At 74.6% G+C, this 56752-nt stretch carries 49 protein-coding genes, 1 tRNA gene and 1 pseudogene (1 of these 51 cut by a window edge); 29 read left to right on the forward strand and 22 right to left on the reverse strand.

The features are described 5' to 3' along the window. A pseudogene (locus SNE206_RS19440) lies at positions 1 to 222 on the forward strand (transglycosylase family protein); the annotation flags it as partial. Between the two features lie 114 nt (positions 223 to 336). Here the strand turns inward: SNE206_RS19440 and SNE206_RS19445 are convergent. Together SNE206_RS19445 and SNE206_RS19450 are read right to left on the reverse strand one after the other, a co-directional pair. Further along, a complete protein-coding gene (locus SNE206_RS19445) occupies positions 337 to 732 on the reverse strand; it encodes a DUF3224 domain-containing protein (RefSeq protein WP_407914685.1) in 396 nt (131 codons plus the stop codon). A gap of 149 nt (positions 733 to 881) precedes the next feature. Further along, a complete protein-coding gene (locus SNE206_RS19450; RefSeq protein ID WP_407914686.1) occupies positions 882 to 1733 on the reverse strand; it encodes a RimK family alpha-L-glutamate ligase in 852 nt (283 codons plus the stop codon). Between the two features lie 147 nt (positions 1734 to 1880). Here SNE206_RS19450 and SNE206_RS19455 point away from each other — a divergent pair, with 147 nt between their 5' ends. Next, entirely contained in the window at positions 1881 to 2543 is a 663-nt protein-coding gene (locus SNE206_RS19455; RefSeq protein WP_407914687.1) for a class I SAM-dependent methyltransferase, read from the forward strand. Between the two features lie 193 nt (positions 2544 to 2736). After that, on the forward strand, positions 2737 to 3132 hold the full coding sequence (locus tag SNE206_RS19460) for a nuclear transport factor 2 family protein (protein WP_407914688.1): 396 nt from the start codon (positions 2737 to 2739) through the stop codon (positions 3130 to 3132). A 93-nt stretch (positions 3133 to 3225) separates the two neighbouring features. Here SNE206_RS19460 and SNE206_RS19465 read toward each other — a convergent pair whose 3' ends face one another. The 3 genes from SNE206_RS19465 to SNE206_RS19475 form a co-directional block, all read right to left on the reverse strand. After that, complete coding sequence (locus SNE206_RS19465) at positions 3226 to 3765, reverse strand: RBBP9/YdeN family alpha/beta hydrolase (RefSeq protein ID WP_407914689.1); 540 nt, start codon at positions 3763 to 3765, stop codon at positions 3226 to 3228. Positions 3766 to 3793: 28 nt separating this feature from the next. Then, positions 3794 to 4144 (reverse strand): hypothetical protein, encoded by a 351-nt coding sequence (locus SNE206_RS19470; protein WP_407914690.1) that lies wholly within the window; start codon positions 4142 to 4144, stop codon positions 3794 to 3796. Positions 4145 to 4242: 98 nt separating this feature from the next. After that, positions 4243 to 5190, reverse strand: a complete 948-nt coding sequence (locus SNE206_RS19475) for a polysaccharide deacetylase family protein (RefSeq protein WP_407914691.1) — start codon at positions 5188 to 5190, stop codon at positions 4243 to 4245. 342 nt (positions 5191 to 5532) lie between these two features. Here SNE206_RS19475 and SNE206_RS19480 point away from each other — a divergent pair, with 342 nt between their 5' ends. The 3 genes from SNE206_RS19480 (at position 5533) to SNE206_RS19490 (ending at position 10812) form a co-directional block, all read left to right on the forward strand. Continuing rightward, positions 5533 to 8283 (forward strand): SpoIIE family protein phosphatase, encoded by a 2751-nt coding sequence (locus tag SNE206_RS19480; RefSeq protein WP_407914692.1) that lies wholly within the window; start codon positions 5533 to 5535, stop codon positions 8281 to 8283. Between the two features lie 184 nt (positions 8284 to 8467). After that, positions 8468 to 10132, forward strand: coding sequence for a sensor histidine kinase (locus SNE206_RS19485; protein WP_407914693.1), 1665 nt, complete (start codon positions 8468 to 8470; stop codon positions 10130 to 10132). A 32-nt stretch (positions 10133 to 10164) separates the two neighbouring features. Then, positions 10165 to 10812: a response regulator gene (locus SNE206_RS19490; protein ID WP_407914768.1), complete on the forward strand. Its 648-nt coding sequence runs from the start codon at positions 10165 to 10167 to the stop codon at positions 10810 to 10812. A gap of 114 nt (positions 10813 to 10926) precedes the next feature. Here the strand turns inward: SNE206_RS19490 and SNE206_RS19495 are convergent, their stop codons facing one another. Next, positions 10927 to 11682 (reverse strand): hypothetical protein, encoded by a 756-nt coding sequence (locus SNE206_RS19495; protein ID WP_407914694.1) that lies wholly within the window; start codon positions 11680 to 11682, stop codon positions 10927 to 10929. A gap of 308 nt (positions 11683 to 11990) precedes the next feature. Between SNE206_RS19495 and SNE206_RS19500 the strand changes: the two genes are divergently transcribed. From SNE206_RS19500 to SNE206_RS19550, 11 genes are all read left to right on the forward strand, one after another. Continuing rightward, positions 11991 to 12392, forward strand: coding sequence for a hypothetical protein (locus SNE206_RS19500; protein ID WP_407914695.1), 402 nt, complete (start codon positions 11991 to 11993; stop codon positions 12390 to 12392). Further along, positions 12389 to 12760, forward strand: coding sequence for a hypothetical protein (locus SNE206_RS19505; protein ID WP_407914696.1), 372 nt, complete (start codon positions 12389 to 12391; stop codon positions 12758 to 12760). The genes SNE206_RS19500 and SNE206_RS19505 overlap by 4 nt, the downstream gene beginning before the upstream one ends. A 583-nt stretch (positions 12761 to 13343) precedes the next feature. Beyond that, positions 13344 to 14402, forward strand: a complete 1059-nt coding sequence (locus tag SNE206_RS19510; protein WP_407914697.1) for a PstS family phosphate ABC transporter substrate-binding protein — start codon at positions 13344 to 13346, stop codon at positions 14400 to 14402. Positions 14403 to 14646: 244 nt separating this feature from the next. Further along, entirely contained in the window at positions 14647 to 15264 is a 618-nt protein-coding gene (locus SNE206_RS19515; RefSeq protein WP_407914698.1) for a hypothetical protein, read from the forward strand. 331 nt (positions 15265 to 15595) lie between these two features. Next, positions 15596 to 18130 (forward strand): hypothetical protein, encoded by a 2535-nt coding sequence (locus SNE206_RS19520; RefSeq protein WP_407914699.1) that lies wholly within the window; start codon positions 15596 to 15598, stop codon positions 18128 to 18130. Between the two features lie 79 nt (positions 18131 to 18209). Further along, positions 18210 to 19295 (forward strand): phosphate ABC transporter permease subunit PstC, encoded by a 1086-nt coding sequence (pstC, locus tag SNE206_RS19525; RefSeq protein WP_407914700.1) that lies wholly within the window; start codon positions 18210 to 18212, stop codon positions 19293 to 19295. A 128-nt stretch (positions 19296 to 19423) separates the two neighbouring features. After that, positions 19424 to 20701 (forward strand): phosphate ABC transporter permease PstA, encoded by a 1278-nt coding sequence (gene pstA / locus SNE206_RS19530; RefSeq protein WP_407914701.1) that lies wholly within the window; start codon positions 19424 to 19426, stop codon positions 20699 to 20701. 28 nt (positions 20702 to 20729) lie between these two features. Further along, on the forward strand, positions 20730 to 22415 hold the full coding sequence (locus SNE206_RS19535) for a substrate-binding domain-containing protein (RefSeq protein WP_407914702.1): 1686 nt from the start codon (positions 20730 to 20732) through the stop codon (positions 22413 to 22415). 188 nt (positions 22416 to 22603) lie between these two features. Next, the gene (locus SNE206_RS19540; RefSeq protein WP_407914703.1) at positions 22604 to 23377 is read left to right on the forward strand and encodes a sortase; all 774 of its coding nucleotides are present in this window, start codon (positions 22604 to 22606) and stop codon (positions 23375 to 23377) included. A 31-nt stretch (positions 23378 to 23408) separates the two neighbouring features. Beyond that, positions 23409 to 24302 carry a phosphate ABC transporter ATP-binding protein gene (locus tag SNE206_RS19545; RefSeq protein ID WP_407914704.1) on the forward strand — a complete coding sequence of 298 codons (894 nt, stop codon included), beginning with the start codon at positions 23409 to 23411 and terminating at the stop codon, positions 24300 to 24302. 159 nt (positions 24303 to 24461) lie between these two features. Further along, the gene (locus tag SNE206_RS19550) at positions 24462 to 24887 is read left to right on the forward strand and encodes a hypothetical protein (protein ID WP_407914705.1); all 426 of its coding nucleotides are present in this window, start codon (positions 24462 to 24464) and stop codon (positions 24885 to 24887) included. 105 nt (positions 24888 to 24992) lie between these two features. Here the strand turns inward: SNE206_RS19550 and SNE206_RS19555 are convergent, their stop codons facing one another. Next, a complete protein-coding gene (locus tag SNE206_RS19555) occupies positions 24993 to 25730 on the reverse strand; it encodes an AAA family ATPase (RefSeq protein WP_407914706.1) in 738 nt (245 codons plus the stop codon). A 387-nt stretch (positions 25731 to 26117) separates the two neighbouring features. Here SNE206_RS19555 and SNE206_RS19560 point away from each other — a divergent pair, with 387 nt between their 5' ends. Both SNE206_RS19560 and SNE206_RS19565 read left to right on the forward strand, forming a co-directional pair. After that, positions 26118 to 27008, forward strand: a complete 891-nt coding sequence (locus tag SNE206_RS19560) for a RimK family alpha-L-glutamate ligase (protein ID WP_407914707.1) — start codon at positions 26118 to 26120, stop codon at positions 27006 to 27008. Next, positions 27005 to 27811 (forward strand): RimK family alpha-L-glutamate ligase, encoded by an 807-nt coding sequence (locus SNE206_RS19565; RefSeq protein WP_407914708.1) that lies wholly within the window; start codon positions 27005 to 27007, stop codon positions 27809 to 27811. Before SNE206_RS19560 ends, SNE206_RS19565 begins: the two co-directional genes overlap by 4 nt. 106 nt (positions 27812 to 27917) lie before the next feature. Here the strand turns inward: SNE206_RS19565 and SNE206_RS19570 are convergent, their stop codons facing one another. Then, entirely contained in the window at positions 27918 to 28196 is a 279-nt protein-coding gene (locus SNE206_RS19570; protein ID WP_407914709.1) for an acylphosphatase, read from the reverse strand. Positions 28197 to 28609: 413 nt separating this feature from the next. After that, the gene (locus tag SNE206_RS19575; RefSeq protein ID WP_407914769.1) at positions 28610 to 28960 is read right to left on the reverse strand and encodes a DUF805 domain-containing protein; all 351 of its coding nucleotides are present in this window, start codon (positions 28958 to 28960) and stop codon (positions 28610 to 28612) included. A 190-nt stretch (positions 28961 to 29150) separates the two neighbouring features. Between SNE206_RS19575 and SNE206_RS19580 the strand changes: the two genes are divergently transcribed. Together SNE206_RS19580 and SNE206_RS19585 are read left to right on the forward strand one after the other, a co-directional pair. Beyond that, a complete protein-coding gene (locus SNE206_RS19580) occupies positions 29151 to 31049 on the forward strand; it encodes an FUSC family protein (protein WP_407914710.1) in 1899 nt (632 codons plus the stop codon). Positions 31050 to 31215: 166 nt separating this feature from the next. Next, a complete protein-coding gene (locus SNE206_RS19585) occupies positions 31216 to 32421 on the forward strand; it encodes an MFS transporter (RefSeq protein WP_407914711.1) in 1206 nt (401 codons plus the stop codon). A 73-nt stretch (positions 32422 to 32494) separates the two neighbouring features. On the opposite strand, the gene SNE206_RS19590 is transcribed toward SNE206_RS19585, so the two are convergent. From SNE206_RS19590 to SNE206_RS19600, 3 genes are all read right to left on the reverse strand, one after another. Continuing rightward, complete coding sequence (locus SNE206_RS19590; RefSeq protein WP_407914712.1) at positions 32495 to 32755, reverse strand: ferredoxin; 261 nt, start codon at positions 32753 to 32755, stop codon at positions 32495 to 32497. Continuing rightward, positions 32752 to 33963 (reverse strand): cytochrome P450, encoded by a 1212-nt coding sequence (locus tag SNE206_RS19595; protein ID WP_407914713.1) that lies wholly within the window; start codon positions 33961 to 33963, stop codon positions 32752 to 32754. Before SNE206_RS19595 ends, SNE206_RS19590 begins: the two co-directional genes overlap by 4 nt. A 201-nt stretch (positions 33964 to 34164) precedes the next feature. Next, the gene (locus tag SNE206_RS19600; protein WP_407914714.1) at positions 34165 to 35640 is read right to left on the reverse strand and encodes a DUF2252 domain-containing protein; all 1476 of its coding nucleotides are present in this window, start codon (positions 35638 to 35640) and stop codon (positions 34165 to 34167) included. A gap of 75 nt (positions 35641 to 35715) precedes the next feature. Between SNE206_RS19600 and SNE206_RS19605 the strand changes: the two genes are divergently transcribed. Beyond that, positions 35716 to 36117: a pyridoxamine 5'-phosphate oxidase family protein gene (locus tag SNE206_RS19605; protein ID WP_407914715.1), complete on the forward strand. Its 402-nt coding sequence runs from the start codon at positions 35716 to 35718 to the stop codon at positions 36115 to 36117. Between the two features lie 135 nt (positions 36118 to 36252). Here SNE206_RS19605 and SNE206_RS19610 read toward each other — a convergent pair whose 3' ends face one another. From SNE206_RS19610 to SNE206_RS19640, 7 genes are all read right to left on the reverse strand, one after another. Beyond that, positions 36253 to 37917: a M4 family metallopeptidase gene (locus SNE206_RS19610; protein ID WP_407914716.1), complete on the reverse strand. Its 1665-nt coding sequence runs from the start codon at positions 37915 to 37917 to the stop codon at positions 36253 to 36255. 371 nt (positions 37918 to 38288) lie between these two features. Continuing rightward, entirely contained in the window at positions 38289 to 38789 is a 501-nt protein-coding gene (locus tag SNE206_RS19615) for an NUDIX domain-containing protein (protein ID WP_407914717.1), read from the reverse strand. Positions 38790 to 38814: 25 nt separating this feature from the next. Then, positions 38815 to 39813: a Gfo/Idh/MocA family protein gene (locus SNE206_RS19620; protein ID WP_407914718.1), complete on the reverse strand. Its 999-nt coding sequence runs from the start codon at positions 39811 to 39813 to the stop codon at positions 38815 to 38817. 130 nt (positions 39814 to 39943) lie between these two features. Then, positions 39944 to 42382 (reverse strand): beta-glucosidase, encoded by a 2439-nt coding sequence (locus SNE206_RS19625; RefSeq protein ID WP_407914719.1) that lies wholly within the window; start codon positions 42380 to 42382, stop codon positions 39944 to 39946. Next, positions 42379 to 43212 carry a carbohydrate ABC transporter permease gene (locus tag SNE206_RS19630; protein WP_407914720.1) on the reverse strand — a complete coding sequence of 278 codons (834 nt, stop codon included), beginning with the start codon at positions 43210 to 43212 and terminating at the stop codon, positions 42379 to 42381. The genes SNE206_RS19625 and SNE206_RS19630 overlap by 4 nt, the downstream gene beginning before the upstream one ends. After that, positions 43209 to 44174: a carbohydrate ABC transporter permease gene (locus tag SNE206_RS19635; RefSeq protein ID WP_407914721.1), complete on the reverse strand. Its 966-nt coding sequence runs from the start codon at positions 44172 to 44174 to the stop codon at positions 43209 to 43211. Before SNE206_RS19635 ends, SNE206_RS19630 begins: the two co-directional genes overlap by 4 nt. A gap of 80 nt (positions 44175 to 44254) precedes the next feature. Beyond that, positions 44255 to 45556, reverse strand: coding sequence for an extracellular solute-binding protein (locus SNE206_RS19640; protein ID WP_407914722.1), 1302 nt, complete (start codon positions 45554 to 45556; stop codon positions 44255 to 44257). A 380-nt stretch (positions 45557 to 45936) separates the two neighbouring features. Here SNE206_RS19640 and SNE206_RS19645 point away from each other — a divergent pair, with 380 nt between their 5' ends. From SNE206_RS19645 to SNE206_RS19665, 5 genes are all read left to right on the forward strand, one after another. Next, positions 45937 to 49401, forward strand: a complete 3465-nt coding sequence (locus tag SNE206_RS19645; RefSeq protein ID WP_407914723.1) for a discoidin domain-containing protein — start codon at positions 45937 to 45939, stop codon at positions 49399 to 49401. Between the two features lie 78 nt (positions 49402 to 49479). Then, positions 49480 to 50874, forward strand: a complete 1395-nt coding sequence (locus tag SNE206_RS19650; protein WP_407914724.1) for a DUF1996 domain-containing protein — start codon at positions 49480 to 49482, stop codon at positions 50872 to 50874. Between the two features lie 140 nt (positions 50875 to 51014). Further along, positions 51015 to 52073 (forward strand): LacI family DNA-binding transcriptional regulator, encoded by a 1059-nt coding sequence (locus SNE206_RS19655; RefSeq protein ID WP_407914725.1) that lies wholly within the window; start codon positions 51015 to 51017, stop codon positions 52071 to 52073. A 137-nt stretch (positions 52074 to 52210) separates the two neighbouring features. Then, complete coding sequence (locus SNE206_RS19660; RefSeq protein WP_407914726.1) at positions 52211 to 53356, forward strand: CapA family protein; 1146 nt, start codon at positions 52211 to 52213, stop codon at positions 53354 to 53356. 191 nt (positions 53357 to 53547) lie between these two features. Next, positions 53548 to 53624: transfer RNA gene (locus SNE206_RS19665), tRNA-Met, on the forward strand. A gap of 82 nt (positions 53625 to 53706) precedes the next feature. On the opposite strand, the gene SNE206_RS19670 is transcribed toward SNE206_RS19665, so the two are convergent. Both SNE206_RS19670 and SNE206_RS19675 read right to left on the reverse strand, forming a co-directional pair. Then, on the reverse strand, positions 53707 to 54453 hold the full coding sequence (locus SNE206_RS19670; RefSeq protein WP_407914727.1) for a hypothetical protein: 747 nt from the start codon (positions 54451 to 54453) through the stop codon (positions 53707 to 53709). A 347-nt stretch (positions 54454 to 54800) separates the two neighbouring features. Beyond that, a complete protein-coding gene (locus SNE206_RS19675) occupies positions 54801 to 55208 on the reverse strand; it encodes an RNA-binding S4 domain-containing protein (protein ID WP_407914728.1) in 408 nt (135 codons plus the stop codon). An 80-nt stretch (positions 55209 to 55288) separates the two neighbouring features. Between SNE206_RS19675 and SNE206_RS19680 the strand changes: the two genes are divergently transcribed. Continuing rightward, complete coding sequence (locus tag SNE206_RS19680; RefSeq protein ID WP_407914729.1) at positions 55289 to 55726, forward strand: hypothetical protein; 438 nt, start codon at positions 55289 to 55291, stop codon at positions 55724 to 55726. Positions 55727 to 55740: 14 nt separating this feature from the next. On the opposite strand, the gene SNE206_RS19685 is transcribed toward SNE206_RS19680, so the two are convergent. Further along, positions 55741 to 56157, reverse strand: coding sequence for a YchJ family protein (locus SNE206_RS19685; protein ID WP_407914730.1), 417 nt, complete (start codon positions 56155 to 56157; stop codon positions 55741 to 55743). Positions 56158 to 56323: 166 nt separating this feature from the next. Between SNE206_RS19685 and SNE206_RS19690 the strand changes: the two genes are divergently transcribed. After that, positions 56324 to 56752, forward strand: partial view of a hypothetical protein gene (locus SNE206_RS19690; RefSeq protein WP_407914731.1) — the 5' portion only. 156 nt of this gene lie beyond the right edge of the window; 429 of the gene's 585 nt are visible here — the first part of the coding sequence; it begins with the start codon at positions 56324 to 56326; its stop codon lies off the right edge, out of view.

The following is a 56752-nucleotide window of genomic DNA, read 5'->3' on the forward strand; positions in this document are numbered from 1 at the left end:
CAGTGCGAGGCGACGGGCAACTGGGCGATCAACTCGGGCAACGGCTTCTACGGCGGTCTGCAGTTCACCTCGCAGACCTGGGGCGCCTTCGGCGGCCACGCCTACGCCGCCAACGCCCACCAGGCGTCCAAGGCCCAGCAGATCGCGGTCGCCGAGAAGGTCCTGGCCGCGCAGGGCCCCGGCGCCTGGCCGGTCTGCTCCGTCAAGGCCGGCCTCACCCGCTGACCACCCGCAGACCATCCGGCCGGAATCCGGCTGACGCCCGGCCGGAACCCGGCCGTACCGCGTGCCCCCGGGCCCGCATCCCCGGACCGGGGGTGCGGGCCCGCACCGCGTTCAGCCGAGCTCGTGCTCGAAGACGTAGGTGTGGACTCCCGCGTCGTCGATCCGGATGTCGAACCGGCCGGTGATCCCGGCCAGACCGTCGGTGCCGGTGCCGGGCACCACCCTGACGGCCAGCCGCTCGCCGCCGCTGCCGGGTGCGCTGTGCTGCAGCACGAAGCTGCCCTTGCGGCCGTCCAGCTCGCCGGTGAACCGCTCGAACGCCGTGTACGCGGCAGGCTGCCCGTCCCCGTCGGCGGCGCTCAGCATCTCCACGGTGCTGGTGCCGGTCAGCGCGCCCTCGAACGTCTTGGTGAGCCGCACCCGGGCCAGCGTCGCCCCCGGCCGCTCGTCGACGACCTCCGGCTCCCAGCTGTCCACCGTGAACGAACCCTCGGCCTGCGTGCCCATCACTGTCCCCTCGTCGGTGCCCGTCCACGGCTGTCACGCCGCGTGCCGTCAGCGTCGCACGGGGCACCGACAGACGGGATGTCGTGGCGGGCGCCGGGCGCCGGGCGCCGGGCGGTGACCGGTGGGCCGGTCGGGCCAGCCGCGCGCGGTCAGGCCAGCCGCGCGCGCACCGCGGACGCCAGCCGGGCCGGGGCGGCGTCGTCGTACTGCAGGAACAGCCGCGGCTCGGTGAGCTCCAGCTCGATGAGCACCGGCGCGCCGTCCTCGTCCCGGACGAGGTCGACCCGGGCGTAGAGCAGGTCGGCGCGCTCCGGCACCGCCGCGAGCACCTGCTCGGCCATGGCCAGCTGGTCGGCGTCCGGCTCCCGCAGCTCGTCGGCGAACCGGCCCTCGGGGCCGGACAGCATCGGCCCGCGGCGCACCGCGTGGCTGAAGCCGCCGCCGATGAACACCAGCGAGGTCTCGCCCTCGCCGTCCACCGCCCGCAGGTACGGCTGCACCATCGCGGTGCGCCCGGCGGCGGTCAGCGCGGCGGCGTGGGCCGCGGCGGCCTCCTGGTCCGTGGTGCGTACGGTGTCGCGGGCGCCCGCCGAGACGGTCGGCTTCACCACCAGCTCGGGCCACGGCGCCGCAGCCTCCGTCAGCCGCTGCCCGGGGGCGACCCAGGCGGTCGGCACGACGGGCACCCCGGCCGCGGCGAGACCGCGCAGATAGGTCTTGTCGGTGTTGCGCTCCAGGACCGCGACGGGGTTGCAGAGCCGCGTCACCGCGGACGCCCGCCCGGCCCAGGCCAGGAACTCGGCACGCCGCCCGGTGTAGTCCCAGGTGCTGCGGACCACGGCCACCCCGTAGCGCGACCACTCGACCGCGGGGTCGTCCCACACGACGGCCTCCGCCGCGAGGCCCGCCGCGGCGAACGCGGCCAGCGCCGTCGCCTTCTCCCGGTCGGGCGCCTCACGGCTCGTCACGTACGCCACGGCGGCCTGCGGTATCGCGGTCATGGGGGTGCTCTCCTCGCTGCGCACGGTGCCGGGCGGTCCGGACGGTTCGTCGGAGCACCACCCTAGGGCCGCTTCGCCGGATGCCCGGGGCGGGGTCCGGGGCGGGGTCCGGGCCCGGCCTCGGGGCGGGGTCCGTAGGGTGTCGTCATGACCGAACTCGTGGGGGACGACGACCTGGCCGACAGCCCGGTCGTCGCCAACAGCACGATGAACCGCGCCCGGACGCTCGCCGGGGTGAACAGCTACACGCGCGAGCTCGGGTTCGACCCGGTGGCCCGGCTGGGCGGCCGGCCCGGGGCGTGGCTCGACCTCTGCAGCGGCGAGGGGCGGGCGCTGGTCGCCGCCTCCGCTTCCGTGGCGGAGGGCGCCGAGCTGACCGGCGTCGACCTCGTGGGCCCGCTCGGTCCGGTGCCGTCCGCGCGCGGGGTGCGGCTGGTGGCCGCGTCCGTCACGGAGTGGCGGCCGGAGCGGAGCTACGACCTGGTCACCTGCGTGCACGGACTGCCGTACCTCGGCGACAAGCTGGGCCTGCTCGCCCGCTGGGCCGGCTGGCTGACCGCCGACGGCCTGCTCGCGGCGACCTTCGACCCCGCATCGGTGCGGCGGCCGGACGGCGGGAGTGCGGCGCGCGCCGTGCTGGCCGTGCTGCGGGAGGCCGGATTCGGGTACTCCGCCCGCCGAAGGCTGCTCACGCTGGAGGGCGGGCGGGAGCTGCCTCCGGCGTTCGCCGGGTTCCGCTACCTCGGCGCCGACCCGGCGGCCGGCCCCAACTGGACCGGCCAGCCCGCGGTGGCGTCCTTCTACGCGTGACGCCCGTCGTGCGGCGGCCCGCCCGCGTGGGGACGCGGTGGGGGCGCGCGGGCCGTTGTGCACCGGGGGTGACAGCGATCTGTCGGTGTCCTGCCGGTGCGCCCTGCGACGGTGGGTGGACGAGGCCGGAGGCGTGCCCCGGGCCCCACCGCCCCGGGCCCGCGGGGCCGTCGGGAGACAGGGAGAGCCGATCGTGGACCAGCAGCTCGTGGACCGTGTGTGGGAGTACCTCAACGCCGGACAGACCGTGGACGTGGAGGCGCTGGACGCCCTGTACGACCCGGAGTTCGCGAGCGTCCGCTGCGACGCCGGCCGCGTGGTGACCGTGACGAAGGACCGGTGCCTGGCCGGGTTCCGTGCCCTGCGTGCGCAGGGGTGCACCGCCGGAGGGACGCTCGACGACGTCCGGGTGCTGGCCGCCGGCGTCCACGACGGCCACGGGGCCGTCGTCGTGCGGCGGGTCAGGGACGGTGCTGCCGTCCTCCACACCTTCGTCTGGCGGCGGGAGGACGGCCGCTGGGGCGCGCTCCTGCGGGAGTTCACCTTCGACGAGGACGCCGGCACCCCGGCGGCCGGTGTCACCGCCTGACGGCCGGCTGCCCCCGCACCGTGGCGCGGGGGCAGCGGGGGCAGCCGGGGTGTCCAGGGCCGCCGCCGGGGTATCCGGGGCGTCCTGGCGGTGCTACCGGGTGAGTCCGGCGAGGAGGCGGCGGCCCTCGGGCCAGTCGCCGAGGCCCGAGTCGGCGTTGATGTGCCCGTGCGCGCCGAGATCGACCAGCCGGGATCCCCACGCCTCGGCGAACACGGCGGCCCGGGCGGGGGTGCACCAGGGGTCGTCGCTGCTCGCGACGACGGTGCTGGGGAAGGGCAGCGGTTGCAGCGGTACCGGCCGGAAGCCGAACAGGTCGGGGATGTCGGCCGTGTCGACGTCGGCCGGGGCGACGAGCAGGGCGCCGATCACGCCGGCGGCCGCGCTGCGGCCGGCCGCCCAGTGCGCCACGAGGATGCAGCCGAGGCTGTGGGCCACCAGGACGACGGGCCGTCCGGCGGTGGCGACGGCGTTGTCCAGTGCGGCGGTCCAGGCAGCGGGGTCGGGGTGGTCCCAGTCGTCCTGGCGGACCCGGACGAACCCGGGCCCGGCGGCCTCCCAGCGGCTCTGCCAGTGCGCGGGGCCGGAGTTCTGGTAGCCGGGCAGGACGAGGTGGAGGGCGTCGGTGCTCACAGGGCGGTTCTCTCCTCGGGGTCGGACGTCAGGACGCGGGCGGCAGGACTTCCTCGACGGCGCTCGTGCCCGCACCCGGACGCGACTCCCACTGCCAGGTCTCGTCGAGCCGGAGCCGGCCGTCGGCGAGCCGGGACAGCCGGCTGACGCAGTGTCCGCTGCTGGTGTGCCCGGTCCGGTTGAGCTGGACGTACCGGAAGTCCAGGGTGTCGCCGTCCCGGGTGCCGACGAGGTGGCCGTGCGCGATGTCGCCGCCCTGGTAGGAGGCCCAGACGCGGTCGTCCTGCTCGCGGTAGGCGAAGCTCGTCCCCTGGTCGGCCTCGCCGTGCTCGGCGCGTGCGATGGGCGAGAAGACCAGGCCGTCGAGGGATGGCAGCATGGTGGGCTCCTTCCGTGCGGGGCCGCCAGTCGATCACGGCCGTGCGCAGCCCTGCCCGGGGTTTCCGGATGCTGGGACGGCCCGCGCCCCGGCCCGGTTCAGAGGTAGTCGTCGAGGAGCGCGAGGGTGAAGCCCTGCTCGTCGGCGGTGCGCAGCACGCGGCGCAGCATGTCGACCATCGTGCCGGACCACTCGCCGGGCCCGCGGAAGTGCGTGAGGACGATGTCGCCCGGGTGCAGCCGGTGGTCGGCGTAGCGGTACTCGATCCGGTCGGGGAAGGCCTCCTCGTTCCAGAGCGGCACGGCGCGGATGCCGCACTCCTGGGCGGCCCGGAGCGTGTCGTCCGTGTACTCCCCGTACGGCGGGCGGAACAGCTGGGGGCGGGTGCCCGTCGCGCGGGTGAGTTCGTCCTGCTGGCCGCAGATCTGGGTGCGCTGGTCGGCGGGGGTGAGGCGCCGCATGTCGCGGTGGTCGAGGGTGTGGTTGTTGACGGCGACGCGGGCGTTCCCGCCGAGGCCGAGGAAGTAGCCGTAGTCGGAGCGTGCGAGGTAGCCGGTGAGGAAGGTGCTGTAGGGGATGCCGAGTTCGGCGGTCATCCGGGCGAACTCCGGGTCCTTGGCGGCGCCGTCGTCGATGGTGAGGAAGATGACGCGGTCGTCGGTCGGCACCCGCTGGACGACCGGGGGCAGCCCGGGCCGGAGGGTGACGCCGCTCTGGCCTGCGGCGACGGCCGGGCGCTGCCCGGGCGGGGGCGGCGCGGTGCGCGGCAGTCGTTCGAGCCCCCAGCTCCGGGCCTTCGCCTGGGCCCGGCGTTCCGCCAGGTCGCGGGCGAGGGCTGCGGTGGCGGCGTTGACCTCCTGCTGGCCGGCCCGTCCGGGGAGTTCGACCGTCGCAGGCGGCAGCGGTGCCGGTGAGCTCGTCGTGGGGGGAGCGGGATGGGCGGGCGGGGTGGGCGGCGGGGACGCGCTGCAGGCCGTCAGGGTGAGGGCGATGCCGACCCAGAGTGCGGGTGCGACGCGATGACTACCTGATGATCCGATCTGCATACCGGCGGATGATCCCCGGGCCTGACGGATGCCAACCGGCCGACCGCGGAGCGTCCCACGGGCGGCCGATCTGCCGGAGTGTCGGCCGTGCGCGGGTGGCCTGTCGTGGTAAAGCCTCGCGGCTGCGGTCGCGGTCGTGGCACGGCGGTGCCGGGATCGGGATCGGGATCGGTGTCGGATCGGGCCGTGGCGCCGGGTGGTCGGTCCGTCGCCTTCCGTCGTGGTCCGGTGCCGGTCGTGCGCCGTGCCGCGTCCGGCGTGCCGTCCACCGCGTACCGGAATGAACACCTCCGGTTGACACCTTCGGACGACCGGGGCTAGAGAGGGAGAATGCGCCTGGGTGTGCCGGCTGAAGGCAGGCCGGGGGCCGACACCGGGAGACGGGATGGCCCCGCGCCCCGCGACGCCCCGGACCGGAGCCACGCGCCGGACGGCGCCGCCACCGGCGCGGACCCGGCCGTCACCGCTCCCGTCACCGCTCACGCCGCAGGACCGGCCGCCTCCGCGGAGCCGCACGCCCCCGCAGCCGCACCGCACGCGCCGGGGGCGTTCGCCGCCGCGGCCGAGGCCGCCGCCCGTGCCGCCGCGGCCGGAGCCGCCGCCGAGCGCGACGAACTCGAACGGCTCCTCGCCGAAGCCCTGACCCGCGCCGTCGACGTCACCGCGGGCTACGGCGGCCTGATCTACCTGCCCTCCGCGGACGGCCGCTCCCTCGTGCTCAGCACCGTGGTCGGCGTGCCGCTCCCGCTCCTCAGCGCCTTCCGGCGGATCGCCGTCGCAGCGCCGCTGCCGCCCAGCGAGGCGTACCGCACCGGGCGCACCATCGTGCTCGTCGACCCCGACGAGACCATGCGCCGCTTCCCCCGGCTCTCCGTCGGCCTGCCCTACGCGTACTCCTTCGCCGCCGCCCCGATCGCCACCCGCGAAGGCGTGCACGGGGTGCTCTGCGTGCTGTGGCCCAGCGCCGGGGCCGGGCTGCCCCCCGGCGCCAGACGGCAGCTGCGCAGCTCCGCCAACCGCATCGCGGCCGCGATCGGCGCGTACGGCCACGGCGTCGTCGCCGCGGCGGCCGAGCCCACCGTGGTGCAGCTGCCCCCGCCCTCCGGACCGGCGACCCGGGTCGGCATCTTCGACTGGGACATCCGGGGCCGCACCGTCACCGTCGACGACGAGCTGTGCGGCATCCTCGGCATCGACCCGGCCGCCTTCGACGGCCGCGGCGCCACGCTCCTCGGCCGGCTGTCCCCGGAGGACGTGCCGCTCCTCCGCGTCGACCTGCGCCGCGCCGCCCGCGACGGGCGGCCCTTCGACCGGCCGGTGCGGGTGCGCGACGCCCGGGGCGGGCACCGCACCGTCGAGCTGCGCGGCCGGCGGGTCGCGGACGGCACGCACCTGGTCATCGTCGTCCTGGACGACTCGGCCGGATCGGCAGCCGTCGCTGCCGTCGAACGGCTCCGCGACGGGGTCTTCGCCCTCGATGCCGAGGGCATGGTGGTCTACGCCAACCGCAGCGCGGAGATGCTCCTCCAGGCCCGCCGCGACGAACTCCTCGGACGGCACCCCTGGGACGTCCTCGCCTGGCTCGCCGACCCGGCCTACGAGGACCGCTACCGGGCCGCGATGCTCTCCCGCCGGCCCACCGCGTTCCTCGCCTGCCGGCCTCCCGACCACTGGCTGGCCTTCTCGCTCTACCCCGACGCGCACGGCGTCACCGGGCGCGTCCTCGCCGCGGCGTCCCCCGCCGGCACCGGCGACCACCCCGCCCCGCTGCCCGAGGCCCCGCCCGCCACCCCGGCCAGCCTCGGCGCCACGTACCACCTGCTCCAGCTCGCCAGCGCACTGACCGAGGCGGTGAGCGTCCAGGAGGTGTGCGACACCGTGCTGGAGCAGATCCTGCCCGGCTTCGGCGGCCAGGAGCTCGCCGTCTACCTCGCCCAGCACGGCCGGATGCACCTCGTCGCACAGAGCGGCTACCCCGAGGGGTTCCTCGACCGGTTCGAGGCCACCCCGATGCGGGCCAGGCTGCCCGGCACCGAGACCCTCAGCACCGGAGCACCGCTGTTCTTCCAGTCGTCCGGCGAACTCCTCGCCGCCTACCCGGGCATCCCGCAGGACGAGATGCGGGCCTGGGCCTTCCTGCCGCTCATCGCCTCCGGCCACCCCGTCGGCAGCCTCATCCTGGGCTTCGAGCAGCCCCGCACCTTCACCCCCGAGGACCGGGTGCAGCTCACCGCACTCGGCGGACTCATCGCCCAGGCCCTCGAACGCGCCCGCCTCTACGACGCCGAGTTCGCCGTCGCCCGCGGACTCCAGCAGGCCCTCCTGCCGCACCGCCTCCCGGACGTCCCCGGCATCACCATCACCGCCCGCTACCTCGCCGGCACCCGCGGCATGGAGATCGGCGGCGACTGGTACGACGCCATCGCCACCCCGCACGGCCTCTGCCTCGTGATCGGCGACGTCGAGGGCCACAACGTCGGCGCCGCCGCCACCATGGGACAGCTGCGCAGCGCCGTCCGCGCCTTCGCCTCGGGCGGCAGCCCGCCCGCCGAGGTCCTCGTCCGCACCAACCACCTCCTCGTCGACCTCGACCCGGGGCTGCTCGCCAGCTGCTGCCTGATCCACCTCGACCCGACCGACGGCCGCGCGCACGGCGTCCGGGCCGGCCACCTGCCCCCGCTGCTGCGCCGCCCGGACGGCCGTACCGAGCTGGTCGACCTCGAAGGCGGCCCGCTGCTCGGCGTCGACCGGACCGCCCACTACCCGACCACCCGGCTGCACCTGCCCGTCGGCTCCGTGCTCGCCCTCTACACCGACGGCCTCGTCGAGACGCCCGCCACCGCGATCGACACGGGCATCGACGAACTCCGCACCTCCCTCGCCCACAGCGATCCCGCGCTGTTCGCCGGGCCGGGCCCGGCAGGCGGCCACCACGCCCCGGGCGGCGGCCGCGACATGCACCACCCGGCGGTCGGGACGGGAGGCACCGGCACCGGCAGCCTCGACCTGCTCGCCGACCGGCTGGTGAGCAGGGCCCGGCGGACCGCCCAGCGGCTCGACGACATCGCGCTGCTCCTCGTCCGCCGCGAGTGACGCCCGACGGTCGGCTGCGACGGCTGAATGCGTGGGCCGGATGCGGCGGCCGGGTACGGCGGCCGGGTGCGTGGAGCGGGTACGACGGGGTCCGGGGACGGGTCCGCGGAGCGCGACTTTCGTCGCGGCAGGTCGAGACGGAGGGTGACGGCGGCGCCTCCGCGGCGGCCGCTAGCCTCGGCCCGTGACCTCGAAGACGACCGCAGTCCGCCCCGGCCGACCGCTGCTCGGAGCCCTCGTCGGAGCCCTCGTCGGGGCCGTCCCCGCCCGGGCCGGCTCGGCGCCGCGGGCGCTGCTGCGCCGCGTCCTGCCCGGCCCCTGGGGCGGGCGCCACATCGCCTCCGAGGCCGTCACCGTGCTGCTGCTCGGCGGGCTCGCGGCCCTCGTCGAGCTGACCGACGCGTCCGCGGCGTCCTCGGCGGCCGTCGGCCTGGCCGCGGCGGTGCTCCTGCTGTTGCGCCGCGGCCTGCCCGCCGCGGTCCTGGTGCTGGTCGGCGTCGGCGTGAGCTTCCTCGGCGGCTTCGCGCCCGTCCTGGTCGTGGCCGGCTGGTCCGCGGGCTTCCGGATAGCCCGCCCGCTGCTGCTGGGCACGGTCTTCGGCACCTCCCTGGCCGCCGTCCTCACCACCTCGCTGTGGTTCAACACCGACGAGCTGCCGGTGCGGGCCAACCTGTTCATCTCGGTGATCGGGTTCCTGCTGCTCGCGGTGCTGCCCGCCGTCATCGGCCGGTACCGCGCCCAGCGGGTCGCACTGCTCGCCGCCCTGCGCGAGCGCAACGCGCAACTCCTGCGCGAACGCGCCATGATCGCCCACCAGGCCCGACTGCGCGAACGCCACCGGATCGCCCAGGACATGCACGACAGCCTCGGGCACCAGCTCGCCCTCATCGCCGTCCACACCGGCGCGCTGGAGGTCGACCGCAGCCTGACGGACCACCAGCGGGAGGCGGTCTCCGTGCTGCGCCGGGCGGCCTCCGGCGCGATGCGCGAACTGCGCGAGGTGGTGGGTCTGTTGCGCGACGACACCCTCAGCCAGGCCGGCGGCGTGGAGGCCGTCGAGCAGCTCACCGAGACCTCCCGGGCCGCGGGCGCGGACGTCTCGCTGCACCGCTCGGGCGACCCCCGGCCGCTCGCCGCCGCCGCGGGCCACGCGGCCTACCGCACCGTGCAGGAAGGGCTGACCAACGTCCACAAGCACGCCCCCGGCGCGCCCGTCACCGTCGCCCTGCGCTACGAGCCGGACGCCCTCGTCGTGGAGGTGCACAACGGCCCGCCGCCCGTCCCGGCGGAAGGGGCGATCGGCGGCGGCCAGGGCCTGACCGGCCTGCGGGAGCGCGCCCGGCTGCTCGGCGGCATGGTGCACGCCGGCCCGACCCCCGAGGGCGGCCACCGGCTGGCCGGTGTCTTCCCGTACGACGCGGCCGGCATCCCCGGACCGGACGAGGAGCCGGAGACGGCTCTGCCGGTGCCGCCCGACCCGGCCACCCGCCGGAGCCCGGCACTGGGCTGCGCCCTCGGCGCGGGCCTGGTGCTGCTCGCGGCCCTCGGCATCGTGGTGTGGGGTGCCTTCCTCTTCTTCGAGGTGCTCGGCAACGCCACCCTGCCCCGCGACACCTACGACGCGCTGAGGGTCGGTCAGAGCGAGCAGGAGGTGCGCTCCCGGCTGCCCGCGGGCAGCGAGCTGATGACCGGCGAGTACCGGACCCAGGGACCGCCGGTGCCGGCCGGGGCCACCTGCGACTGGTTCATGTCGGGGGAGGAGACCGGCACGCTGGAACACGAGACCGTCCTGCGGCTCTGCTTCGCCGACGGCCGGCTCGCCGAGAAGCAGCACTACCCTGCCAGGTGACGACCCGTACCGCCGCACAGGAGGCCGCAACCGTGATCAAGGTCCTCGTCGCCGACGACGAACCGCTCATCCGGGCCGGCATCCGGATGATCCTCACCTCGGCGGAGGACATCCACGTGGTGGCCGAGGCCGGCGACGGCCGCGAGGCGCTCGCCCTGGCCCGCGCCCATGCGGTCGACGTCGTGCTGCTCGACATCCAGATGCCCGTCATGGACGGCCTCACCGCCCTCGCCGAACTCCCCCGGGCGGCCCCCGGCGCCCGCGCCCTCGTCCTCACCACCTTCGGCGAGCGGGAGAACGTGCTGCGGGCCGTCTCCTCCGGCGGAGCCGGGTTCCTGCTCAAGGACACCGCCCCCGGCGAACTCATCCAGGCGGTACGGGCCGCGGCCGGCGGCAACGCCTTCCTCTCCCCGGCCGCCACCCGGCACATCGTGGACAGCCTCGCCGCCGGCCCCGCCACGGCACGCGGCGAGGCGGCCCGCAGCCGCCTCGCCGCGCTCACCGCACGCGAACGCGAGGTCGTCGACCTGCTCGGCGAGGGCCTCTCCAACGCGGACACGGGCAGCCGCCTCCACATGAGCGAAGCCACCGTGAAGACGTACGTCAGCCGGATCCTGGCCAAGCTCGGCTGCGACAACCGTGTCCAGGCCGCGCTGCTCGCCCGCGACGCCGGGCTCTGACAGGAGGTCACAGGCACAGGTCACAGGCACAGGCACAGGCGCGGGCACAGGTGCCCGGTCACCGGCAGGCAGGCAGGTCGGCCGACTGGCTGGCGGCCGGCCGCGTCCGCCCGGTCAGGTCTGCGGCTGCAGCACCCCGGCGAGCTGGGCCTGCGCCCGGTCGAGCTCGCCGTTGAGCTGGGCCCGCAGCGCGGGCAGCAGGGCCAGGGCGGCACGCGCCGCGTCCGCCGTCGGCTCCGGGTCGGCCTGGGCGGCGAGCACCGCCGACCGCAGCGGCATGGGCGTCAGGGCGGTCTCCCAGGCGGCCCGGTGCACCCCTGCCGCGTACCGCGAGGTGAGGTACTCCAGCGGCCCCAGCGCGAGGCCGTCGGCGTCGTCCGGCCCGGCCAGCCGGTCGCTGGGGAGCAGCCAGGCGATGCCGTCCCGGGCGATCAGCTCGAACGCCCTCGACTCGTCCGGCACCGACCAGCCACCGGTGGCGGCCTGCAGCAGACGCTCCAGCATCGCGGCCTCCCGCGGCCCCGCGGGCCGGTCCGGGTGCTCCTGGTCGGCGAGCAGCTGGGCGAGGTGGTAGCGCTGGCCCCAACTGCCCACCCAGCGGTGCATGGCGCCCGCGCGGGTCTCGCGCAGGGCGGCCAGCGCCAGCGAACGGGTGGTGAGGTCGCGTCGGACGAGTACGCCGTTCGCGTCCGGCCCGGCGGAGCGGAGGGCCGCCAGCACGGTGGCCGGCGGCGGGCCGTCGTACCAGCGGAGCGTCCACGTGCGGTGAGCCGGGTCGTACTGCGGCTCGAACGGGGTGCGGTACTGCACGCCGAGGCGGTCGGCGAGCCGGCGCAGACGGGGCCCGCGCGGGGAGTGGTGGGTGGGCATGGCTGCACAGTAACCACCGCCGGTCGTACCGCCGCGGCATGCGCGGCGACGCGCGGCGGGCCTCACCCGGTGGATGCCCGGCCGACCCGCCGGCAGGGTGACAGGCCCCCGTCCGACGGTACGCCTCCTTAATGGGGGAGAACTTCCCCGTAAAGAAGAGTGGTTGGGGCTCGATCGAGCTTTCGGTATGCACGGTGCACACGTAGCGTGACCCTGCTTGGTCAAGTCTTTGCACGATGTCCGCGCCGCCACCGCCCCGGAACCCGGTGGCGCGGGCCCGCGGGGGGTGCGAACCACAGGGGCGGACAGTGGACGGTTCGGCACGTGAACACGACAGCGGCGAGCGGTCGCAGCAGTGGGACGGCCTGTTGGCCGAGCCCGTCGGAGGCGGGCGGTTCCGCTGGCAGCTGAAGGCGCAGAACGGTCGGCTGGTCGCCGTCTCGCTCCCCGTCCACGCGTCGCCGGCCGACGCCGAACGGGCCTTCGCCGACCTGGTCGAGGCCGCGCCGGCGCTGGTCGCCAGGATCACGCACGTCCGCGACGGGCTGGGCTGGGTCTGGGTGGTACCCGGCCCGAACGGGGCAGCACTGGTCCGCTCGCACCGCGCGTACGAACGGTACGCGACCTGTCAGAACGCCTTCCGAAGATTTGTCGCCCTGCTGGTGAAGCAGGGCGGACGAAGCCCCGCCGGACCCGGGGGCCGGAGGTGACCGCCGGGCGGCGTGCCCGGCTGCTCGCCGTCCGCGGCACCGACGGGACCGTCGGCTGGACGATGCGTGCCGTGAACGGACGGCAGCTGGCCTGCTCGGCCCGGCTCTTCCGCGACGAGGCCCAGCTCGCCGACTCGCTGCGCGAGCTCCTCCGCGAGCGGACCACCCTCCGCTACCGGCTCGGCCTGCTCGGCCCGCAGCTCTGGGGATGGACGGCGCTGCCACCCATCCGCAGCACCAGGCCCGGCGCGCCCGAGCCCGAGCCGATCGCCCGCAGTGCCCGCGGCTACCTGCGGCGGGACCAGTGCCGGCAGACGATCGAGAGCTTCCGCTCGGGCCTGCAGGACGTGCAGCACTGGCTCGACTGAGCCCGAAGGCCGAACCCGAAGGCTGAGCCCGAAGACCGGGCCGAAGGCAGGGCCCGAGGGCAGGGCCCGCGCGCAGGATCCGGTGGCGTGACCCGATGGCGCAGCACCCGGTGGTGATGGCCGCCGGGCGCATCGTCATGCCCGGGTACCCGGACGCCCGGACGCCCGGACGCCCGGACGCCCGTGAGGTTCAGCGCCGGTCCGGCCGTGCGCCGGGCCGAGGCCCGACCGGTCCCGCCCCCGATCCCGGTCCCTCTCCCGGGGCCGGGCGGTGGCGGCGAGATGTCCGGCCGCCCCCCGAGCCGCCACCTGGAGAAGAACGGTGCCGAGGTGCCGGTTCCCACGCGCTCCCGGTGCCACCGGCTGCCGGAAGCGCTCCGACCAGCAGGAACGCCACGGCCAGGCCGGTACGGCACCGCCCCGGTGCTCTCGGTGCCCGCAGCCGGCCGGCCTTCCCGCCCGGCGCGGCGGGCGGTGAGGATCAGTGCCGCCGGCGGCCGATCAGGGGATGGCCGCCGGCGCCGAGGGCCCCACCGGCGCCCCGGCATGCGATGTACGTCTCTCCCACCGGAGGAAGAGCACCATGCGTCACAACGCCGCCAGGCTGTTCGCCGTCACCGCGATCACCGCCTCTCTCGCGACGCTCGCCGCTGTTCCCGCGCTCGCCGACCCGGCCTCCACCCCGGCCGCCGGATCGATCGTCGGCGCGGGCTCCGACACCACGCAGGCCGTGTTCAACCAGTTCTCCACCGACTACAACGCCTTCCTGACGGCCGCGGGCAACACCACCTCGCCGCGCCTCTACAGCTGGGACGCGACCGGCACCTCGCCGGTCACCACCAAGACCGGCGCCACCTCCATCGCGCGTCCGAACGGTTCCGGTGCGGGCATCAGCGCGCTGAACGCCAACACCAGCGCCACCCTGGACTTCGCCCGCACCTCCCGCGGCCCGCAGACCGGCGACCTCACCACGGACGACTTCGTGGCCTTCGCCAAGGACGCCGTGACGTGGTCCGCCAAGGCGACCGGCGGCAACGCCCCGGCCGACCTCACCACCGCCGACCTGGTGGCCATCTACACCTGCACCAAGACCAACTGGAACCAGATCACCGACATCACGGGCTACACCGGCCCGAACGCCACCATCAAGCCGTACCTGCCGCAGGCCAGCTCCGGCACCCGCTCGTTCTTCCTCAAGGCCATCGGCGGCGGCACCCCGGTCACCCCGGGCGCGTGCGTCGTCACCGGCCCGGAGGAGAACCAGGGCACGGACGCGGTCCTCAACGACGCCAACGTGGTCTTCCCCTACTCCGTCGGCCACTACGTCGGCCAGCTCAACGGCCACGTCACGGCGACCGACGACAAGGGTGTGCTGACGGTCCGCAAGCTCAACAACGTGGCACCGCTGACCGGCACCAACACCCTCAGCGCAAGCTTCGCCGCCACCTCCTACGGGCGGGTGCTCTACAACGTGGTCCGCCACGCCGAGTGGACCGGCACCGGTACGCAGCCCGACGCGCTGCGCGCCATCTTCGGCACCTCCGGCTGGCTCTGCACCAACGCCACCGCCAAGGCCGACATCGCGGGCTACGGCTTCCTGGTCCTCCCGGGTGCCGCCTGCGGCAGCGTCACCCACATCTGATCCACCCGCATCTGATCCACCGCATCTGATCCACCCGGGCCGGTACCGCACGCCGGCCCCGCTCCGAGCCCGCCCGCCCGCCGGGCGACCCCACCGGGTCGTCCCGGCGGGCGGGCCGGTCCGTGTCCCCACCGCTTCCGCCCCACCCGCCTGTACCGCCTGCATCGCCTGCACGACCTGCACGGCCTGAAGCACCCGTCATCCCCGGAACCCGTGTGGTTCCCGCAGTCGAGGAGACCCGCCCATGTCCACCGCCACCACCCGTCGTCCCGCCCGTCCCGTGGCTCGGTTCGCCGCCGCCGTGGCCGCTGCCGCGCTCGCCCTGGTCACCGCGGGTGCCGCGGCCTCGCCGGCCGGTGCGGCCGTCCCGGCCGCCGGGAGCGCCGTGGTGACCGAGAGCAACGCGTTCTTCCAGCAGGCCGCGCTCGCCGGGATCATCGCGGTGCCGCTGCCCTCGGCCACGGCCTCGTACGACGGCAGCGCCGGGTTCTCGGGCTCGTTCCCGGTGACCGGCGGCACGGGCAGCCTCACCGACTACTACGGTCAGGTGCAGCTCGGCGGCGGTCTGCTGGTCGTCGACGTGCGGACCGGTCGCTCGGTGGCGTTCACTCAGCTGGCCTTCAGCGCGGACACCTGGCAGCTGACGGGCGTGCCCGCGGGCGGCACCGCTCCGGTGGCCCTGTTCGACCCCGCGGGCGAGAACACCGTCACCCGCAGCGGTGCGGTGCAGTCGCTGACGGCCTCCGCGCTGACCGTCGACGCCGAGGGCGCCCAGCTGCTCGACCAGCGCCTCGGCACCTCCTTTTTCACCGCCGGGCAGTCGGTCGGCTCCTTCGCCCTCACCTACACGCCCGCGTCCTGACGCGCGGGAGCGTCCGGGGCCCGTGCCGTCCGACGGCCGGGCCCCGGATCGTCTCCGGGGGCAGGACCGTTGTGGCCCCGTACATCTGACGGTCCATCAAGGTCCATCTGTGGGCGGGTCAATGGAACCGTCACCGTCGACGGCCGGGCGGTCGCGCCTGCGTGGTGCGTCCTGCCTCGTGCGTCCTGCGTCCTGCCCCCGTGCGTCCTGCACCGTGCGTCCGGTCCCGCCGGGGCCGGGTCCGCCCCGGTCGTCGCGATCCCCACCGTCCCGCCGGGACCGGCCTGTTCGGGCCGGCCCACTGCCGTCCCGCACCCGGAGGTGCCCCGTCATGAGACTCCGCCCACCCGGTCCGCCCCGCCGCTCGTTCCGGCCGCGGTGGACGAGGACACTCCTCGTGGTGTCCTTCGCCTGGGCCGTGGTGGTGGCACTGGGGCTCGGCCCGCTCGGCTTCGGCGGGGCGCCGCCCGCGCACGCGGACACGGGTGTCACCGTGACGGGCCCGCCGGTCTGGCAGCCCGGCGACGGCACGTACGGCCCGGAGGGCTCGGTGACGGTGTCGCCGGCGACGGGGCTCGGCAACCAGGTGGTGCGGGTCTCGTGGCGGGGCTTCACGCCGACGGTGGACGTGTTCGGCAGCCCGGTCGCGGTGGTGCGCAACCCGCACGACGGGTCCGCCGACTCCAACGCCGTGTACCCCGTGCGGGTCTACCAGTGCCGGGGCCTGCAGCCGGCCATCACCGACTGCTACGGCTCGACGCTCTACGGCGGCGACCCGGCGAAGGGCTTCCGGCAGGCCGCCCCGGACGCGGGCCTGACGACACCGGAGTTCCCCTCCAACATGGCGATCGGGGCGACCCGGCCGGACGGCACCGGCGAGGTGGCCGTCGAGGTGTGGACCTCGCAGCAGAGCCAGAGTCTCGGCTGCGACGCCGACACGCCCTGCTCGATCGTCGTGGAGCCCGAGTACGGCGGCGACGCGCTCGGCGCCTACCAGGACCCGCTCGGCACCATCAACTGCGCCGAACACGCAGGCGACAACGACTTCTTCTTCAACGAGGCCACCGACGCCTCGCTCTTCATCGAGAACCTGGGCAACCCGTGGCGCAGCGGCGAGGCCTGCGCGTGGGAGCACCGCACGGTGGTGCCGCTGACGTTCGCCCCGTCCGCCGCGGACTGCGAGTCGCGCGCGGCCGACTTCTCGGCGATCGGCCTGGAGATGGCGACCCGCGCGATGCAGCAGTGGCGTGCCGGGCTGTGCCACGGCCAGGACCCGCTGAACGTCCAGTACACCTTCGGCGGCGGCGAGCCGCAGGCCCGCTCCGGCTTCCTGCGGCGCTCGGGCGCGGACGTGGCACTGACCGCCCGTCCCGACCGCGGCCCGGCGCCGCGCCCGTACGTGTACGCGCCGCTGGCCGTCACGTCGATCTCCGTCGTGTACGTGGTCGACGACGCCGAGACGCACCGCCAGATCCACCGGTTGCGGCTCAACGCCCGCCTGGTGGCGAAGATGCTCACGCAGTCGTACCGGCTCAACGGCGAGGACACCGTCGAGTCGGTGGCCGGCAACCCCGCCTGCATCTTCGACGACCCGGAGTTCCGGTCGCTCAACCCGAGCACGCCGGGGGAGGGGCCCAACTGGCCGTCCTGCGTGGTCACCGGGGACTTCCGGGCGACGTCGCCGGTGGTGGTCGGCGGCACCACCGACCTCGTGCACCAGCTGACCTCGTGGCTGGCGGCGGACCCGGAGGCGGGACAGTTCCTCCAGGGCGCCGAGGACCCGTGGGGCATGCATCTCGACACCTTCTACCTGCGTCCGGCGTACTCCGGGTATCCGGTGGAGGCGCTGCAGCCGCAGGACTTCTCGGGCCCGCAGAGCTGGAAGCAGTACGAGTGGAACCCGGTGCTCGGCGGGCTCGGGCAGGTGGCCCGCCATGCGATGCAGAGCCAGCCGTCGTGCCTGTCGACCGACGTGACGCCCACGGGCGGCCACAACAAGTGCCAGGTGCAGACGGTCGGCGCGCGGTCGTTCTTCGCGGTGCTGGACTCCGGCGACGCCCAGGCGCTGAGCCTTCCCGAGGCCGAACTCCGCAACCCCGCGGGTGAGTTCGTCGCGCCGACGCTGAGCGGCCTGCAGGCGGCCGTCGCGGGCATGCCGGTCGACGCGACGACCGGCACCCAGGAACTCCCCTACACCGACCGGGGATCCGCGTTCACCCGGGACACCGCCGCCTACCCGCTCACCACGGTGCAGTACGCGATGCTGCCCACGGCCGGCCTCGCCGCGCCGAAGGCGGCCGCGGTGGCACGGTTCGTCCGGCAGGTCACCGACCCGGGCGGCGGCCAGGTCTACGGCACGGCACCGGGCCGGCTGGCCCTCGGCTACGCAGCGCTGACGGACGCCCAGGCGGCGCAGGCCCGGCAGGCGTCGGAGCACGTGGCCGCGCAGGACGGCGCCCTGCCCGGCAACCAGTCGGCGGGCGGCGGCGGTTCGTCCGGCAGTACGGGCGGCGCGGGTGCGGCGGGCGGCAGCTCCGGCGGCGCGGCCGGCGGTTCGTCCGGCAGTACGGGCGGCGCGGCGGGGTCCGCCGGCGGGAGCGGTGCCGCCCCGGTGGCCGCCGCGTCCTCCGCCGCGCCGGGCACCGCCGGCGGCGTGGCGGGCGGCACGGTGCCGGCCGCGGCCGGCCGGCCCTCGCCGGACCGGGCCGGGGCGACCCGGTACCTCCTGCCGGTGGCGCTGGTCGCCGGCGGGGTGCTGCTCCTCGGCGGCCCGGCCGCGCTGCTCCTCGGCGGGACGGCCGCGGGCGGCCGGGTGACCGCTGCGGCCCGCAGGCGGTGGAACCGGCTGACCGGGTCCGGCGGCTGACACCCGCACCCGCCGCCCGGTCCTCCGTGCGGCGGGTCTCCTGCCCGAGCCACCCCCGACCACGGAGAGAGCCTGCCCGATGGCATCCGACGTCCGACCCGCCGGTCCGTCCGTCCCGTCCGACGGCGTCCCGCCCGGCGCCGTTCCACCTGCTGCCGTCCCGTCCGGCGGCGTCCCGCCCGGTGCGGCCCCGGCCGGCGGCGGCGACCGGCCGCGCCCGATCGCCGCCCCGGCGTCGGCGGGCGACCGGGTGTTCCGCGGCGTGCTGCGGCTCGCGGGCCTGTCGGTCTTCCTGATCATGGGGCTGATCGCGTTCTTCCTGATGCTGCGCGGTTCGGAGGCGCTGCGCGAGGTCGGCTGGTCCTTCTTCACCGAGCAGCGCTGGCAGACCGCCGCGCACCGCTTCGGCATCGCCGCGGTGCTGCCGCAGGGGCTGCTGATCGCGCTCGTCGCGCTCTGCATCGCGGTGCCCGTCTCGCTCACGGCGGCGGTCTTCGTCGCCGAGTACGCGCCGGTGCGGCTGCGGTCGGTGCTGATCTCGCTGGTCGACCTCATGGCGGCGATCCCGAGCATCGTGTACGGGCTGTGGGGGCTGTTCTTCCTGCAGCCGCGGATCGTCGGTCTCGTCCGGTGGACGGCCCTGCACCTGGGCGGGGCGGTGCCGTTCCTGGAGGTGCGCACCGGTGACATCGGCACCTCGTACACCTCGTCGACGTTCATCGCCGGGGTGGTCGTCTCGCTCATGATCATCCCGATCATCACCTCGCTGAGCCGGGAGGTGTTCTCCCAGGCGCCGCAGGGCGAGCGGGAGGGGGCGTACGCGCTCGGCAGCAGCCGGTGGGGGATGGTCCGCACGGTGGTGCTGCCGTTCGGCCGGGGCGGTGTGGTGGGTGCGGTGATGCTGGGCTTCGGCCGGGCGATGGGGGAGACGATCGCCGTCGCGCTGATCATCTCGCCGTCGTTCGAGGTCACCGGCCACATCCTGGAGAACGGCGCGAACTCGATCTCCGCGCTGATCGCCCTGCGGTTCGGCGAGTCCGACCCGCTCTCGCTGTCCGCCCTGATGGCGGCCGGCCTGGTGCTGTTCGCCCTCACCCTGCTGGTCAACCTCGCGGCCGGGGTGGTCATCAACCGGTCCCGTTCCGGGGCCGCGACGGCGGACTGACGCACCGCCGCACCCGCACCGCCCGCACCGCACCCCGCACCGCACCCGCACCCGCACCGCACCGGTCCACGCGTGCCGCCGCCCGCCCCGCCGCCCGCTCCGCCACGAAGGAAGCCGAAGGACGCCAGATGAGCACCGCCACACCCGCCGCACCGCCGGTGGCCGAACCCCCGGATGCCGAACTCCCTGGTGCCGAGCGCCCGGTGACCGCCCACCCGGCGGCCGCCGACCCGGAGCAGCCCGAACGGCGCGTCAGGCTCGGGGGGTTCGCGCCCGCCGACCTCTGGTCGCCGTGCGCGGCCGCCGCGGGCGCGCTCGCCCTCGACTGGCTGCTGTACGAGCGGCTGCTGCCCTTCAGCGGCGCCCTCGGCTTCCTGCTCTGCTGGTACGCCCTGTTCCTCGGCCTGTTCACGGTGGTGGGCGTGCTGCAGTGGGACGGGCAGACCGTCCGCGAGCGCGTCGTCGCCGTGGTGGCGTGGAGCGCGGGGCTGCTGGTCGTCGGCCTGATCGTCGACCAGATCGGCTACGTCCTGGTGCGCGGCCTCGACGCGGCGCGGCACGCCAACTTCTTCACGCAGACGATGGAGCACACCGCCGCGCTCTCCCCGATCACCTCCGGCGGCGCGCTGAACGCGGTGGTCGGATCGCTCGAACAGCTCGGTCTCGCCACGCTGTTCGCCGTGCCGCTGGGCATCGCCGCGGCGGTCTTCATGTCGGAGGTGGGCGGCCGGCTGGCCCGTCCGGTCCGCACCCTCGTCGAGGCGATGACCGCCCTGCCGTCCATCGTGGCGGGCCTGTTCGTGCTGGGCGTGGTGATCCTCACGCTCGGTGCGGAGAAGAGCGGCTTCGCGGCCTCGCTGGCGCTCACCGTGATGATGATGCCGATCGTCACCCGGGCCGCCGAGGTGGTGATCCGGCTGGTGCCGGGCACCCTGCGCGAGGCGTCGTACGCGCTGGGTGCGAGCCAGTGGCGCACCGTGTGGCACGTCGTGCTGCCGACCGCCCGGCCCGGGCTGACGACCGCCGTCGTGCTCGGCATGGCGCGCGGCGTCGGCGAGACCTCGCCGGTGCTGCTCACCTCGGGCTTCACGGCGGGCATGAACCTCGACCCGCTGCACGGCAACCAGGTCAGCCTGCCGCTCTACATCTGGAACTACGTCAAGCAGCCGTACCCGGACATGGTGGCGCGCGCGTTCGCCGCCGCGCTCACCCTGATGGCCGTGGTGCTGGTGCTCTTCGTCCTCGCCCGGGTGCTCGGCGGCCGCCCGCCCGGCCGGCAGACCCTGCTCCGGCGGCGCCGGCAGGCCCGGGCGGACCGCGCCGCCCGTCGCGCCGCCGACCTGCCCGCCGACCCGCCCACCGGGCCCCGGCCCGGCGCCTCCCGACCCGGAACCAAGGCCGCCTGATGCGCCGCCACCACCTGAAGGAGTCCCCATGACCGGGCTCGTGCCCCTGCGGCGGGCGGCCGCCCTGCTGCTGGCCGCCCTGACCCTGCTGACGGCCGCCGCGCCCGCGCAGGCCGCGACCGCGCTCAACGCCGACGGTTCCAGCTGGGCCGGGCCGGCGATCGACCAGTGGCGCCAGGACGTCGCCCCGCAGGGCATCCAGATCAACTTCAACCCGATCGGCTCCGCCGCGGGCCGCAACCAGTGGGCCATCGGCCAGGACGACTTCACCGCCTCCGACGTGCCGTTCCGCTCGAAGCCCGACGGCGGTGTCTCGGGCGGCGGCGCGGGCTCCGGCGCCGGGCAGCCGGAGAACCCGGTGTACGGCTACTCGTACGTGCCGATCACGGCGGGCGGCACCGCCTTCATGTACAACCTGGTCGTCGGCGGCAAGCGCGTCACCGACCTGCGGCTCTCGCCGGACACCCTCGTCGGCATCTTCACCAACCGGATCACCTCGTGGGACGACCCGGCGATCACCCGCGAGTACGGGCGGGCCCTGCCGAAGCTGCCGATCACGCCGGTGGTGCGCTCCGACGGCTCCGGAGCCACCGCCCAGTTCACCCGCTGGATGGAGCACACCCACCGCTCCGTGTGGGACGCCTACTGCACGCGGGTCAACGGCGTCGCGTGCGGCGACTACACCGAGTTCTTCCCGCCGTCCGGCCGGATGGTCGCCCAGAACGGCTCGGACGTCGTCGCCGGCTACGTGCAGTCGCCGACCGGCCTCGGCGCCATCGGCTACGACGAGTACGCCTTCGCCAAGCGCAGCAACTGGCCCGTCGTCAAGGTGCTCAACCCCGCCGGGTACTACAGCCTGCCGACCGCCTCGAACGTCGCCGTCGCGCTGACCGCCGCCCGCATCAAGGGGGTGGACGACTCCACCTCGCCGAACGACCCGGACTTCCTGCAGCAGAACCTCGACGGCGTCTACACGATGACCGACCCGCGGTCGTACCCGGTCTCCAGCTACAGCTACCTGATCGTGCCCCGCGCGGGGGCGTCCCGGCCGGTACCGCCGCGTTTCACCGACGCCAAGGGCAACGCCCTCAGCCGCTTCATCTCGCACGTGCTCTGCGCGGGGCAGGGCGAGGCGGACGACCTCGGTTACTCGCCGATCCCGCGCAACCTGGTGCGCGGCGGCATGCTGCAGGTCCGGCACATCCCCGGCAACGCCTCCCCGGTCGACCCGGACTCGCTGCGCAACTGCGCCAACCCCACGTTCAACGCCGCGGGCGAGCTGACCGTCCTGAAGAACGCACCGCAGCCGAGCCCCTGCGACCGCCAGGGCGCGCCGCTGGACTGCGTGGTGAAGAACGGTACGGCCGTCGCCGCGAACGCCGGCGGCTCCTCCTCGTCCGGCGGTTCGAACGGCGGCTCGGCCGGCGGGGCGTCCGGCACCGGCGGCACGGGCACCGGCACGGCCGCCCCGGGCGCGGCGGGCACCGACCCCGGGCAGGCCGCGATCGACCCGCAGACCGGCGAGCCGCTCGGCACCGGCGGCGGCAGCGGCGGCGGCGCGGCCGTGCCCGCCTCCGTCGTCGCGATCGGCGGCCGGCCCGAGGACTGGGTGCTCTCCACCCTCACCGCGCTCGAACTGCTCGGCGTCGTCCTGGTGCCGCCGCTGCTCGGCCACTGGCTGCGCCGCCGCCGGGCCGCGGGGGGTGCCCGGTGACCGCGCCCGTTCAGGCCCGTCCCGGCACGGGGACTCCGCCGCCGTCCGCGTCCGGCCCGGCGCCGGGCCCGGCGCCCGCGGCCGTGCCGCCCTCCGGTCCTCCGTCAGGTCCTCCGTCCGGTCCTCCGCGGGGGCGGGCGCCCGGGTCCGCGGCGGCCCGGCGGACGGTGCAGGCAGGCTGGGCCGCGGTGCTGGCCGCTGCCCTGCTGCTCGGCTTCGCCGGCTACGTCACCGCGCTCTCCGGCCTCCAGGAGCAGCACGTGCAGTCCACCGCGTACAAGACCTTCCGTGACCGGCTCGCGAACGCCGTCGCCCCGACCGGGCCCACCGACCCGGGCGCGCCGGTGGCGGTGATCGGCATCCCGGCGATCGGCCTGCGCGACACGGTGGTGGTGGAGGGAACTTCCGGCCGCGACCTGATGCGGGGGCCGGGCCACCGCCGCGACACGGTGCTGCCCGGGCAGCACGGGGTGAGCGTGCTCTTCGGCCGGGGCACGGCCTTCGGCGCCCCGTTCGCCGGTCTCGCCCGGCTGCGGGCCGGCGACCGGATCGAGGTGACCACCGGCCAGGGCGCCTTCACCTACACCGTCAACGCGTTCGGCGACGGAGACCGCCCGATCGCGGACACCGCCGCCGACCGGCTGGTCCTCGTCACCGCCGGGCCGGGCGTGCTGCCCGGCGGCACGGTGCTGGTGGGCGCCCGGCTGGAGGGCGGACCGCAGCCCGCCCCGGGCGGACGTCCCGCACTGCCCGCCGAGGAACGGGCGCTCGCCGCCGACACGGCCGCCCTGGGCGGGCTCCAGCTGTGGGCGCTCGCGCTGCTCGGCTCGGTCGCGGTGCTCACCGCGGCCGTCCGCCGCTGGCACGCCGCGGCGGCCTGGACGAGCCTCGCGCCGGTGCCGGCCGCCCTGCTGTGGGCGGTCTACGAGAACGCGGCCGCCCTGCTGCCCAACCTGTACTGATCCCCTGGCACGCTCCCGGAAGGACCGCACCATGAACGACGCGACCGACCCCGCCACCGCGGTTCTGCCGCCCGGCGGGGGCACCGCCCTCGCCTCCGGGCCGTACGACGACACCGCCGTCCTGCCGGCCGCGGCCGGGCCGCGCCCGTCGGCCTCCGGGCTGGAGACCCAGGGGGTGTCGGCGTGGTTCGGCGAGCGGAAGGTGCTCGACCGGGTGTCGCTGACGATGCGGGCGGGCGAGGTGACGGCGCTGATCGGCCCGTCGGGCTGCGGCAAGTCGACGTACCTGCGGATCCTCAACCGGATGCACGAGATGGTGCGGGGAGCCGCCCTCGCGGGCCGGGTGCTGCTCGGCGAGGACGACGTCTACGCCCCCGGGCGGCGCCCGGCGGAGGTGCGCCGGCGGATCGGCATGGTCTTCCAGCGGCCCAACCCCTTTCCCACGATGACGATCTACGACAACGTGGTGAGCGGGCTGAAGCTGGCGGGAATCAGGACCGGCCGGGCCGAGCGGGACGACCTCGTCGAGTCGAGCCTGCGGCGCGCCGGGCTGTGGGCGGAGGTCGGCGGACGGCTGTACACCCCCGGTGGTGCGCTCTCCGGCGGCCAGCAGCAACGCCTCTGCATCGCCCGGTCGCTGGCCGTGCAGCCGGAGATCCTGCTGATGGACGAGCCCTGTTCGGCGCTCGACCCGACCTCCACCCGGCGGGTGGAGGAGACCATCGCGGAGCTGCGCGGGCGGCTCACGATCGTCATCGTGACCCACAACATGCAGCAGGCGCAGCGGGTTTCGCAGTCCTGTGCGTTCTTCCTGGCGGGTCACGACAGCCCCGGCCGGGTCGTCGAGTCGGGCCCGACGGAGCGGGTGTTCTCCGACCCGGTCGATCCGCGCACTGCCGACTACGTCAACGGCCGCTTCGGCTGAGCGGATCGGGGTCGGTGCCTGGCCCAGGGTTTCCGGCCGCGGGCCTCCGCGGACGGGGCGGATCGTGTCCGGAGCGACGCCCGGCGGAGACCTCGTCCGGGCAGGCTGGTCGGTATGGGGAGACGGGGGACGCGCCTGCTGCGGTGGGTGCCGGTCGTGATGTTCGTGCTGCTGCCGGTGGCCGGGTGCTCGCCACCGCAACGCGACATCGTCGGTGTCCGGGTCGGGGAGGACGGCGAGCCGGTGCTCATGCTGCGGTCCTGCGACGGGTCGGATTTCGAGCGTGTCGAGATCTTCGTCGGCCCGGATTCCATGGCACACCTGACGCCGCCGGAGGGCACGCACGGCCGCGTGGACATCCGGATGTTCCATCCGCCGACCGACTGGCGGTCCACCGGCGACAGCCTGCCACCGCTCGCCGCGGGAGAGCGCGCGTGGGTGGATCTGAGGAGTTCCGACATCGCTTACTCCGTGCTGCACTTCACCGCCGACGACCTGGCCCGGATGGCGCCCGGCGAGGTGTGGGCGGGGGAGGAACTGCACTCGCCGGCCGGCTTCGAGGCGTACGTGCGCGACGCCTGCTGAGCCCCTGAGACCTGAGCCCTTGACGCCCGAGCCGCGCCGGTGCGCCCGGCTGCGCAGCCGGGCTGCGGAGCCGGGCCGTGCCGCACGGCCGGGCGGCCGGGGCGGTCAGCCGCCGAAGTCGATGGCCTGCAGCCGCAGCGCGCCGTCCTGGTCGAGGACGACGGTGGAGGCGCAGCCGGCGACGGGGCCGTCGGCCGCGGCGAGTTCGGCGTGCAGGCGGGCCGTGGCCCGGCGGTGCCGGGCGAAGGCGTAGGCGGAGACGCGGCGGCCGCGTTCGCGCTGGCCCTGGGCGGCCTGTTCGGGGCTGGCGTCGAGGACGACGAGGTGCAGCCGCCGGCCCTGCCGGGCGGCGGTGCGGGCGAGCCGGCGCCGCACCCAGGGCAGGGTGCCGCAGTCGTGCACGACCAGCGGGCCGCCCGCGAGGAGGGCGTGGTGCAGGCCGCGGTAGTGGTGCAGCCGGACGAGCGGCCGGTAGAGGGCGTACGGGAGTCGTGGCGGCAGGGCCTGCTCGTAGTGTTCGCGGGCCTGCTGGGAGTCGATGACCCGGGCGCGGGCGGCGCGGCGCATCAGGGTGGACTTGCCGCTGCCGGGCAGGCCGGTGACGACGACGAGGTCCTGCGGCGGGTAGCGGAGCGTGGCGGGCACGGGGCCTCCGCGCAGGTCGTGCAGGCCGTCGGGGCGCAGTACGTCGGGGTGCAGTACGTCGGGGTGCAGTACGTCCGGGCGCACTGCGTCCTGGTGCGCCGCGTCGGGGCACCGTGCGTCGGGGGTGGTCCGCCGGGCGAACGGCCCGGCGGCGGTGGTGGCCGCGGTCGTCCCTGTGGTGCCGGTGGCAGTGGTCATCAAGGGTCCGGTACTGACGGTTTCGTGCACCGCCCCCTCCTTCCGGTCCCGGGGCCCCTACCCGGAACAGGGCAAGGGTTCACCATGTGAGAGTAATGGGATCATCGGACGCGGTGCTGAGCCGTTCCGGGCCGTGACCTGGTTGTGTTCCGCCGGGACGGATCCGGGACAGGACGGTGACATCCCTCACCCCGCAACCTTCGTGACGCGGCGTCCGGCGCTGCCGCCGGTCCGGCCGTCCGGCCGGTCCGTGCGCGAACGGGGTGCTGTCCGTGACGAGTTCGTAGCGGTTCGGGGACGACTTGGGTGATCTTGCCCCGATGGTTCGTGGCATTCTGGGGCGCTGTGAACACGCCGTGGCAGCACGGGAGGGGACGGGAGTTGTCCATGAGGTTCTGTTTCCTGGTCGAAGAGCACTACCGCAACGACGGGATGCCGCTCGACGTGGTGCGCCGGCTGACGGACTGGGGCCACCAGGTCGACGTGGTGCGGCCGGGCAGTTCCCTGCTCGACCTCGGGGGGCTGGTGCGCGCCGGCGACCACGACGCCTGGGTCCTGAAGACCGTCTCCGGCGGCCCCGGGCTCGGCCTGCTGGAGGCTGCCGCCGCCGTCGGCCTGACCACCGTCAACGACGCGCGTGCGATCCGTCCCGTCCGCGACAAGGCGCAGGCCGCGGTCATCGCCGCCCACCGGGGCCTGCCGGTGCCGCTCACCTGGGCCGCGGCGCGCTGGGAGGACCTGGCGCGGATCCCCGACGCCCACTACCCGCTGGTCGTCAAGCCCGCCGACGGCAGCTCGGGCCGCGCCGTGCACCTCGTCGAACGCCCCGACCTGCTGCCCCGCGTCGGCGCGGTGCTGGCCGGCGAGGGCCTGCTCATCGCGCAGCCGTACGTGCCCAACGGCGGGACCGACCTCAAGATCTACAGCGCCGGCGGCGAGCTGTTCGCCACCGAGCGCACCTCGCCGCTGCATCCCGGCCGCCCGCACCGCGAGCGGCCGGTGACGCTGGCCCCGGCCGTCGCCGCGGTCGCCGCCCAGGTCGGCGAGGTCTTCGGGCTGGACCTCTTCGGCGTCGACGTCCTGCTCGGCCCGGACGGCCCGGTCGTCGTCGACGTCAACGACTTCCCGAGCTTCCGGCAGGTGCCGCACGCGGTCTCCACGGTGGCGCGGGCCGTGCTGCGCCTCGCCCGCTCGGGTTCGTCCTGGCCGTCCGTCGGGGCGGTGCCCGCGCAGGCCGCCGGGCACACCGTGCCGGCCGTGATCGGCGGGGCCGCGTGAGCGGCGCGCTGCACGTCCGGCTGCTCACGGCGGACGCCGCGCACCCGCTGCTGGCCGCGACGGCGGCCCTGCTCCGGGCCGCCGGGCACCTGGTCGACAGCCAGCACCCCACCGGTCCGCCGCCGCCCGGGCTGCCCGACGTGTGCCTGCTCAAGGCGCGTACCCCGGCGGCGCTGGACCGTGCCGCGTGGTGGGAGGCCGCGGGCGTGCCGGTGGTCAACGGGGTGGCCGCCACCGCGTTCTGCCAGCACCGGCAGCAGATGGCCGACCGGGCGGCCGCGGCCGGCCTGCCGTTCGCGCCGACCCGCACGGCCGGCACGGCCGACCTCCCCGCCCTCCTCGCGGACGGGCCGCTGGTCGTGAAGAGCCTGCACAGCCGCCGCGGCGACCTCGTCGCCGCCGTCCGCGGCCCGGCGGACGCCCGCCGCCTCGCGGACGCGTGGCCGGACGAACCGGTGGTCGTCCAGCCGCTCGCCCCCTCCGACGGCTGGGACGTCAAGCTCTGGGTCGTCGACGGGGAGGTCTTCGCCGAGCGCCGCCGCTCCGAGCTCGCCGCCGGCCCGGCGGCCGCCCGGGTGCCGCTCTCCGCCGCCGACCTGCCCGCCGCCTGGCGCGGCCTCGCGCACGCCGCCGGGGAGGCCTTCGGGCTCGACGTGTACGGCGTCGACCTGCTCGACGCCCCGGACGGCCCGCTGATCGTCGACGTCAACGCCTTCCCCGGCATCCGCGGCCAGGCGGGCGCCCCCGCGGCCCTCGCCGCGCTGGCCCTCGCCCGCGCCGGGTCGCCCGCCCGGATCCGATGAGCCGCGGCGGGCCCGCTGCGCGGAGAGCGCGGGGACGGGCCGGCAGCGGTGGGGCGCACCGGAGCAGCGGCAGGGCGCGGACGCCGTAGCGAGAGCCCCCGGGCGGCTACCGCGGGGTGTGGCGGACCTCGAAGCCGGTCAGGCCTTCCGGGGTCTCCTCGGTGACCGTGCACTCCTCGACGACGGCCTGCCGGGGGCCGTGCCCGCACCAGTCGAGCATCCGCCCCACCGCGTCGGGCGGCCCTTCGAAGACGGCCTCCACCCGGCCGTCGGGCAGGTTCCGCACCCAGCCGGCGACCCCGCCCGCCCGGGCCTCCATCCGGCAGGTGTCCCGGAAGAACACTCCCTGGACGACACCCGACACCACCACTCGCCTGCGCATCACGAGCGCCAGGTATACCCCACCGGCCCGCGGGCGTGCCGCTGCGCCGCGCCCGCGCCCCGGCGGCCGGTGGTGACGGTCCGTCGGCGGAATTCCGCGGACGCCGGGCCGCGGGTGAATGACCGGCGGCCTTCCGGAACCCGCCCGGAACCTGCCCGGATCCCGTCCGGATCCCGTCCGGGAATGGCGGAATGACGGAAGGGTGCCGGGCGTTACGGAAGGGACGGGAGATGGTCCCGGAGTTCCGGGGAGGTCCGCCCGGTATTCACCGCGGATTCTCCGGGAGGACACCCACGCAAAACGCCCGGCCCGGAGGCGCCGCTGTGGGGCGGCTTCCGGGCCGGGCGTCGCGCGGTGGTGCCGGGCGTCGCGGGGCGTCCGCGGCCGTCAGGTCCGGGCCGCGGCGGGTTCCGGGCTCACGCCGTGGCGAGCTTCGGGTTCACGCCGTGGGCGTTGGGCGCCTGGTCGCCTTCGGTCGCGGCGAAGACGATCAGCGTGATCGCGCCGATGATCGGGATCAGGGCGATCAGCACCCACCAGCCGGAGCGGCCGGTGTCGTGCAGGCGGCGGACGAGGACGGCCAGCGACGGGATCAGGATGGCCAGCGAGTAGATGCCGGACAGCAGGTTGGTGTCCAGGGCCGTACCGATGCCGGTGAGGAGGGCCGAGATCACGAAGCTGATCAACGTGAACATCCAGAATTCCTTGCGGCGGGCCCTGCCGCTGAATCCGGCGTAATTCTTGAGAACGGCCAGGTACCAGTCCACGTCACGTGCCTTTGCTGTCATGCCTATGGGGTACCGGGAATGTACTGACGCCCCCAGGTGGCGTCAAGGAGATGAGCGGTCGTCAATTTCTCTTTCCGGGCGCCGCCGGACACGATTCCGTAACCGTGCCGCAGCAACCGGGACAAACTCCCCGTCTAGACTTCCGGAAGATCCCGTACCGAGGAGGACCGTGACCCGGACCCCGCATCCCGCACCCGGCTGGCTGCTGCACCCGCTGCGCTGGCAGCGCGGACCCGTCCCGTGGGCGGCGATGGCACGCGGGGCGTTCGGGATGGGCCCGGTGCTCGCCGTGTGCCTCGCCACCGGCCGTCCGCAGGCCGGTGTGCTGGCCGGACTCGGGGCGATGTTCGCCGGCATCAACGACCGCCCCGGCCCGTGGCGCGGCGCCGCCGTCTCGATCGCCGTGCCCGCGCTCGGCGGCGCGCTCGGCCTGCTGCTCGGCCGGCCCGGCGGCTGGTGGGCCCTGCCCGTGCTGGCCGCGGTGGGCCTCGTCTCCGGCGCAGTCAGCGTCGCGGGGGCCGTCTGGTCGCTCGCCGGGATGCAACTGCTCGTGCTGACCGCGGTCGGCAGCGGCATGCAACTGCCCGTGCCCGGCTGGTCCGCCGCACTCGTCTTCCTCGCCGGTGCCGCCTGGCCCCTGCTGCTCCGCCTGACGCTGCGCCGCCGCACCGGCGGCCGGGGCCAGGGCGAACGGGCCGTCGTCGCCGCCGTCTACGACGCGCTCGCCGACGCCCTCGACGCCGTCGGCACACCACGGGCCGAGCCCGCCCGCCGGGCACTCACCGCCGCTCTCGACCGCGCCGACGAGGCCCTGCGGCTGCGCGCCCTGCTGCGCCTGCCCGGCCGTCGCCGCACCGCCGACCACCGCCTCGCCGGCCGTCTGGCCACCGCCGCCGCCCTGTGCGAGGCGGGCGTCGCCCTGCTCTGGGAGGGCACCGCCCTCCCGCCCCGGATCGCCGAGGGCCCGCGCCGCCTCGCGGACGCCGTCCGCCGCGACGGCGCGCCCGGGGCGCTGCCCGCCCCGGTCTCCGACACCCCCGCCCGCAGCGCCTTCGACCGTGCCGTCCTCGCCGCCGGGCTCGCCTTCCACACCGACCCGCAGGCGCCCGCGCACACCGGCCCCCAGCTGCGGCGGCGCCCCGCGGTGCACCCGTTCGGACCGGCCGGCCGCGAGTACGGCCTGCGGGTGGCGGCGTGCGTGACCGTCAGCACCGCCGTCGCCCTGCTGCTGCACACCGAGCACTGGTACTGGCTGCCCGCCACCGCCGCGTTCCTGGTGAAGCCCGACTTCGGGCCGCTCTTCTCCCGGGTCGTCAGCCGGTTCGCCGGCACGGCCGTCGGGGTGCTGGCGTTCGTGCCGATCGCGGCCTGGGCGGCGGGCCGCTGGTGGCCGGCCGTCGCGGTGACCGTCCTGGGGGCGCTCATCCCCTTCGCGCTGCGGCACTTCGCCCTGCAGACGGCGGTCGTCACCGTCACCGTGCTCACCTTCGTCTCCGTCGGCGGCGACCGGCAGGCGGCGCCCTCGCGGCTGGCCGACACCGTCGCGGCCTGCCTGCTCGTGCTGCTCGTCGGGCACCTGCCGAGGCTCGCCGACACCCGGGCCCGGGTCGGCCACCGCTCCGCGCACGCCCTGCGGCACACCCGCCGCTACCTCGACCACGTGCTGGCCGCCGGCGACACCGTCGTCACCGACGAGGACCACCGGGCCGACCTCCGGCGGGCCGCGTACCAGGCGCTCGCCGAGGCCCGGGCCGCCGCCGAGACCGCGGCGGTCGAGCTCCGCACCGGGCACGCCCGCGACTGGCTGCGCGTCACCGCCGGTGCGGAACGGATCGTGGACGCCGCCACCGCGTGCGCCGTCCGCCTGGAACACGGTGCGTCCCGTCCCGACGGACCGGCGGCGCGTCAGGTCACCGAGGCCCTGGACGCCGTCGCCGACGCGCTCGACCACCGCGGCGGCCCGGCGGCCGCGGACCCCGCGTTCGGTGCCCTGCCCGCCGACTGCCGGACCCTCAACGACATCGTCACCGAGCTGCACCGCATCCGGGACCTCACCACCGCCGCGTGACCCGCCCCGGCCGGGACGGCCCGGCACCTGTTGGTAGAATTCTGTACGAACCCGTCCGATCCCCACCACGTCCCACGGACCGGCGGGCATCCTCCGGCGGTCAGCGGCGACCGCCCGTCGCACCAGCGCACCCGCCACCACGACGGGCCACCCACGGAGCCTCCCCATGCCACTGGCGCTCGTCGCCCTCGCCGTCACCGCCTTCGCCATCGGCACCACCGAGTTCGCCGCGATGGGCCTGCTGCCGCAGATCGCCGGCGGCCTGCACGTCTCCATCCCGCAGGCCGGCTGGCTCATCGCCCTGTACGCGATCGGCGTCGTCATCGGGGCACCGCTGCTCACCGCGGTCTGCGCCCGGATGCCGCGCAAGACCGTGCTGATCGGCCTCACCGTCCTCTTCACCGTCGGCAACCTGCTCTGCGCCGTCGCCCCGAACTTCGCGTTCCTGGCCGTCGCCCGGCTCGTCACCGGCCTGCCGCACGGCGCGTTCTTCGGCGCCGGGGCGGTCGCCGCCGCCGAACTCGCCGCCCCGGACAAGCGCGCCCGCGCCGTGTCCGTGATGTTCTCCGGCCTGACCGTCGCCAACATCCTCGGCGTGCCCGCAGCCACCCTGCTCGGGCAGCAGCTCGGCTGGCGCGCCGCGATGCTCGTGGTCGTCCTGATCGGCGCGCTCGGCGCCGCCGCGATCGCCCGGCTCGTCCCGCACCTGCCGAGCCATCCGCAGGCCGGCCTGCGCCACGAACTGTCCGCGTTCCGCAGCGGCCAGCTCTGGCTGGCGCTGGCCACCGTGGTGATCGGCTGCGCCGGGCTCTTCGCCTGCTACAGCTACATCACCCCCACCCTCACCGAGGTCTCCGGCTTCGCGGAGAGCTCGGTGACGGTCGTCCTGGCGCTCTTCGGCGTCGGCATGACGATCGGCAACGTGGTGGGCGGCTACGCGGCCGACCGGGCGCTGCGGCCGAGCATCTGCGCGGCGTTCCTGCTGATGGCCCTCATGCTCGGCCTCTTCGCGGTGACCGCGCACGCGAAGTGGTCGGCCGCGCTGACCGTCGTGATGATCGGCATCGCCGGGTTCGCCGTCGTGCCGACCGTGCAGACCCTCGTCCTCCAGAAGGCCAGGAACGCGCCGACGCTCGCCTCGGCGACCGTGCAGGGCGCGTTCAACCTGGGCAACGCCCAGGGCGCCTTCCTCGGCGGCCTCGCCCTGAGCGCCGGGTTCGGCTGGACCTCGCCCACCCTCGTCGGCGCGGCACTCGCCCTCGCGGGCTGCCTGATCGCCACGGTCTCCTGGGTGGTCGACCGGCGGTCCGGCGAACCGTCCGCGGTCGTCGCCGGGTCCGCCGGGGAGCCCCGGCACCAGCCCGTGCACTGACACCGGCCCGCGGACCGCTGCGGACCGCGGCACCGGCCCGTGGACCGATGTGCGGACCGCGGCTGCGGTCTGCTCAGTCCAGCGGGGCGACCAGCTCGCCGGTGGCGGCGCGGTACACCGCGATCGCCTCGGTCGGGCACATCTCCGCAGCCTCGGTCAGCTCCCGCGAGCCGGCGGCGGCCCCGTGCAGCGGCCGCGCCTTGCCGTCGGCGCCGAGCGCCAGGTCGGCGGGCGCGGCCGCGGCGCACAGCCCGGTGCCCACGCACCGCAGCCGGTCGACCCGCACCTCCAGCGCCTCCGGCGACGCCACGGTGTTCGGCGCGTCGCCGCTCACCAGGCCACCTCCAGGCGCAGCGGGCTGCGGGTGAGCAGGCCGCGGCGCCACTCCACCGCCTCCAGCGGTCCGGTCAGCCGGAGCGTCGGGAAGCGCACCGCGAGCCGGTGCAGGGCGAGTTCCAGCTCCATCCGGGCCAGCCAGGCGCCCAGGCAGTGGTGCGGACCGGCGCCGAACGTCAGGCTCGGCGTGCCGAGCGGCTCGAACAGCGGGATGTCCTCCGGGTAGACCGCCGGGTCGTGGTTGGCCGCCGCGCCGTCCGCCGCGACGACACTGCCCGCCGGGATCAGCACCCCGCCGATCTCGACGTCCTCGACGGCCCGCCGCAGCAGCCCCGGCAGGGCCTCCCGGTCGCCGAGCGGCAGCGCGCGCAGCAACTGCTCGGCGGCCGCGGCGGCCTGCTCCTCGCTCTCCGCGATCCGGGGCCAGCCGTCCCGGCCCTCCGAGAGGACGTGCACGATCGCGTTGCCCAGCGAGGTCATGGTGGTCTCGTGCCCGGCCACCACCAGCCCGCAGACCAGCGAGACGAGCTGCTGCGGGGTGACGCCCTCGGTGCGGTCGGCGGCCTCGACGAGGCTGCTCACCAGGTCGTCACCGGGGTCGGCGCGCCGTTCGGCGACGAGCCGGCCGCCGAACTCCCCGAACTCCCGCATCGCCGTGGCGATCTCCTCGGTGGTGTAGGCGCCCGCGGAGAGGGCGTGGTCGCTCCAGTGGCCGAGGCGCTGCAGGTCGAGGCCGTCCAGGCCCATCAGGCGGCTGATCACGGCGACCGGCAGCGGGCGGCTGAACCCGGCGATCACGTCGGCGGGGGAGCCGGCCTTCTCCAGCTCGTCCAGCAGGCCGTCGACCACGGACGCGACCCAGGGCCGCCAGCGGGCGATGGCCCGCGGGGTGAAGGCCCGCTGCACGGTGCGGCGCAGCCGCCGGTGCTCCTCGCCGTCCAGGTTGAGCAGCGCCTGCGGATCGTCCAGCAGGTTGGGGGTGAGGGAGACGGCGGGGGCGCCCGGGGCGTACAGCGAGGCGCGGTCGAGCCGCGGGTCGGTCAGCACCTGGCGGGCGTCGGCGTGCCGGGTCACCACCCAGACCGGGGTGCCGGTGGGCAGTGCGGCCAGGCGCGGCGGGCCGGGCTCCGCGTGGCGCAGGCAGTGCAGCGGGACGAGTGCGGGGGTGTCGGTTGTGTCGGGGGCGGCGGGGCGCGCGGTGGTCATCCTGTCCTCCAGGCCGTCGTCGTGCGCAGACCCGGCGTGCGGGCCGGGTGCGGTGCCACGGGGCGGCACCGCACCCGACCGTACGCGTACGGCAGGGGCGCCCGGAAGGACGCGAACCGGCCAACGGGCAGGCCCGTTGGCCGATTGACGATTCGTCAGATCATCATGCCTGTCGGGCGTCGGGCGTCGGTCGGATACCGATCAGATGCCGGTCTCCGCGGGCAGCCGCCCGGCGCGTACGGCCGCCAGCAGCTCGGCGTGGTCGGCCTCGCTGCGGTCGGCGTACGCCACGGCGAAGGCCGCCAGCGCCTCGTCCAGCTCGCCGCTCTTGCCCGCGTACCCGGCGATCACCGCCGCGTCGGCGGTGTGCGCGTGCGCCCGGGCGAGCAGGGCGCCGGTGATCCGGCCGTAGTCGTCGAGCTGCTCCGGCAGCAGGGCGGCCGGGTCGACGCTGCCCTTGCGGTTGCGGAACTGCCGCACCTGGTAGGGGAGTCCGTCGACGCTCGTCCAGCCCATCAGCACGTCGCTGACCACCTGGATGCGCCGCTGCCCCAGCACCACCCGCTGTCCCTCGTGCTCGGCCGCACCGGTCACCGCGAAGCCCGCCCGGGCCAGGTGCGGCAGGAGCACCGACGGGCGGGCCTCCTTGACCTGCAGCACCAGCGGCTGCTCCCGCAGGTCGACCAGCAGCACCACGTACGCCCGGGTGCCGACACTGCCGGTGCCGACGATGCGGAACGCCACGTCCTGCACGCTGTAGCGGGCGAGCAGCGGCACCATCTCGGGTGCCACCGTGGAGAGGTAGCCGGCGAGCGAACCGGCGACGGCCGCGGCCTCCGCGTCCGGCACCGCACTCAGCACCGGCGGCGCCTCGGTGAACCGCCAACTGCCGTCCTTCCGGCGGGCGGTCGATCTGGCGGCGAACCGCGCACTGGTGTTGCGCAGTGCCTTCTCGCCCACCGCGGCCAGCACCCCGGCGAGATCGTGCGCCTCGGTGAAGGCGACGAGGTTCTCGTCGGCGATCGCGTTCCAGGCGTCCACCGCGGGCAGCTTCGCCAGCCTGCGCATCGTCCGCCGGTACGACGCGGCCGCGTGGAACGCCGCGTCGCGGCACACGTCCTCGCCCGCGCCGGCCTGCCGCCCCGCGAGCACCAGGCTCGCGGCCAGCCGCTTGAGGTCCCACTCCCACGGGCCGGGCGCGGTCTCGTCGAAGTCGTTGATGTCGATCACCAGCCGGCCCCGCGGATCCCCGTACAGGCCGAAGTTGGCGGCGTGCGCGTCGCCGCACAGCTGCGCGACCACACCGGAGGCCGGGGTGTCCGCGAGGTCGTACGCCATCAGACCGGCCGAGCCGCGCAGGAAGGAGAACGGCGACGCCGCCATCCGGCCCACCCTTATCGGCACCAGGTGCTCCAGCCGCCCGGCGTTGGCCTCCACCACCGCGTCGGCGACGGAGGGCCGGCCGGCGGCCGCCCCGAACCCGCCGTGCGCCGCCCTGGGCGTCCGCCGGCGCAACGCCCTGCCCCGCTCCTTGCCGTCCCCCTGCGGCGGCCACGGTGCGAACCCCGGCACCGCCGGTCTGCCGCTCGCCGTACCTGCCGCCTGCTCGGCCAACCCCACCACGGGTACCCCGATCCTTCGTCGCGTCGGACTCCGCGCGTGCCCGTGACCGGACATGCTGCAGGGCCGAACGCTACCGCCGACCCCCGCCGGTGGACAGCGCGGCCCGCGGTGACCCGTAGCATGCCGGTCATGGCCCATGACCTGCACGCACTCGACGACGCCTACCTCGCCTTCTGGCGGGAGTACCAGCTCTGCACACTCACCACCCCGCGCCCGGACGGCAGCCCGCACGTGGTGCCGGTCGGGGCGACCTTCGACCCGGAGACCCTGACGGCCCGGGTGATCAGCAGCCGGACGAGCCGCAAGGTGCAGAACGTCGTCGAGGCGGGCGAGGCCGGGGCGCGGGTGGCGCTCTGCCAGGTCGACCGGGCCCGCTGGGCGACGATCGAGGGCGTGGCCCGGGTGAGCGACGACCCGGACGCCGTCGCCGACGCCGTGCGCCGCTACGCCGAGCGCTACCGCCAGCCGCGGGTCAACCCGGAGCGCGTGGTGATCGAGATCCGGGTCGACCGGGCGATGGGCCGGGCCTGACCGCCGCCCAGGTCGCACCTGCGCCCCGTCCACCGCCGGAGCGGAGGACGGGGCGCAGCGGTGCCGGGGCTCATCGGTACCGGGGCGGTACGGCGCGCGGGGGCGCGGCGCCGCGCTCAGGGCACCGTGACCGCCTCAGGACACCGCGACCGCCGACCAGGCCGCCGCGACGGCCGCGTACTCGGTGCTGCCCGTGCCGTACAGGTCGGTGGCGGCCCTGAGGGTGGCCGTCCGGGCGCCGGCGTAGGTGGTGGTGGAGGTCATGTAGACCGTCAGGGCGCGGTACCAGATCCTGCCGAGGGCGTCCCGGCCGATCCCGTCGACGGTGGAGCCGTCGCACGTGGGGCTGTTGTAGGAGACGCCGTTGACCACCCGGGCGCCGCTGCCCTCGGCCAGCAGGTACGCGAAGTGGTTGGCCACCCCCGAGGAGTAGTGCACGTCGAGGCTGCCGACGCCCGAACTCCAGCAGTCCGCCGACTTGGTGTCGCGCGAGGGCTGGTCCATGAAGCGCAGCGCCGCCTTGCCGAAGCCCGGCTTCACGATCCGCTCGCCGATCAGGTAGTCGCCCTGGTCGGCCGCGTTGCCGGCGTACCACTCGACGAGGGTGCCCATGATGTCGGAGGTCGCCTCGTTCAACCCGCCGGATTCCCCGGAGTAGTTGAGCTTGGCGCTGCGCGAGGTGACGCCGTGCGACATCTCGTGCCCGGCGACGTCGAGCGAGACCAGCGGGCCGAACGTCGTGCCGTCGCCGTCGCCGTACGTCATGCAGAAGCAGCTGTCCTGCCAGAAGGCGTTGTTGTAGTTGCTGCCGTAGTGCACCCGGTTGTAGGAGCCCTTGCCGTCGCCGGCGATCCCGGTGCGGCCGTGCACGTTCCTGTAGTAGTCCCAGGTCGTGTCGGTGCCGTACTGCGCGTCGACGGCGGCGGTGGCGCGGTCGGCGATGGTGCCGGTGCCCCAGTGGTTGTCCGCGTCGGTGAGGAGCGTGGCGGGTGCCCGGCTGAAGCAGATCGAACCGAAGCACAGGTCCGTCTTGTTGGCCGCGTCGCCGGTGTACGTGTTGCCGCGGGTCGGGTCCTTCAGCTGGTTCGTGCCGCCCGACGCGGTGGTCTGCAGCGGCACGGTCCCGCCGTACAGCGAGGCGCCGTCGCCCGCCGCGGTCTCCAGCGCGTCCCAGGCGTCGATCCGGGCGCCGGTCCGGGCGTCCGTCAGCACCGTCAGGGCCACCGGGTTGCCGAGGCTGTCCGTGCCGGAGGCGGTGGTGCGCCAGGCCAGCCGGGGCGTGCCGGCCCGGGCGTCGACCACCAGCTCGGGCTGCGCCCCCGCCCGGACGGCGGCCGCGCCGGGGGCCGCGTGCCGGAGTTCGGCGGCGGCCTGCGCGGCGGCCGTACCGCGCGGCACGGCGGGCGTGGTCGCCGCCGGGGCGAGGTCGCCTGTCGCGGCCCGGTCGGCGCCGCGGTAGGTGCCGTCCGCGGCGAGGTGCACGACGAGGTCGCCGCCCAGGACGGGCAGGCCGGCGTACGTCCGGTCGAAGCGGACGTGCCGGCTGCCGTCGGCGTCCGCGACGACGTCCCGGACGGTGCCGGACTGAGCTGCGGTGAAGCCGAGTTGTGCCGCGTGTGCGCCGAGGGCGGCCTCGGCGCGGGCGACGGCCGCGGCCCGGTCGGGACCGGGCGCGCCGGCTGCCGGGGCCGGCGCGGCGGCGGCGGTGACGGGTGCGGCGGTGACGGGTGCGGCGGACACCAGGGCGCCCGCCACGACGACGGCGGCGGTGGCCAGGGCGGTGCTGCGGGGAATGCGCATCGTGCTCCTCGACGGGGAGAGGGTGCGGGCGGGCGCGAGGGTGTGCGCGGGGCCCGGGGAGCGGTGGCGCGGTACCTGAGGGAGGGTCACGACGGCGTACGGCCGCCGGAGTACGTTGTTTTACATGTACCGGACATGGTTCGTCCAGGGTGCGGCCGCGCGGCCCGTCCTGACCACGCGGCCCGTCCTGATCGCCGGGCCCGTCCGGGGCGCGGTCGGCCCGGGCACGGTTCAGTCGGTGCGGTGTTCACCCGGGGCGCGATTCACCCGGGCGCTGGTACGGGTACGGGTACAGGTGTGGGTACAGGGCCGGCCGGCCCGCCGCCGTCGGGCGGCGGCCTACGGGCCGTCCACGGTGGCCCCGCGGGGCCTCACCGCTTGCCCGGCACCGGGCCGAGGAAGAGGTAGTCGGCCCGGCCGGTGCTGCGCGCCCGGTCGACGGACTCCAGGAACCGCAGCCGCCGCGGGGTGAGTTCGGCGGCCCAGTCGGCGAGCGGCTGCACGCGGAAGAGGGTGTGTTCGGCCGGGTCGACCCGGATCGCGGCGAGCTGGCCGGTGTCCAGCGCGCCGCCGTCGAAGACGAACCCGATCTTGAAGGGGAGCTCGCCGACCGGCGGTGCGTACATGACGGTGAGGAGCCGGCCCGGCTCCTCGGGGAGCATCAGGCCGGTCTCCTCCCACGTCTCGCGCCGGGCGCAGCCCCACGGGTCCTCGCCGAAGTCGAGGTTGCCGCCGGGCAGTTGCCACAGCTCCGGGTCGTAGACGGAGCGGAGCATCAGCGGATGCCCGTCGGCGTCGGTGAGATGGGCGGCGGCGAACACCGTGCCGTGCGGAAGCGTGCGTACGAACTCCGCGGTCGGCAGCAGTTCCACGGCAGTCCCCTCCCGGCCGGGGCTGTCACTCGCCGGGGTACCGCACCCCGATCCGGTCCCGGACCGCGTCCAGCGTACGCATCACCGCGAGCGAGCCGTCGAGCGGCACCAGCGGCGACTCCGTCAGGCCGTCCCGCAGGCAGCGGCCGACCTCGGCGGCCTCCAGGCCGTAGCCGTGGCCGACGCGCGGCGCGGCACGGTACTCCTCCGGCTCTCGGCCGTCGCGGTGCAGCACGAAGCCGTCGGGGTGGAAGAAGTCGCGGTCGATCTCGATCCGGCCGGCGGAGCCCTGCACAGTGGCGCGCTGCCCGCTCTGCGCGGTCAGCGAGCAGGCCAGCAGCGCGGTGGCGCCGTTCGCGTGGCCGAGCACGATGCCGGTGTTGGCGTCGACGCCCTCGGGGCTGAGCTTCGCCCAGGCGTGCACCGACTCCGGCTCGCCGAGGAGCAGCTGGGCGAAGGAGACCGGGTAGACGCCGAGGTCGAGCAGGGCGCCGCCGCCGAGGGCGGGATCCCACAGCCGGTGCGTCGGGTCGTGGGCGGCGGTGAAGCCGAAGTCGGCGTGGACGGACTGCACCTCGCCGATCGCGCCGTCGGCGACGAGTGCGGTGATCCGCCGGATCGTCGGGTCGAGGTACGTCCACATGGCTTCCATGAGGAAGAGGTCCCGGGCCCGCGCGGTGGCGACGAGGTCGGCGGTCTGCCCGGCGTTGAGGGTGAACGGCTTCTCGCACAGCACGGACCTCCCGCCCTCCAGCAGCAGCGTGGCCGCACGGTGGTGGTAGGCGTGCGGCGTGGCGACGTACACCACGTCGACGTCCTGGTCGGCGGCGAGCTCCTGCCAGGTGCCGTACGCCCGGGGGATGCCGAAGCGGTCGGCGAAGGCGCGCGCGGGCCCTTCCGCGCGGGAGGCCACGGCGACGACCTCGGCGCCCTCGACGCCGAGGAGGTCCTCGGTGAAGGAGGCGGCGATGCCGCCGGTCGCGAGCACGCCCCAGCGGATCGGACGGTCGGTGACGGCCTTCATGGTGCTCCCTCGGGTGGTCGTGCCGGGCGGCCGCCAGCCTAGCCCCAGGCTGCGGCCGCCCGGCGGCGCCGTCCGGCCCGCGGGCACCGGCGCGGCCGCCGCCGCACCGGTGCCCACCCGCCGGGGGCGGTCAGGGCCGCGTGGCCGTCACCTCGACGGTCGCGGTCAGCGGGAGATCGCCGCAGGACGGTCCGGCGAGCACCGTGAAGACGCCCTTCTCGGCCAGCCACCGGTGCTCGTCGGGCGACCAGTGGGCCAGGGCCCGCGGGGGCACGTCGATCTGCACCTCGACCCGGCAGCCGGGCCCGGCGTCCACCGGCGCGAAGCCGGCCAGCCAGCGCACCGGCCGCTCCACCGCGCTGCCGGGCAGGGAGAGGTACACCTGGACGATCTCGCGGGAGCGCCGGGTGCCGCTGTTGCGGAGCACCGCCCGGACGCTGAACCCGCGGTCCGGGGCGATCTGCCGCGGCACCTCCACGGCGAGGTACTCCCAGTCGCCGTAGCCGAGGCCGTGCCCGAACCAGTAGGCGGGCGTGGCGCCTTCGCGCAGCCAGCCGCGGTGGCCGAGGTGCAGGCCCTCGCGGTAGGCGAGCCGGCCGCCGTCGGTGCGGGTGCGCGGCACGGCGGGCCCGTCGTCGGCGGCGGGCCAGGTGGTCGGCAGGCGGCCGCCGGGTTCGGCGTGCCCGAAGAGCACGTCGGCCAGGCCGTCGCCGCCCTCCTGCCCGGGGAACCAGCCGAGGAGCACCGACGCGACCTCGTCGCGCCACGGCATCAGGACGGGGCCGCCCGTGTTGACGACGACCACGGTGGCCGGGTTGGCGGCGGCGACGGCGGAGACCAGGGCGTCCTGGTCGCCGGGCAGCCGCAGGGTGGCGCGGTCGAAGCCCTCGCTCTCGTGCTCGGCGGAGGTGCCGACCACCACGACCACGGCGTCGGCCCCGCGGGCGAGTTCGACCGCGGCGGCCAGCTCCTCCGCGGGGGTGGCGGACGGCGGGTCGGCGGTGAGGGCCAGCACCCGGCCGTGGCCGGGCTCGAAGACCCGGCGGGCCAGCAGCTCGGTCTCCTGGCCGTCGGCGAGGTCGAGGCCGACCTGCCGGAACGACGGCGAGACGTGCAGGTAGGTCGGGTCGTCGGACTCGGGGGAGACGTACTCCTCGACCAGCTGCCGCCCGTCGGCCTCCAGCCGGACGGCGCCGAGGCCGACGACGCCGATCTGCCAGCGGCCGGCGGACGGCGCCCGCAGCAGGGTGCGGATCTCGATCGTGTGCAGGCCGTTCATGTCGACGCTCTCGTCGACCTCGAACGAGCGGCCGCTGGGCCGGTCCTCGACGTGCAGCACGGTGCCGTCCGCGGTGAGGAACCGCACCCGGACGCCGGGAGCGCCGGTGGCCGGGTTGCGGCAGTCGCCCGGCTCGACGGGCCGCGGGCGCACCGAGGTGCGGACCCCGGAGGCGTGGTCGAGCACGGCGCCCGCTGGCAGGGCCGCACGGATGCCGTCCAGCGGGGAGACCACGGAGGCCGGGAAGACCGCCGCGCTGCCGCCGCCCTGGATGCGCGCGGTGGCCGCGTTCGGGCCGATGACGGCGATGCGGCGCAGCGCCGTGGCGTCGAGCGGCAGCAGGCCGTTCCGGTTGGTGAGCAGCACGGCTCCCGCCGCGGCCGCCTCGCGCAGCAGCCCGCGGGCCGCCGCCGGGTCGGCGCCGGTGGCGGGCGGGGCCTCCTCGAAGGCGCCGACGCGTTCGGCGAGGCGCAGCAGCCGCCGTACGCGGTCGTCGAGGACGGACTCCGGCACCCGGCCGTCGCGGACGGCGTCGGCCAGGCGCTCGCCCCAGTGCTCGTTCGGACCGGGCATGGCGAGGTCGACGTTGGCGTCGGTGGAGCGGACGGCGCCCCAGTCGGAGACGACCAGGCCGTCGTAGCCCCACTCGCCCTTGAGTGGCTCGTCGAGCAGCCGGCTCTCCGTCATGGGTTCGCCGTTGACACCGTTGTACGCCGTCATGACGGCCCACACGCCGGCGTCGACGGCGGCCTCGAACGGTGCGAGGTAGACCTCGCGCAGGGTGCGCTCGTCGACGTCGGCGCTCATCGTGAGGCGCTCGGTCTCCGACTCGTTCGCCACGAAGTGCTTGGCGGTGGCGGCGACTCCGCCGCCCTGCACGCCGCGGATGTAGGCCGCGCCGATCCGGGCGGTGAGGAGGGGGTCCTCCGCGAAGCACTCGAAGTGCCGCCCGGCGAAGGGCGACCGGTGCAGGTTGAGGGTCGGCCCGAGGAGCATGTCGACGCCCTTGCGGCGGGCCTCGGCGGCGAGCAGGGCGCCGAGCCGGGTGACGAGCTCCTCGTCCCAGCTGGCGGCCATGGCGGTGCAGGACGGCAGGGCGAGGGCGGTGTCGGCCTCGTCCCACCGCTCGCCGCGGACGCCGATGGGGCCGTCGGAGGTGACGATGGCGCGCATGCCGACGGCGGGTTCGGCGCTGGTGCGGAAGATGCCGCCGCCGGAGAGCAGCCGGGCCTTCTGCGCGGTGTCGAGGGAGGCGGCGAGGTGGTCGAGGATGCTGTCGATGGTGGTCATCCCTTCACCGCCCCCTGCATGATGCCGTCGATGATCTGACGGCCCATCACGAGGAAGACGGCGATCACGGGGAGGCTGGCCACCAGGGCGCCGGTGAGCACGAGGGAGTAGTCCTTGATGTAGCCGCTGGCGAGCTCGGACAGGGTGAGCTGGATGGTGGGGTTCTGCTGGGTCATGACGACCTTGGGCCAGTAGAAGTCGTTCCAGGTGGCCATGAAGGTGAGCATGCCGAGCACGGCCATCGCGGGCCGGGCCGCGGGCAGGGCGACGTGCCAGAAGAGGCCGCGCGTGGTGCAGCCGTCCATCCGTCCGGCGTCGAGGAGTTCGTCGGGTACGGCGGTCACGAGGTACTGCCGCATGAAGAACAGCCCGAACGCGTTGGCGACGGCCGGCACGATGAGGGCCTGCAGGTGGTCGGCCCAGTGGAACCAGTTGGCCATCATGATGTACAGCGGGATGATGCCCAGCTGGGTCGGCACCATCATGGTGGCGACGACGGTGGCGAGCAGCGGGTTGCGGCCCCGGAAGGGCAGCTTGGCGAACGCGAACCCGCCCAGTGCGGAGGTCAGCACCACGCAGACCGTCACGGTGGCCGACACCGCGAAGGAGTTGACCAGTGCCAGCTGCATGTCGGTCTGGGCGAACGCCTCGGTGACGTTGTGCCACAGGTTGCCGCCGGGCAGCAGCACGGGCGGCACGCGGTGGATGTCGGTGTTCGTACGGGAGGCGGCGACCACCGTCCAGTAGAGCGGGAACACCGACAGCAGCACGCCGACCGTCAGGGTCGCGTACACGCCCTTGCCGGCGGAGAGTTGGCGGTTGCGGCTCATGAGGTGTCCAGCCCCTTCATCCGGCGGGCGGCGAGCAGGTTGGCCGCGACGATGACGACGATCAGCAGGAACATCGCCCACGAGATCGCCGCGCCGTAGCCGTACTTGAAGCGCCCCCAGAACTGGTTGTACGAGTAGAGCGCCAGCGTCTGGAACTGGTGCTGGGAGCCGCCGGTCGTCGGGTCCTGCTGCTGGCTGAAGAGCATCGGCTCGCCGAAGAGCTGCAGGGCGCCGATGGTGGAGACGATCACGGTGAAGAGGATCGTCGGCCGCAGCATGGGCACGGTGATCGACCGGAACTGCCGCCAGCGGCTCGCCCCGTCGATCGCCGCGGCCTCGTACAGCTCGAACGGCACGGACTGCATCGCGGCGAGGTAGATCAGCGCGTTGTAGCCCGTCCAGCGCCAGGTGACGATGGAGGCGATGGCCGTCCAGGAGGAGAGCGTGCCGGCCTGCCAGTCGATGTGGTCGACGCCGAAGAGTTCGAGCACCCAGTTGATCAGGCCGAAGTCGCGGCCGAAGAGCTGGACGAAGATCAGGGTGACCGCGGCGACCGAGGTGACGTTGGGCAGCAGGACACCGAGCCGGAAGAACGTGCGGCCGCGCATGCGGTAGTTGAGCATGTGGGCGAGGCCGAGGGCGAAGAGCAGCTGCGGCACGGTGGCGAGGACGCCGATGCCCAGGGTGTTCTTCAGGGCGTTCCAGAAGAACGGGTCGTCGATCAGTTTGCCGTAGTTCTCCAGGCCGACCCAGGTGCTCTCCGAGCCCGGCTGGTCGGCCCGCCAGCCGGTCAGGGAGACGTAGCCGGTGTAGAGCATCGGGAAGAGCCCGAAGACGGTGAACACCACGAAGAACGGGGCGATGTACAGGTATGGCGAGGCTTTCCGCTCGATGCGGTGCCAGCGGGCGGCCGGTGCGCGGGCGGGGCGCAGCGGCGTGTCGGCGGACACGGTCGCGGCCATGGCGGGGTGCTCCTTGCTGCGGTGGGCCGCGGCGCCGGCGGCGGGTCAGGTGCGCGCCGGCGCCGCGGAGTCGGGGGTGGTCAGCCGGTGATGTTGGCGACGTCGGCGAGGGCCTTCTTCCAGGCGGTGTCGCCGTCGGCCTTGCCCTGCTCGATGGAGGTGAGGGCGTTGCCGAGGGCGGTGCCGATCTCGGCACCGTGCGCGCCGAGCGGCTGCGGCTTCAGGTCCTTCGCGGACTGCGAGAAGATCTTGCCGGTGGGCGCGTTGTTGAACAGCGGGTCGGTGAAGTTCGCGATGTCCGGCTGGCTCCACAGCGCCTGGTCGGAGGGGAAGTAGCCCTTGTTCTTGAAGAGCCAGGCCTCCTGCTCGGGCGCGGTCAGCCACTTGGCGAGCTCGACGGCCGCCTTGGTGTGCTTGCCGGACTTCGGGACGGTCAGGTACGAGCCGCCCCAGTTGCCGCCGCCGCCGGGGATGCGGGCGATGTCCCACGTGCCGCCGTCGACGGGCGGGTTGGCCTTGAACTCGTAGCTCATCCACGCGGGGCAGGCGACGGTGGCGAACTGGCTCTTCTGGAAGCCGGTGTCCCAGGCCGGGGTGAACGCCTGGATGCCCGCCGACTGGCCCTCCTTGACGGCGCCCGCGACGAGGTCGAACGCCGAGCGGACGGCCGGGTTCTCCGTGACGACGACCTTGCCGGACGCGTCGTAGAAGCCGGTCGGGGCCTGGGCGACGACGGCGCTGAAGAGGTTGCCCGCGCTGTCGAACCACTTGGCGCCCTTGTTGGGGCTCTTGGCGAGGAACTCCTTGCCGGCGGCGACGTACGCGGGCCAGTCGGTGAGCAGCGCGGAGACCTGGTCGCGCTCGGTGGGCAGGCCGGCGGCCTTGAAGAGGTCGCTGCGGTAGCAGAGGGCCATGCCGCCCATGTCGGTGCCGACGCCGAACAGCGTCTTGCCGTCGGCGCTGGAGGCGGGCGCGGTCTTGGACGGCACCCACTGGTCGGCACTGACGCCGTTGTCGAGGAAGTTGACGAACTTCGACGCCTGCGGCTGGAAGCCCGCGACCTGGCCGATCTCGATCGCCTCGATGTCGGCGGTGCCGGAGCCGGCGAGCAGGTGGGCCTGGAGGTTCTGGTGGTGGGCGCCCAGGTCGGCGCGGTTCTCCTTGATGGTGATGTTGGGGTGCGCCTGCTCGTACTGCTTGTAGAGATCGGCGTAGCCGAACTCGGAGAACAGGTTGACGGTGAGCGTGATCTTCGCGTCGGCGTCGTCGCCGGCCGAGCCGCCGCTGCTGGAGCAGCCGGCCAGGGTGAGGGCGGTGGCAGCGGCAAGGGCGGTGGCGGCGGCGAGGAAGGGAGCTCTCCGGCCGGGGTGGGCGCTGGACATGGGTGACTCCTTGCGGGGGGTGGCGCTCGGCCGCGGGGCGGATGTTTCGGGATGGGGAATGACAGGTGACGGGGAAACGATCTGGAGAGCGCTCTCCCATCGACGTGGACTCTGGCGCCCGAGCTGCGACAAGTCAAGGGTTTGCGCTCAACACCTCTCCGCACCTGGCAATTTGCTACGGCGCTGACGGCCGGTCGGATTGCCGCACGGGTCTTGACATGACAGAAACCTCGGGGCAACTATTCCCCTGACTGCGAGAGCGCTCTCCCAGGCACGGCGGCCTGCCCCGCACCCTCCGTCCGGCCCACCCCGACGGCTCGGTCCGGTGTCCGAGGCGGTACCGCTGCCCACCCCCACCGTCTCGTCAGGAGAGATACCTCATGCTCGCTCCACCCGCCCGAGCGGCGGCCCCGGACCTCCACGCGTCACCGCCGTGGCGTGCCCTGGCCGCCGTGCTCGCCGCCGTGCTCGTCGCCGGGCTGATGCTGTTCCTGCCCGCCGGACGTGCCCAGGCCGCCGCCGCGCTGCTCTCGCAGGGCAAGCCGGTGACCGCCTCCAGCGAGGAGAACTACGGCACCACGGCCGCCAACGCGGTCGACGGCAACACCGGCACCCGCTGGTCGTCGGCCAACACCGACCCGCAGTGGATCCAGGTCGACCTCGGCGCCGTCGCCACCGTCTCCCAGGTGGTCCTCAACTGGGAGTCGGCGTACGGCAAGGCGTACAAGATCCAGCTCTCCACGGACGGCACCGCCTGGACGGACGCCTACAGCACCACCACCGGCGCCGGCGGCACCGAGACGCTCACCGTCAGCGGCAGCGCCCGGTACGTCCGGATGAACGGCACCCAGCGCGCCACCGGATACGGCTACTCCCTCTGGGAGTTCCAGGTCTTCGGCGTCCTCGGCGGCACCCCGACCGGCACCTGCGGCACCGCGAACGCGGCGCAGGGCCGCACGGCGACGGCCTCCAGCGAGGAGAACTACGGCACCACGGCCGCCAACGCGGTCGACGGCAACACCGGCACCCGCTGGTCGTCGGCCAACACCGACCCGCAGTGGATCCAGGTCGACCTCGGCTCCTCGCAGACGGTCTGCCAGGTGGTTCTCACCTGGGAGTCGGCGTACGGCAAGGCGTACAAGATCCAGCTCTCCGCTGACGGCACCGCCTGGACGGACGCCTACAGCACCACCACCGGTGCCGGCGGCACCGAGACGCTCACCGTCACCGGCACCGGCCGGTACGTCCGCATGTACGGCACCCAGCGCGGCACCGGATACGGCTACTCCCTCTGGGAGTTCGCCGTGCGCACCGGCGGCACCACCAACCCGCCGACCGACCCGCCGACCACCGACCCGCCGACCACCCCGCCGCCCGGCAACTGGACGACGGTCTTCAACGAGGACTTCACCGGCACCTCCGGCACCGCCCCGAACGGCAACGACTGGATCGTCGACACCGGCACCGGCTACGCCGGCGGCCCGGCCAACTGGGGCAGCGGCGAGGTCGAGACCGCGACCAACTCCCCGGCCAACGTCGGCCTCAACGGCAGCGGCGCGCTCAACCTGACCGCGCTGAAGAACGGCACGGCCTGGACCTCCGGCCGCGTCGAGTCCAAGCGCACCGACTTCGCCGCCCCCGCCGGCGGCCAGCTCCAGATCTCCGCGACCATCAAGCAGCCCAGCGTGGCCAACGGCCTGGGCTACTGGCCGTCCTTCCGCGCGATGGGCGCCGCCAACCGCGGCAACTTCACCGTCTGGCCCGGCGCGGGCGAGACGGACATCATGGAGAGCGTCAACGGCCGCAGCCAGCTCTCCACCACCCTGCACTGCGGTACCGCCCCCGGCGGCAACTGCAAAGAGTACGACGGCATGACCAGCGGCCTGGCGTCCTGCACCGGCTGCCAGACCGGGTACCACACGTACTCGCAGATCATCGACCGCACCCTCTCCGACGAGCAGATCCGCTGGTACCTCGACGGCCGACAGGTCTGGCAGGTCAGCGAGTCGCAGGTCGGCGTCGCCACCTGGGACGCGGCCGTGCACCACGGCTTCTACCTGCTCTTCAACCTCGGCATCGGCGGCGGCTACCCGAACGCCGTCTGCGGCTGCACCTCGCCGACCGACGCCACCACCTCCGGCGGCGCGCTGAGCATCGACAAGGTGACCGTCTCCACGGCCACCGGCACCGTGCCCGCCGCGCTGACCGACCCGGCCGTGCCCACCACGCCGTCCACCGTCAAGGTGACCGGCTCGCAGGGCAACTGGCAGCTGCAGGTCAACGGCGCGCCGTACCAGGTCAAGGGCATCACCTGGGGTCCGGGCAACACCACCGCCGACGCGCACATCCGTGAGCTGAAGGCGATGGGCGTCAACACCCTGCGCACCTGGGGCACCGACGCGGGCAGCAAGCCGCTGCTCGACACCGCGGCCGCGCACGGCCTCAAGGTCGTGAACGGCTTCTGGCTCAACCAGGGCGCCGACTACGTCAACGACACGGCGTACATGAACACCACGCTCGACCAGATCAAGCAGTGGGTCACGACCTACAAGAACCACCCCGGCGTGCTGATGTGGGACGTGGGCAACGAGGTCATCCTCACCACCCAGGACCACACCTACAACGGCACCACGGTCGAGCAGCAGCGCGTCGCGTACGCCAAGTACGTGGAGCGGGTCACCCAGGCGATCCACGCGATCGACACCACGCACCCGGTGACCTCCACCGACGCCTACACCGCGGCCTGGAAGTACTACAAGGACTACAGCCCGAGCCTGGACCTGCTCGCGGTGAACTCCTACGGCTCGGTCTGCAACGTCAAGAACGACTGGATCAGCGGGGGTTACACCAAGCCGTACATCATCACCGAGTCCGGTGAGGACGGCGAGTGGGAGGTGCCCAACGACGCCAACGGCGTGCCGCTGGAGCCCACCGACATCAAGAAGCGCGACGCCTACCTCGCCAACTGGACCTGCATCACCAGCCACACGGGTGTCGCGCTGGGTGCGACGGTCTTCCACTACGGCACCGAGAACGACTTCGGCGGCGTGTGGTACAACACCGTTCCCGCGGGCTGGAAGCGCCTCGCGTTCTACTCCGTCGCCAAGAACTACGGCGGCAACGTGGGCACCAACACCCCGCCGGTGATCTCGGACATGACGCTGAGCAACACGGCCACCGTGCCGGCCGGCGGCACCTTCGACATCGCCACCACCACGACCGACCCCAACGGCGACCTGATCCGCTACAACCTCTACTACTGCGCCAAGTACGCGGGCGGCGGCACCGGCTTCAGCCAGGTCACCTTCACCCAGACCGCGGACGGCCGCTTCACCGCGGTGGCCCCGAAGAACCTGGGCGTGTACAAGGTCTACGTCTACGCCTACGACGGCCACGGCAACGTGGGCATCGAGACGAAGTCGTTCCGCGTGGTCGCGCCGACGCCGTCCGGCACCAACATCGCGCTCGGCCGGCCCGCCACCGCCTCGACCTACCAGGCCGTCGGCAACGGCGCCCCCTACCCGCCGTCGAACGTCACCGACGGCAACTGGGGCACCCGTTGGGCCAGCGAGTGGGCCGACCCGCAGTGGGTGCAGATCGACCTCGGCTCCTCGCGGACCTTCAAGCACGTCCAGCTGGGCTGGGAGGGCGCCTACGGCAAGGCGTTCCAGATCCAGACGTCCAACGACGGCACCAACTGGACGACCGCCTGGTCGACCACCAGTGGCACCGGCGGCATCGACGACATCGACGTGAACGCGACCGGCCGGTACGTGCGCGCGTACATCACGCAGCGCGGTACCGCGTACGGCGACTCGCTCTACGAGTTCGGCGTCTACGCCTGATGAAGACTCCCGGGACGCGCCGGCCCCACCAGGCGCGTCCCGGGGCAACCCCCACCCATCCGTACGAATGGAGGTCCCATGCGACCCCGATTCCTGTCCCGGGGCAGGCCGAGGCGGACGGCACTCGCCGTCGCGTTCTCCGCGATCCTCGCCCTCGTGGGCATCGGCAGCACCACCCAGCAGGCCGTCGCGGCCGACGGGCTGATCTCGCAGTCCAGGCCCGCGACCGCCTCGTCGATCGAGAGCCTGAACTTCCCGGCCGGCGCCGTCGTCGACGGTGACCTGACCACCCGCTGGGCGAGCAACTGGAGCGACCCGCAGTGGCTCCAGATCGACCTCGGCGCCGGTGCCACGGTCAGCAAGGTCGGGCTCGACTGGGAGGCCGCGTACGCCAAGGCCTTCCAGCTGCAGGTCTCGAACGACGCCACCAACTGGTCGACGATCTACTCGACGACCACCTCGACCGGCGGCGCGCAGAGCCTGAACGTCAGCGGCAGCGGCCGGTACATCCGGCTGTACGCCACCCAGCGGGGCACGCAGTACGGCTACTCGCTCCTCGAGTTCAAGGTGTACGGCACCGCCACGGCGCCCACCACCGGCTACATCCTGGCCAACCCCCAGGTGACCGGTGTGACGCCGTCGACGGCGAACCCGCCGCACGCGTACTTCCACGAGTTCCAGGCGAACTGCACGGCCAACCACAACCTGCCGGACGACCCGATCGTCTTCCCGGGTCTCGCCGGCGCCTCGCACATGCACACGTTCCTGGCCAACACCGGTACCACGGCGACGTCTTCGGCCTCCTCGCTCCAGGCGGGCACCAGCACGTGCCTGGCGCCCGGTGACCGGTCCGCCTACTGGATGCCGACCATGTACAACGGCTCCACCGAGATCAACCCGGTCGGCCTGCAGACCATCTACTACAAGACGGGGGTGAACGACTACACCTCGGTGCGGCCGTTCCCCACGGGTCTGCGGTTCGTCGTCGGCAGCCCTGCCGCGACCCAGACGGAGTTCGCCACCAACCCGGGTTACGTCGCGGGCTGGGAGTGCGGCAACAGCTACCACAACACGGACCTCCCGACCAGCTGCCCCGGCGGCGGAGCGCTCAACCTCCGCTACCAGGCCCCCAGCTGCTGGAACGGTCTGTACCTGGACACCCCCGACCACAAGAGCCACATGGCTTACCCGGTCAACGGTGTCTGCCCGCCCACCCACCCGGTGGCGCTCCCGATGATCGAGTTCAAGATGGCGTGGCCGGCTCCGGCGAACGGTGACCTGTCGCAGCTCCGGCTGTCCAGTGGGCGGGGTTACTCGTTCCACTACGACTTCTTCAACGCGTGGGACGCGCCCACCCTGTCCGCCCTGGTCAGCCACTGCATCATCGGTGGCCTCCAGTGCGACTCCCGCGGCTACGACGAGACGCTGCCCGGACGCGGTGCCGCGCTGAACGCGCAGTACGTGCTGCCGTAACGCCTGTCCCACCCGTCGCACCGTGAGTGACCCGCCCCTGCCCGCCTCCGCCTCCCCGCGGGGGCGGGTGGGGGTGAACTGCCTGGTAGAAGCATTGGAACGGGCTGATAGAGCGCTCTCCCACGTGCTATAAAGGGCCTATGAGCGAAGCCCTCCGCCCGGCCGCCAACCGTTCCGCGACGCTGGAGGACGTGGCCCGGGTCGCCGGTGTCTCCCGTGCGACGGTCTCCCGCGTGATCAACGGCATCCGCAACGTCGACCCGTCGATCCAGGAGAGCGTCCGCCGGGCCGTCGCCGCCACCGGGTACGTGCCCAACGGCGCCGCCCGCTCGCTGGTGACCCGCCGTGCCGGCGCCCTGGCCCTGGTGGTCACCGGCACCGACGCCGACGAGGCCGACGACCACTCCACGCGGTCCCACGTCTTCACCGACCCGTTCTTCGGCCGGGTGGTCAGCGGGGTCTTCACCGGCCTGCGGCCCCAGGGCCTTCACCCCGTGCTGATGCTGGCCGACACCCCCGCCGCCCGTGACCAGGCCCTGACCTTCCTGCGGCAGGGCAACGCGGACGGCGCGATGGTGGTCTCCACCCACGCCGACGACCCGATGCCCGGCCTGCTGCTCGCCGCGGGGGTGCCGACCGTGCTCTTCGGGCGCCCGCACCACCCGCTGCCCGTCAGCTGCGTCGACCTGGCCAACCGGGACGGCGCCCGGCTCGCCGCCGACCACCTCCACGGCGTCGGCCGGCGCCGGGTCGTCGTGATCGCGGGCCCGGCCGCCGTCCGTGCCGGCCGCGAACGGCTGGAGGGTTTCCAGGAGGCGATGGCCCGCCACGGCATGCCGTACCTGCCGCACGTCGAGGCGGACTTCACGCAGGGCGGCGGTGAGCGGGCGATGGCCCGGCTGCTGGCGCAGAACCCGGACCTGGACGGGGTGTTCGCCGCCAACGACCTCATGGCGCAGGGGGCCGTCGCGGTGCTCCGCGACCACGGCCTGCGGGTGCCCGAGGACGTCGCGGTGGTCGGCTTCGACGACAGCAGCGCGGCGACCGCCGGGCGGCCCCTGCTGACCACGGTGCGCCAGCCGGTGGAGGAGATGGCCGCGGAGATGGCGCGGATCCTGCTCGACCACCTCGCCCGCCCGGAGCGCGTCGCCACCGCGATGATCTTCGAGCCGGTCCTGGTGGTCCGTCAGTCCACCTGAGGGGAAGGGGTCGAGGCCCCCGGCCGGATACGGACGCAGATCCTCCGTATCTGTGATCGACTCATGGGGATCATGTGGATATCCGTGCGGTCGGTACCGTACGCTGGGCGCCTCGCATCGATCACCGGGGGATTCCTGTGCGCCGTGCCGCGCCTGCTGCCGCACTCCTGCTGAGCCTGATCTGCCTGACGGCCTGCGGGAGTTCGGGAAGCCCGGCCTCCGACCGCGCCACCGCCGGAGCGCCCGGCGCGTCCGGCACCGCGGACTCCTCCGACCCGGCCTCGCCCGGTGCCGGTGCCGACGCCGGAAGCCCGTCGAGCGGCGACCCCGACCGCACCATCACCGTGGCCTTCGCGGGCGACGTGCACTTCGAGGGCCGCACCGAGGCGCGGATGAGCCCCACCGGCTCCGACACCGCGCTCGGCCCGATATCCCGGACCCTCGCCGGCGCCGACCTCTCCGTGCTCAACCTGGAGACGGCCATCACCGGCCGCGGCGCCCCCGAGCCCAAGACGTACACCTTCCGCACCAGCCCCAAGGCCCTGCAGCTGCTCCACGACGCCGGCGTGGACATCGTGTCGATGGCCAACAACCACGCCGCCGACTTCGGTGCACCCGGCATCGAGGACACCCTCGCCGCCAAGGACTCCTCGCCCATCCCGATCGTCGGGTTCGGCCACGACGCCAAGGAGGCGTACGCGCCGTACGTGACGACCGTCAAGGGCGTCAAGGTCGCGGTGCTGGCGGCCAGTCAGGTCGTCGACCTCACCAACCAGAAGTGGCGGGCCGGCACCGGCAAGCCCGGCATCGCCTCCGCCCTCGACAGCGCGGCGCTCGTCCGCGCCGTCACCGCGGCCAAGAAGCAGGCGCCCGTCGTGCTGGTCTACCTGCACTGGGGCGACGAGGGCAAGACGTGCCCCACCGGCGCGCAGACCGACATCGCCAAGAAGCTCTCCGCCGCCGGCGCCACCGCCGTCGTCGGCACCCACGCCCACACCATGCTCGGCTCCGGCATGCTCGGCCGGACGTACGTGGCCTACGGCTTCGGCAACTTCCTCTGGTACGGCACCTCCAGCTACTCCAACTCCGACGAGACCGGCGTCACCACGCTGACGCTCACCGGCGACGGCCGCACCGTCGGCGAGGCCTTCACCCCGGCCCACATCGACAAGCGCGGCGTGCCCGTCCCGTCGACCGGCTCGGCGGCCACGGCCGCCCGCACCCGCCGCGACGGCCTGCGCACCTGCACCGGCCTCGCCGCCGCCCCCAGGGCCCAGGGCTGACATCCCTCCGTCCGGCCCGCCCGCGGGGCCGGGCGCACCATGCCGCCGGGCCCGGTGCGAGCCGCCCTGAACGCTCGCACCGGGCCCGGTCCGGGACACCCCCGCACGGCCGGCCGCGCAGTGCCGCCGCAGGCCGCGGAACAACGGATTTCCTTCGTGTCCCGTCCGTGCCGTAGAGTGGGGTTCACCGACGCGGGGTGGAGCAGCTCGGTAGCTCGCTGGGCTCATAACCCAGAGGTCGCAGGTTCAAATCCTGTCCCCGCTACCAACCAGGCCGGGCCCGGTGCGTGAGAGCGCACCGGGCCCGGCCTGTTCGTCGTGCCCGCTCACCGCCGCTCCGGGCGGGGTGTTCAGCGGTGGCCGGCGGCCAGGGCGGTGAGGACGCGCCGGGTCTTGTCGTCGAGGTGCTCGGAGATCACCACTCCACGGTCCCGCACCGAGGATTCGAGCTTTTCCTGCTTGCGCCGGGAACGCGCCTCGAACTCCTCGGCCCCTTCGTCGTCCTTGGGCTTCACCCGGATCGACAGTTCGAGGAAGTCCAGGTCGGAGACCGACCACCGCTCCATGTCGACCTTGAGGTCGTCCAGCAGCAGGTTGTTGAACTTCGTGGAGGCGACCGGACCCAGCGCGACGAGCCCGCCGAGGTGCAGCCCGGGTTCGCACTCCCGGAGGAACTGCCGCTGCAGGGCGCCGAGCGGCGCACCGGCGTCGGCATCGGGCGCCACCGCTGCCAGCAGCGCGCCCTGCGGGTGGCTGCTCACCGCGGAGGCGGCCAGCGCGTGGCGGCTTCCCGACCGGTCCTCCTCGATCCGGTACTCGAACGACTCCTCGTCGAACGGGCGGGAGAACCGGCCGACCAGCTGCTCCTCGGTGCACGGACGCAACTTGACGGCCAGCTCGTCCGGGGTGTCGCCGCTCCTGAACCTCACGATCACGCCGTCGCCCAGTAACAGCAGCCGGCCGGCCTCGACGCCCCCGCGGTCCTCGGCGAACCAGACGAGACGCTTCACCACCTCGCCCTGCGGCTCGCCCAGCGCCGACAGCGCCGCCCCGACACTGCCGTCGATGTTGACTTTGATCTCGATCGGAAGAAGCATCACACCGCTCCCCTCGCTCTCACGGCCGCGTGACCGCACGGCACGGCCGGGACGGGTCACCACGTGTCCGTCGCGCATCGCCGTGAACGTCCCGCAGGCACCGGAGGCGGCCGAACCCCGCCTGCACGTCCGGCTCCTGCCGGCGGCGGGACCGGGCCCGCGCACTCGCACGATGCACCTGCTACCAGGATATCCGCGCCGCCCTCGAACGCAGTCCGGAGGAAGGTCCCCCGATCAGGCCCGGCCGTTCGCGTCCGTCGGCGCGGGCAGGCGGGCGCGGGCGGGCGGGCAGGCAGGCGGGGGCGGGCAGGCGAGCGGGAGCGGTACCCCGTTCCTGGCCCGGCGGTTCAGCCGCCCCGCAGGCGCTCGGTCTCGCGGCGGTCGCGCTTGGTCGGCCGGCCGGCGCCGCGGTCGCGGACGGCCGCCGGGGCGACGGCCTCGCGCGGGGGCGGCGGGGGGCTGTGGTCGGTGTAGCACTGCACGGCCACCTCGGCGCCGACCCGCTTGCGGATGAGCCGGGTGACCACCACGACGCGTTCCCGGCCGTCGTACTTCAGGCGCACCTCGTCGCCCGGCCGCACGGTCTGGGCGGGCTTCGCCCGGTCGTCGTTGACCCGCACGTGCCCGGCCCGGCAGGCCGCCGAGGCCAGCGAACGCGTCTTCAGCAGCCGGACCGACCAGATCCAGCTGTCCACCCGTACCGGGCCCTCGTCCTCCGCCATGCCCCCGAGCCTAGTGCCCGCCGCGGGCTCCACTAGGTCGAACGGGTGACCGACCGGCCCGCCGCGGCCTGCCGTGCGTGGTCGGACGGATCGAACGGGCGACCATGGCCGCCATGAGCCCCGACCGCGCACCGGGCCCTGCCCGGACCCCGTACGAGATCGCCAACGCCATCGGCGAGGAGATCCGCGTCCTCAACCACCGCACCGCCGTCGGCGTCGGTGCCTTCCCCGACCCCGCCAGCGTGCACGACGTGATCACGGCGCTGCACGCGATCCTCTTCCACCTGCCGCAGGCGCTCGGCCAGGCGGCCGCCGGGCTGGCGGCCATCCCGTCCGGCCAGATCAGGGTGGCCCTCGCCGACGACGACCGGGACACCGCGGCCGCCCGCCAGGCCCGGGTCTCCGAGGAGCTCGCCCGGGCCGCCGAGATCCTGGAGGTGGCCCGCGCCCACGTGGCGTCCGCCTCGGCCTTCACCAGCGGCCTCGACCGCACGGCGCCCGCCGTGGAGCCGGAGCCGCTCGACGACCTGGTCTCCGGGTACCACGACTGACCGCAGCCGCCGGTTCAGTCCTCCGGCAGCGCCGCCACGTACACCCAGGCGCCGTCGAGGCGGACGAAGCGGCTGTGCTCCTCCATCGCGCCGCTCTCGCCGCCGTCGGTGAAGCGGGCGCGGAAGTGCACCGTGCCCTCGGTGTGGAAGGCACCGCCGTCGGTGGCGGACAGCACCTCCAGCCCGTCCCATCGCAGCCCCGGGTCGAAGTCGATCCGGGGCGGCCTGGCGTCCGGGTGCCAGGTGCGCAGCAGGTACGCCGCGTCGCGGGCGGCGAAGGCGCTGTAGCGCGAGCGCATGAGCTGTTCCGCGGTGGCCGCGGCCGCCGTACCGCGGTGCAGCCGCCCGCAGCAGGCGCCGTACGGGCCGGGCAGGCCGCAGGGGCAGGGGGCGGTGGGGGAGAGTCGTGGCTGGTGGCGGCGGTTCGGCATGGGCCCATTGTGCCGCGGGGGCCGCCCGCCGCCGCGCTCCGGTCGCCTGTTTTCGTGCCCCGGGCCGCCCGCCCCCGGAACTCGGGGCGGCGGGGCTGCAACTGTGCGGCCGCCGCGCACGTCTTCCCGGATGAGAGATCCTGGCGCGGCCCCGAGGAGGCGCATCATGCGACGGTGGATCATGCTCCCATTGGCACTCGTCCTCGCCGGCACCGGTTCGGCGGTGGTGCCGCTCGCGGCGTCCGCCGCGGCCCCGGCGGCGGCGGTCACCACGTGCCCGACCGGTTGGGGCAGCCTGCCGAAGGCGGCTTCCGGCACCGGCGGCCAGCATGCGCTGACCAACATCCGCACCGGGCAGCAGCCCTGCTTCGACCGCATGGTGCTGGACATCCCCGGCGCCTCGTCGTCGGCGCTGGTCGGCTACCACGTCCAGTACGTCTCCACGCTCTACCAGGACGGCTCGGGCAAGCCGCTGCCGATCGCGGGCGGCGCGGTGCTGGAGATCGTCGCGGTCGCGCCCGCGTACGACCCGGCGACCGGCTCGCCGACGTACCCGGCGCACGCCGGGCAGGCGCTGCCCGGCGTGAACCTGGCC

It is taken from the genome of Kitasatospora sp. NE20-6 (assembly GCF_045862635.1).

Excerpts from the sequence above, each read along its gene's own strand:
- SNE206_RS19445 (WP_407914685.1), bottom strand. The coding sequence starts at position 732 with ATGGGCACGCAGGCCGAGGGTTCGTTCACGGTGGACAGCTGGGAGCCG.
- SNE206_RS19450 (WP_407914686.1), bottom strand. The coding sequence starts at position 1,733 with ATGACCGCGATACCGCAGGCCGCCGTGGCGTACGTGACGAGCCGTGAG.
- SNE206_RS19455 (WP_407914687.1), top strand. The coding sequence starts at position 1,881 with ATGACCGAACTCGTGGGGGACGACGACCTGGCCGACAGCCCGGTCGTC.
- SNE206_RS19470 (WP_407914690.1), bottom strand. The coding sequence starts at position 4,144 with ATGCTGCCATCCCTCGACGGCCTGGTCTTCTCGCCCATCGCACGCGCC.
- SNE206_RS19475 (WP_407914691.1), bottom strand. The coding sequence starts at position 5,190 with ATGCAGATCGGATCATCAGGTAGTCATCGCGTCGCACCCGCACTCTGG.
- SNE206_RS19495 (WP_407914694.1), bottom strand. The coding sequence starts at position 11,682 with ATGCCCACCCACCACTCCCCGCGCGGGCCCCGTCTGCGCCGGCTCGCC.
- SNE206_RS19510 (WP_407914697.1), top strand. The coding sequence starts at position 13,344 with ATGCGTCACAACGCCGCCAGGCTGTTCGCCGTCACCGCGATCACCGCC.
- SNE206_RS19515 (WP_407914698.1), top strand. The coding sequence starts at position 14,647 with ATGTCCACCGCCACCACCCGTCGTCCCGCCCGTCCCGTGGCTCGGTTC.
- SNE206_RS19520 (WP_407914699.1), top strand. The coding sequence starts at position 15,596 with ATGAGACTCCGCCCACCCGGTCCGCCCCGCCGCTCGTTCCGGCCGCGG.
- pstC (WP_407914700.1), top strand. The coding sequence starts at position 18,210 with ATGGCATCCGACGTCCGACCCGCCGGTCCGTCCGTCCCGTCCGACGGC.
- pstA (WP_407914701.1), top strand. The coding sequence starts at position 19,424 with ATGAGCACCGCCACACCCGCCGCACCGCCGGTGGCCGAACCCCCGGAT.
- SNE206_RS19535 (WP_407914702.1), top strand. The coding sequence starts at position 20,730 with ATGACCGGGCTCGTGCCCCTGCGGCGGGCGGCCGCCCTGCTGCTGGCC.
- SNE206_RS19545 (WP_407914704.1), top strand. The coding sequence starts at position 23,409 with ATGAACGACGCGACCGACCCCGCCACCGCGGTTCTGCCGCCCGGCGGG.
- SNE206_RS19550 (WP_407914705.1), top strand. The coding sequence starts at position 24,462 with ATGTTCGTGCTGCTGCCGGTGGCCGGGTGCTCGCCACCGCAACGCGAC.
- SNE206_RS19555 (WP_407914706.1), bottom strand. The coding sequence starts at position 25,730 with ATGACCACTGCCACCGGCACCACAGGGACGACCGCGGCCACCACCGCC.
- SNE206_RS19560 (WP_407914707.1), top strand. The coding sequence starts at position 26,118 with ATGAGGTTCTGTTTCCTGGTCGAAGAGCACTACCGCAACGACGGGATG.
- SNE206_RS19585 (WP_407914711.1), top strand. The coding sequence starts at position 31,216 with ATGCCACTGGCGCTCGTCGCCCTCGCCGTCACCGCCTTCGCCATCGGC.
- SNE206_RS19595 (WP_407914713.1), bottom strand. The coding sequence starts at position 33,963 with ATGACCACCGCGCGCCCCGCCGCCCCCGACACAACCGACACCCCCGCA.
- SNE206_RS19600 (WP_407914714.1), bottom strand. The coding sequence starts at position 35,640 with ATGTCCGGTCACGGGCACGCGCGGAGTCCGACGCGACGAAGGATCGGG.
- SNE206_RS19605 (WP_407914715.1), top strand. The coding sequence starts at position 35,716 with ATGGCCCATGACCTGCACGCACTCGACGACGCCTACCTCGCCTTCTGG.
- SNE206_RS19610 (WP_407914716.1), bottom strand. The coding sequence starts at position 37,917 with ATGCGCATTCCCCGCAGCACCGCCCTGGCCACCGCCGCCGTCGTCGTG.
- SNE206_RS19620 (WP_407914718.1), bottom strand. The coding sequence starts at position 39,813 with ATGAAGGCCGTCACCGACCGTCCGATCCGCTGGGGCGTGCTCGCGACC.
- SNE206_RS19625 (WP_407914719.1), bottom strand. The coding sequence starts at position 42,382 with ATGACCACCATCGACAGCATCCTCGACCACCTCGCCGCCTCCCTCGAC.
- SNE206_RS19630 (WP_407914720.1), bottom strand. The coding sequence starts at position 43,212 with ATGAGCCGCAACCGCCAACTCTCCGCCGGCAAGGGCGTGTACGCGACC.
- SNE206_RS19635 (WP_407914721.1), bottom strand. The coding sequence starts at position 44,174 with ATGGCCGCGACCGTGTCCGCCGACACGCCGCTGCGCCCCGCCCGCGCA.
- SNE206_RS19640 (WP_407914722.1), bottom strand. The coding sequence starts at position 45,556 with ATGTCCAGCGCCCACCCCGGCCGGAGAGCTCCCTTCCTCGCCGCCGCC.
- SNE206_RS19645 (WP_407914723.1), top strand. The coding sequence starts at position 45,937 with ATGCTCGCTCCACCCGCCCGAGCGGCGGCCCCGGACCTCCACGCGTCA.
- SNE206_RS19650 (WP_407914724.1), top strand. The coding sequence starts at position 49,480 with ATGCGACCCCGATTCCTGTCCCGGGGCAGGCCGAGGCGGACGGCACTC.
- SNE206_RS19655 (WP_407914725.1), top strand. The coding sequence starts at position 51,015 with ATGAGCGAAGCCCTCCGCCCGGCCGCCAACCGTTCCGCGACGCTGGAG.
- SNE206_RS19670 (WP_407914727.1), bottom strand. The coding sequence starts at position 54,453 with ATGCTTCTTCCGATCGAGATCAAAGTCAACATCGACGGCAGTGTCGGG.
- SNE206_RS19680 (WP_407914729.1), top strand. The coding sequence starts at position 55,289 with ATGAGCCCCGACCGCGCACCGGGCCCTGCCCGGACCCCGTACGAGATC.
- SNE206_RS19685 (WP_407914730.1), bottom strand. The coding sequence starts at position 56,157 with ATGCCGAACCGCCGCCACCAGCCACGACTCTCCCCCACCGCCCCCTGC.